The organism is Burkholderia sp. MBR-1, assembly GCF_013822785.1.
GTDB lineage: Bacteria > Pseudomonadota > Gammaproteobacteria > Burkholderiales > Burkholderiaceae > Burkholderia > Burkholderia vietnamiensis.
Genome location: NZ_CP053611.1, coordinates 1,084,020 through 1,141,690 on the forward strand (window position 1 = coordinate 1,084,020; position 57,671 = coordinate 1,141,690).

General features: G+C 69.6%; 45 protein-coding genes (2 of these 45 cut by a window edge). 31 read left to right on the top strand and 14 right to left on the bottom strand.

Going from position 1 to position 57,671, the window contains the following annotated elements; all coding sequences use genetic code 11:
* The 14 genes from uca to MBR110_RS29245 form a co-directional block, all read left to right on the top strand.
* Nucleotides 1–2,304, top strand: partial view of an urea carboxylase gene (gene uca / locus MBR110_RS29185; RefSeq protein ID WP_181709600.1) — the 3' portion only. Its footprint begins 1,377 nt before the window's first position; only the last 2,304 of its 3,681 coding nucleotides appear in the window; its start codon lies beyond the left edge, outside the window; its stop codon occupies nt 2,302–2,304.
* Nucleotides 2,301–4,193 carry an allophanate hydrolase gene (gene atzF, locus MBR110_RS29190; RefSeq protein ID WP_181709601.1) on the top strand — a complete coding sequence of 631 codons (1,893 nt, stop codon included), beginning with the start codon at nt 2,301–2,303 and terminating at the stop codon, nt 4,191–4,193. The genes uca and atzF overlap by 4 nt, the downstream gene beginning before the upstream one ends.
* 63 nt (nt 4,194–4,256) lie before the next feature.
* Nucleotides 4,257–5,231, top strand: a complete 975-nt coding sequence (locus MBR110_RS29195) for an ABC transporter permease (protein ID WP_011879728.1) — start codon at nt 4,257–4,259, stop codon at nt 5,229–5,231.
* Nucleotides 5,232–5,276: 45 nt separating this feature from the next.
* Entirely contained in the window at nt 5,277–6,188 is a 912-nt protein-coding gene (locus MBR110_RS29200; RefSeq protein ID WP_059453770.1) for an ABC transporter ATP-binding protein, read from the top strand.
* 707 nt (nt 6,189–6,895) lie between these two features.
* Nucleotides 6,896–7,030 (top strand): hypothetical protein, encoded by a 135-nt coding sequence (locus MBR110_RS32405; protein WP_257785823.1) that lies wholly within the window; start codon nt 6,896–6,898, stop codon nt 7,028–7,030.
* A gap of 133 nt (nt 7,031–7,163) precedes the next feature.
* Complete coding sequence (locus MBR110_RS29205) at nt 7,164–8,750, top strand: acetolactate synthase large subunit (protein WP_014725543.1); 1,587 nt, start codon at nt 7,164–7,166, stop codon at nt 8,748–8,750.
* A gap of 48 nt (nt 8,751–8,798) precedes the next feature.
* Nucleotides 8,799–9,611: an SDR family NAD(P)-dependent oxidoreductase gene (locus tag MBR110_RS29210; RefSeq protein ID WP_011879732.1), complete on the top strand. Its 813-nt coding sequence runs from the start codon at nt 8,799–8,801 to the stop codon at nt 9,609–9,611.
* 33 nt (nt 9,612–9,644) lie between these two features.
* Nucleotides 9,645–10,682 carry a sialidase family protein gene (locus tag MBR110_RS29215; protein ID WP_034194345.1) on the top strand — a complete coding sequence of 346 codons (1,038 nt, stop codon included), beginning with the start codon at nt 9,645–9,647 and terminating at the stop codon, nt 10,680–10,682.
* Between the two features lie 12 nt (nt 10,683–10,694).
* On the top strand, nt 10,695–11,210 hold the full coding sequence (locus tag MBR110_RS29220; protein WP_034194346.1) for a VOC family protein: 516 nt from the start codon (nt 10,695–10,697) through the stop codon (nt 11,208–11,210).
* A 63-nt stretch (nt 11,211–11,273) separates the two neighbouring features.
* Nucleotides 11,274–11,879, top strand: a complete 606-nt coding sequence (locus MBR110_RS29225) for an amino acid synthesis family protein (RefSeq protein WP_011879735.1) — start codon at nt 11,274–11,276, stop codon at nt 11,877–11,879.
* A 27-nt stretch (nt 11,880–11,906) separates the two neighbouring features.
* On the top strand, nt 11,907–12,794 hold the full coding sequence (locus MBR110_RS29230) for an alpha/beta fold hydrolase (protein WP_060081080.1): 888 nt from the start codon (nt 11,907–11,909) through the stop codon (nt 12,792–12,794).
* Nucleotides 12,791–14,431: a bifunctional 3-(3-hydroxy-phenyl)propionate/3-hydroxycinnamic acid hydroxylase gene (locus tag MBR110_RS29235; protein WP_060081079.1), complete on the top strand. Its 1,641-nt coding sequence runs from the start codon at nt 12,791–12,793 to the stop codon at nt 14,429–14,431. The genes MBR110_RS29230 and MBR110_RS29235 overlap by 4 nt, the downstream gene beginning before the upstream one ends.
* Nucleotides 14,421–14,753 carry an NIPSNAP family protein gene (locus tag MBR110_RS29240; protein WP_014725548.1) on the top strand — a complete coding sequence of 111 codons (333 nt, stop codon included), beginning with the start codon at nt 14,421–14,423 and terminating at the stop codon, nt 14,751–14,753. Before MBR110_RS29235 ends, MBR110_RS29240 begins: the two co-directional genes overlap by 11 nt.
* Before the next feature lie 106 nt (nt 14,754–14,859).
* The gene (locus MBR110_RS29245) at nt 14,860–16,311 is read left to right on the top strand and encodes an NAD-dependent succinate-semialdehyde dehydrogenase (protein WP_060081063.1); all 1,452 of its coding nucleotides are present in this window, start codon (nt 14,860–14,862) and stop codon (nt 16,309–16,311) included.
* Nucleotides 16,312–16,354: 43 nt separating this feature from the next.
* Here MBR110_RS29245 and MBR110_RS29250 read toward each other — a convergent pair whose 3' ends face one another.
* Nucleotides 16,355–17,083 carry an IclR family transcriptional regulator gene (locus MBR110_RS29250; RefSeq protein ID WP_011879740.1) on the bottom strand — a complete coding sequence of 243 codons (729 nt, stop codon included), beginning with the start codon at nt 17,081–17,083 and terminating at the stop codon, nt 16,355–16,357.
* A gap of 211 nt (nt 17,084–17,294) precedes the next feature.
* Here MBR110_RS29250 and MBR110_RS29255 point away from each other — a divergent pair, with 211 nt between their 5' ends.
* Nucleotides 17,295–18,350 (top strand): porin, encoded by a 1,056-nt coding sequence (locus MBR110_RS29255; RefSeq protein WP_014725551.1) that lies wholly within the window; start codon nt 17,295–17,297, stop codon nt 18,348–18,350.
* A gap of 60 nt (nt 18,351–18,410) precedes the next feature.
* On the opposite strand, the gene MBR110_RS29260 is transcribed toward MBR110_RS29255, so the two are convergent.
* From MBR110_RS29260 to MBR110_RS29285, 6 genes are all read right to left on the bottom strand, one after another.
* Complete coding sequence (locus MBR110_RS29260; RefSeq protein ID WP_176000541.1) at nt 18,411–19,568, bottom strand: porin; 1,158 nt, start codon at nt 19,566–19,568, stop codon at nt 18,411–18,413.
* 184 nt (nt 19,569–19,752) lie between these two features.
* The gene (locus MBR110_RS29265) at nt 19,753–20,316 is read right to left on the bottom strand and encodes a cytochrome b (RefSeq protein ID WP_014725553.1); all 564 of its coding nucleotides are present in this window, start codon (nt 20,314–20,316) and stop codon (nt 19,753–19,755) included.
* A 164-nt stretch (nt 20,317–20,480) separates the two neighbouring features.
* On the bottom strand, nt 20,481–21,845 hold the full coding sequence (locus MBR110_RS29270) for an aspartate aminotransferase family protein (protein ID WP_041494339.1): 1,365 nt from the start codon (nt 21,843–21,845) through the stop codon (nt 20,481–20,483).
* A 55-nt stretch (nt 21,846–21,900) separates the two neighbouring features.
* Nucleotides 21,901–23,346 (bottom strand): aldehyde dehydrogenase family protein, encoded by a 1,446-nt coding sequence (locus MBR110_RS29275; protein WP_014725554.1) that lies wholly within the window; start codon nt 23,344–23,346, stop codon nt 21,901–21,903.
* 272 nt (nt 23,347–23,618) lie between these two features.
* Nucleotides 23,619–25,058 carry an APC family permease gene (locus MBR110_RS29280; protein WP_181709602.1) on the bottom strand — a complete coding sequence of 480 codons (1,440 nt, stop codon included), beginning with the start codon at nt 25,056–25,058 and terminating at the stop codon, nt 23,619–23,621.
* Between the two features lie 292 nt (nt 25,059–25,350).
* Nucleotides 25,351–26,316 carry a helix-turn-helix domain-containing protein gene (locus MBR110_RS29285; protein WP_014725556.1) on the bottom strand — a complete coding sequence of 322 codons (966 nt, stop codon included), beginning with the start codon at nt 26,314–26,316 and terminating at the stop codon, nt 25,351–25,353.
* Between the two features lie 830 nt (nt 26,317–27,146).
* On the opposite strand from MBR110_RS29285, the gene MBR110_RS29290 reads away from it, so the two are divergent.
* Nucleotides 27,147–28,460 carry an MFS transporter gene (locus MBR110_RS29290; RefSeq protein WP_034194350.1) on the top strand — a complete coding sequence of 438 codons (1,314 nt, stop codon included), beginning with the start codon at nt 27,147–27,149 and terminating at the stop codon, nt 28,458–28,460.
* A 30-nt stretch (nt 28,461–28,490) separates the two neighbouring features.
* Here the strand turns inward: MBR110_RS29290 and MBR110_RS29295 are convergent, their stop codons facing one another.
* From MBR110_RS29295 to MBR110_RS29305, 3 genes are all read right to left on the bottom strand, one after another.
* Nucleotides 28,491–29,672 (bottom strand): fumarylacetoacetate hydrolase family protein, encoded by a 1,182-nt coding sequence (locus tag MBR110_RS29295; protein ID WP_175984218.1) that lies wholly within the window; start codon nt 29,670–29,672, stop codon nt 28,491–28,493.
* A 32-nt stretch (nt 29,673–29,704) separates the two neighbouring features.
* Nucleotides 29,705–31,486 carry an IlvD/Edd family dehydratase gene (locus MBR110_RS29300; RefSeq protein WP_011879750.1) on the bottom strand — a complete coding sequence of 594 codons (1,782 nt, stop codon included), beginning with the start codon at nt 31,484–31,486 and terminating at the stop codon, nt 29,705–29,707.
* Nucleotides 31,487–31,686: 200 nt separating this feature from the next.
* The gene (locus tag MBR110_RS29305; protein ID WP_081071286.1) at nt 31,687–32,724 is read right to left on the bottom strand and encodes a LacI family DNA-binding transcriptional regulator; all 1,038 of its coding nucleotides are present in this window, start codon (nt 32,722–32,724) and stop codon (nt 31,687–31,689) included.
* Between the two features lie 295 nt (nt 32,725–33,019).
* Between MBR110_RS29305 and MBR110_RS29310 the strand changes: the two genes are divergently transcribed.
* Nucleotides 33,020–34,138, top strand: coding sequence for an MFS transporter (locus MBR110_RS29310; RefSeq protein ID WP_181709603.1), 1,119 nt, complete (start codon nt 33,020–33,022; stop codon nt 34,136–34,138).
* 69 nt (nt 34,139–34,207) lie between these two features.
* Here MBR110_RS29310 and MBR110_RS29315 read toward each other — a convergent pair whose 3' ends face one another.
* The 4 genes from MBR110_RS29315 to MBR110_RS29330 all read right to left on the bottom strand — a co-directional run bounded on the left by MBR110_RS29315 (nt 34,208) and on the right by MBR110_RS29330 (nt 39,221).
* Nucleotides 34,208–35,524, bottom strand: coding sequence for an MFS transporter (locus MBR110_RS29315; protein ID WP_014725561.1), 1,317 nt, complete (start codon nt 35,522–35,524; stop codon nt 34,208–34,210).
* A gap of 65 nt (nt 35,525–35,589) precedes the next feature.
* The gene (tcuB, locus tag MBR110_RS29320; protein WP_309486124.1) at nt 35,590–36,807 is read right to left on the bottom strand and encodes a tricarballylate utilization 4Fe-4S protein TcuB; all 1,218 of its coding nucleotides are present in this window, start codon (nt 36,805–36,807) and stop codon (nt 35,590–35,592) included.
* A complete protein-coding gene (gene tcuA / locus MBR110_RS29325) occupies nt 36,794–38,200 on the bottom strand; it encodes an FAD-dependent tricarballylate dehydrogenase TcuA (protein WP_059895906.1) in 1,407 nt (468 codons plus the stop codon). The genes tcuB and tcuA overlap by 14 nt, the downstream gene beginning before the upstream one ends.
* A 97-nt stretch (nt 38,201–38,297) precedes the next feature.
* Nucleotides 38,298–39,221, bottom strand: coding sequence for a LysR family transcriptional regulator (locus MBR110_RS29330; RefSeq protein WP_176315348.1), 924 nt, complete (start codon nt 39,219–39,221; stop codon nt 38,298–38,300).
* Between the two features lie 118 nt (nt 39,222–39,339).
* Between MBR110_RS29330 and MBR110_RS29335 the strand changes: the two genes are divergently transcribed.
* The 14 genes from MBR110_RS29335 to MBR110_RS29400 form a co-directional block, all read left to right on the top strand.
* Nucleotides 39,340–39,516: a hypothetical protein gene (locus MBR110_RS29335; RefSeq protein WP_181709604.1), complete on the top strand. Its 177-nt coding sequence runs from the start codon at nt 39,340–39,342 to the stop codon at nt 39,514–39,516.
* A 652-nt stretch (nt 39,517–40,168) separates the two neighbouring features.
* A complete protein-coding gene (locus MBR110_RS29340) occupies nt 40,169–41,698 on the top strand; it encodes a mannose-1-phosphate guanylyltransferase/mannose-6-phosphate isomerase (protein WP_014725566.1) in 1,530 nt (509 codons plus the stop codon).
* 41 nt (nt 41,699–41,739) lie between these two features.
* The gene (locus tag MBR110_RS29345; RefSeq protein WP_034194356.1) at nt 41,740–43,110 is read left to right on the top strand and encodes an undecaprenyl-phosphate glucose phosphotransferase; all 1,371 of its coding nucleotides are present in this window, start codon (nt 41,740–41,742) and stop codon (nt 43,108–43,110) included.
* A gap of 8 nt (nt 43,111–43,118) precedes the next feature.
* Nucleotides 43,119–43,571 (top strand): arsenate reductase/protein-tyrosine-phosphatase family protein, encoded by a 453-nt coding sequence (locus MBR110_RS29350; protein WP_014725568.1) that lies wholly within the window; start codon nt 43,119–43,121, stop codon nt 43,569–43,571.
* A complete protein-coding gene (locus MBR110_RS29355) occupies nt 43,571–43,963 on the top strand; it encodes a hypothetical protein (protein ID WP_181709605.1) in 393 nt (130 codons plus the stop codon). Before MBR110_RS29350 ends, MBR110_RS29355 begins: the two co-directional genes overlap by 1 nt.
* A 118-nt stretch (nt 43,964–44,081) precedes the next feature.
* A complete protein-coding gene (locus MBR110_RS29360; RefSeq protein WP_181709606.1) occupies nt 44,082–45,275 on the top strand; it encodes a polysaccharide biosynthesis/export family protein in 1,194 nt (397 codons plus the stop codon).
* Between the two features lie 65 nt (nt 45,276–45,340).
* Complete coding sequence (locus MBR110_RS29365; RefSeq protein WP_176327285.1) at nt 45,341–47,572, top strand: polysaccharide biosynthesis tyrosine autokinase; 2,232 nt, start codon at nt 45,341–45,343, stop codon at nt 47,570–47,572.
* The gene (locus tag MBR110_RS29370) at nt 47,556–49,103 is read left to right on the top strand and encodes an oligosaccharide flippase family protein (RefSeq protein ID WP_059740006.1); all 1,548 of its coding nucleotides are present in this window, start codon (nt 47,556–47,558) and stop codon (nt 49,101–49,103) included. The genes MBR110_RS29365 and MBR110_RS29370 overlap by 17 nt, the downstream gene beginning before the upstream one ends.
* A complete protein-coding gene (locus tag MBR110_RS29375) occupies nt 49,100–50,311 on the top strand; it encodes a hypothetical protein (RefSeq protein ID WP_181709607.1) in 1,212 nt (403 codons plus the stop codon). The genes MBR110_RS29370 and MBR110_RS29375 overlap by 4 nt, the downstream gene beginning before the upstream one ends.
* Complete coding sequence (locus MBR110_RS29380) at nt 50,308–51,144, top strand: glycosyltransferase (RefSeq protein WP_060081071.1); 837 nt, start codon at nt 50,308–50,310, stop codon at nt 51,142–51,144. Before MBR110_RS29375 ends, MBR110_RS29380 begins: the two co-directional genes overlap by 4 nt.
* Before the next feature lie 3 nt (nt 51,145–51,147).
* Nucleotides 51,148–52,278, top strand: a complete 1,131-nt coding sequence (locus tag MBR110_RS29385; protein WP_181709608.1) for a glycosyltransferase family 4 protein — start codon at nt 51,148–51,150, stop codon at nt 52,276–52,278.
* 67 nt (nt 52,279–52,345) lie between these two features.
* Nucleotides 52,346–53,176, top strand: coding sequence for a glycosyltransferase family 2 protein (locus MBR110_RS29390; protein ID WP_059696544.1), 831 nt, complete (start codon nt 52,346–52,348; stop codon nt 53,174–53,176).
* Nucleotides 53,173–55,482, top strand: coding sequence for a DUF4838 domain-containing protein (locus tag MBR110_RS29395; RefSeq protein ID WP_181709609.1), 2,310 nt, complete (start codon nt 53,173–53,175; stop codon nt 55,480–55,482). The genes MBR110_RS29390 and MBR110_RS29395 overlap by 4 nt, the downstream gene beginning before the upstream one ends.
* Nucleotides 55,479–57,671 carry the 5' portion of a polysaccharide pyruvyl transferase family protein gene (locus MBR110_RS29400; RefSeq protein ID WP_181709610.1) on the top strand. 468 nt of this gene lie beyond the right edge of the window, so 2,193 of the gene's 2,661 nt are visible here — the first part of the coding sequence; the start codon lies at nt 55,479–55,481; the stop codon falls past the right edge of the window. Before MBR110_RS29395 ends, MBR110_RS29400 begins: the two co-directional genes overlap by 4 nt.

Here is a 57,671-nt window from a genome sequence, read left to right on the forward strand (position 1 = left end):
ACCGTGCAGCAGGCGCCGGGGCGCGTCGGCTACTGGAGCGTCGGCGTGCCGCCGTCGGGGCCGATGGACGATCGCGCGTTCGACCTCGCGAACGCGCTGCTCGGCAACCCGCGCGACGCCGCCGGGCTCGAATTCACGATGGTCGGCGCGACGCTGCGCTTCAACACGGCGACGCTGTTCGTGCTCGGCGGCGCGCCGCTCGCCGCCACCCTCGACGGCGAGCCTGCGCCGTTCTGGCAGGTGTTGCGCGCGCGGCCGGGCGCGGTGCTGAAGCTCGGCGGCGTGACCGGCGCGGGCGTGCGCGCATGCCTCGCGGTGAAAGGCGGGCTGCAGGTGCCCGACTATCTCGGCAGCAAGGCGACCTTCACGCTCGGCCAGTTCGGCGGCCACGCGGGGCGCGCGCTGCGCCGCGGCGACGTGCTGCACCTGCACGCCGACGCCGCGCGCGGCGACGCCGGTGCGACGCTGCCCGCGGCCGGGATTCCCGCGCTCACGCATGCGTGGATGCTCGGCGTGCTCGACGGTCCGCACGGTGCACCGGACTTCTTCACACCGGACGACATCGCGATGCTCTACGGCACGCAATGGACGGTTCACTACAACTCGAGCCGCACCGGCGTGCGGCTGATCGGCCCGAAGCCGCAATGGGCGCGGGCCGACGGCGGCGAGGCCGGCCTGCATCCGTCGAACATCCACGACAACGCATACGCGATCGGCGCCGTCGATTTCACCGGCGACATGCCGGTGATCCTCGGCCCGGACGGGCCGAGCCTCGGCGGCTTCGTGTGTCCGGTCACGGTCGTGCGCGACGAGCTGTGGAAGCTCGGCCAGCTGCGGCCGGGCGATACCGTGCAGTTCGTGCGCGTGGGGACGGACGGCGCTACAGCCTCGAATACAGCCGAAAAAGATGCGGCCGCGAGTAGTGCGACGCACACCCCCGCCACGGCCCCGGCCGCCGCGCTCACGCCCGCCGCGCCGGCCGTCGTAACCGGCTCGACCGCCGAGCCCAGCGAGCCCGGCGACTGCATACTGGCGCGCGACGCATCGGCCGGCGGCGGCATCGGCGTCGTCTACCGGCGCTCCGGCGATCGCAACGTGCTCGTCGAATACGGGCCGCTCGTGCTCGACCTGAACCTGCGTTTTCGCGTGCATGCGCTGATGTGCTGGCTCGACGCGCATCGTCTGCCCGGCATGCTCGACCTGACGCCGGGCATCCGTTCGCTGCAGGTGCAGTTCGACCCGCGCACGCTGCCGCTCGATGCGCTGCTCGCGCATCTGCAGGCCGCCGAGCGCGAACTGCCCGACGTGACCGACATGCGCGTGCCGAACCGCATCGTGCATCTGCCGCTGTCGTGGGACGATCCGTCGACCCGCATCGCGATCGAGCGCTACATGCAATCGGTGCGGCCCGATGCGCCGTGGTGCCCGAGCAATATCGAGTTCATCCGGCGCATCAACGGCCTCGCCCACATCGACGACGTGAAGCGCATCGTGTTCGACGCGCGCTATCTGGTGATGGGGCTCGGCGACGTCTATCTCGGCGCGCCCGTCGCGACGCCGATCGACCCGCGGCACCGGCTCGTGACCACCAAATACAACCCCGCACGCACGTGGACGCCCGAGAATGCGGTCGGCATCGGCGGCGCGTACCTGTGCGTGTACGGGATGGAAGGGCCGGGCGGCTACCAGTTCGTCGGCCGCACGGTGCAGATGTGGAACCGCCATCGGACCACGCGCGAATTCGAGGCCGGCAAGCCGTGGCTGCTGCGCTTCTTCGACGAGATTCGCTTCTACGAAGTGAGCGAAGCGGAGCTGAGCGCGCTGCGCGCGGATTTCATCGCGGGCCGCGCGGCGCTGAAGATCGAGGAATCGGTATTCGACCTGCGCGCATACAACGGCTTCCTGCGCGACGAGGCCGATTCGATCGCCGCGTTCAAGGCATCGCAGCAGGCCGCGTTCGACGCGGAGCGCGAACGCTGGCGCGCGGCCGGGCATGCGGAATACGTCGGCGACGCCGAGCCGGGCGACGCGCAAGCGGCGCGCGTCGCGGGCGCGCTCGACGCCACGCAGCGCGCGATTGCGGCGGACGTGTCGGGCAGCGTCTGGAAGGTGCTCGTCGAAGCCGGCGAGCGCGTGACCGAAGGTCAGGTCGTCGCGATCGTCGAGTCGATGAAGATGGAGGTGGCGGTGACGGCAACGGAAAGCGGCACGATCGAGACGATCGATTGCGCGCCGGGCGCGGCGGTGGTGGCCGGGCAGCGGCTGATGGTGATGAAGGCGGGCGCCGCCGAGGAGGTCGCATGAGCACGACGCAACGTTCGATTCTGCCGGGGCTGCATTCGATCGCCGAACTGCGCGCGCGCTACACGGCGGGCGAGCTGACGCCGCATGCGCTCGTCGAGGCGATCGCCGCGCATTTCGACGCGGGCGATCCGCACCATGCGTGGATCAGGCCGCTCACGCTCGCGGAGATGAGCGAGTATGCGCATGCGCTCGCCGTGCGCGACCCCGCATCGTTGCCGCTTTACGGCGTGCCGTTCGCGATCAAGGACAACATCGACCTCGCCGGCATCCCGACCACGGCTGGCTGTCCGGCCTATGCGTATACGCCCGAACGCAGCGCGCCGGTCGTCGCGCGGCTGATCGCGGCCGGCGCGATTCCGATCGGCAAGACCAATCTCGACCAGTTCGCGACGGGGTTGTCGGGGCAGCGCTCGCCTTACGGCGCGTGCCGCAATGCGCTCGACCCGCGCTACGCGTCGGGCGGCTCGAGCTCCGGCTCGGCGGTGGCCGTCGCGCTCGGCGTCGCAACGTTCTCGCTCGGCACCGACACGGCCGGCTCGGGCCGCGTGCCGGCCGCGTTCCACGGGCTCGTCGGGCTCAAGCCGACGCGCGGCGTGTTGAGCACGCTCGGCGTCGTGCCGGCCTGCCGCTCGCTCGATTGCGTATCGGTGTTCGCCCGTTCGCCGGCCGATGCGCGCGCGGTATTCGACGTCGCGCAAGGCGTCGTCGAACGCGATCCGTATGGGCGCGCATGGCAGCCGCTGCTCGACGCGCATGGCGTGTGCGCGCGGCCGGCGCCGCCGCTCGGGCAACTGCGCTTCGGCGTGCCGCGCGCCGATCAGCTCGAGTTCTACGGCGACGCGTCGTATCGCGCCGCCTGGGACGCAGCGCTCGCACGATTGCGCGCGACCGGCGCGCGGGTCGTCGAGATCGACTTCGGCCCGTTTCTGTCCGCCGCGCGGCTGCTGTACGGCGGTCCGTGGGTGGCCGAACGCGTCGCGGCGATCGGCGCGTTTGCCGCGCGGCAGCCCGATGCGCTGCATCCGGTGATCCGCGAAATCCTCGGCGGCGCCTCGCGCTTCAGCGCGGCCGATGCGTTCGCGGCGTTCGACCAGCTCGCGACGCTGCGCGTCGACGCGGCTGCCGCGTGGGAAGGGCTCGACGCGATCGCGATGCCGACCTCGCCGACGACCGCGACCGTCGACGCGCTCGAAGCCGATCCGATCGCGATCAACTCGCGCTTCGGCTACTACACGAACTTCGTGAACCTGCTCGATCTGTCGGCGATCGCGGTGCCTGCCGGCACCTGCGAAACCGGGCCGCATGCGGGCCTGCCGTTCGGGATCACGTTCGTCGGCCGCGCGCACGACGACGCGCGCCTGCTCGATCTCGCGCAGGCGTGGGGCGACGGCGTCGGTCACGCCGACGGTGCGGTCGCTGCGGCGTCGGCGGCCGCGTCGATGGCCGCGTCGATGGCCGCAAATCGCGCCTGCGCCGGCTTCGTGCGCGTGGCCGTCGTCGGTGCGCATCTACGCGGCGAGCCGCTGAACGGCGAGCTCACGCAGCGCGGCGCACGCTTCGTCGCCGAGACCACGACCGCGCCCGCCTATCGCCTGTACGCGCTGTCCGCCGCGACCAGCGGCGGCGTCGCGAAACCGGGCCTCGTGCGCGTGCCGGCCGGCGGCGCGCCGATCGCGGTGGAGGTCTGGGAGATGCCGGTCGACGCGTACGGCAGCTTCGTCGCCGGCATCGCGGCGCCGCTCGGCATCGGCACGCTGACGCTCGCGGACGGCGCGACGGTGCAGGGCTTCGTCTGCGAAAGCGCGGCGCTCGACGATGCGCAGGACATCACGCGCTTCGGCGGCTGGCGCGCGTATCGCGCGCAGGCCGCGAGCCGCGCGCTGCAATGAACGTCCGGTCGCGCGGGGCTGCGGCCTGCGCGCGACCGGCACCCAAACGATACGGAGATTTCCATGTCAACGACCCGCAATACGACCGGATGGCTCGCCGTGCGCCGCGAACTGACGACGCGCGGCAAGTGGACGCTCGGCATCGCGTCCTTCCTGCTGCCGTTCGCCGTCTGGTGCCTGGTCAGCTACGTGCCGTTCATTTGGCATCCGCAAATGCGCATCACGAATCCCGGCAGCGTCGACTATTTCCAGACCGGCATGCAGATCGACCGCGACGTGTTCGACGACGAGCTCGCGCATGCGCGCGCCACGCACGCGGCCGTGCCGGAGGGCGTGCGCGCGAATCCGGTGTACCTGCCGGCGCCGCATCAGGTGCTGCGCGCGTTCTATACCGCGTTCACGACGCCGCCCGCGTCGCGCGACGGCGTGTGGCTGCACGAGAGCCTGTGGCACAGCATCCGGATCATCTTCTGGGGCTTCGTGATCTCGTCGGCGATCGGCGTGCCGCTCGGCATCGTGTGCGGCACGTTCAGCGCGCTCGCGCGGCTGCAGGAGCCGTTCCTCGAATTCTTCCGCTACCTGCCGGCCCCGGCGTTCGGCGCGCTGATGGTCGCGATCCTCGGCATCTACGACGCGCCGAAGATCGCCATCATCGTGATCGGTACGCTGTTCCAGCAGGTGCTGATCGTCGCGAACACCACGCGCAAGCTCGAATACGGGCTGTTCGAGGCCGCGATGACGCTCGGCACCAACAAGCTGAAGCTGCTCACGCACGTCGTGATTCCGGGCGTGCTGCCCGACCTGTATCGCGACCAGCGCATCCTGCTCGGCTGGGCATGGACCTATCTGATCGTCGCGGAGCTCGTCGGCACCAGCTCGGGCATCACCTGGTACATCAGCCAGCAGGCGCGCTACCAGCATTTCGACAACGTCTACGCGGCGATCCTGATGATCGGGATCATCGGCGTCGGCACCGATCTCGCGCTCGGCGCGCTCGGCCGCCGGCTGTTTCCGTGGGACCGCACGCTCAAAGCGTGACGCCCGCTCGCGCATACCCATCGACCGATCGTTGCAGAGGCCATCATGCAGAACCCGCAAGCCGTTCCCGATTACCTGATTCAATCCGACGCGGTGCGCGAGCGCTTCGCGCGGCTCAAGGCCCGCGACGTGATCCTCGACGTGCGGCACGTCGGCAAGCGTTTCGCGACGCCGCAGGGCGAGTGCGTCGCGCTCGACGACATCAGCTTCCGCACGCACCGGCGCGAGTTCGTCTGCGTGATCGGCCCGTCGGGCTGCGGCAAGTCGACGTTGATCCGCATCCTGGCCGGGCTCGACACGCAGACGAGCGGTGAGGTGCTGCTCGACGGCAAGCCGGTGCAGGGGCCGGGCGCCGATCGCGGGATGGTGTTTCAGGGCTACACGCTGTTTCCGTGGCTCACCGTGAAGAAGAACGTGATGTTCGGCCTGCGGATGAACGGCAGCAGCAGCGGCGAGGCCGAGCGCGAGGCGCTGCAGTGGCTCGATCTGGTCGGGCTCACGCGCTTCGCCGACGTGTATCCGCACCAGCTGTCGGGCGGGATGAAGCAGCGCGTCGCGATCGCGCGCTCGCTCGCGAACCGCCCGCGCATCCTGCTGATGGACGAGCCGTTCGGCGCGCTCGACGCGCAGACGCGCGCGAAGATGCAGGCGCATCTGCTCGACATCTGGCGCAACATCGACGTGACGATTCTGTTCATCACGCACGATCTCGACGAGGCGATCCTGCTGGCCGACCGGATTCTGGTGCTGAAGGCGAATCCGGGCTCGGTGCACGAGTTGATCGAGGTGCCGGTGCCGCGGCCGCGCGACGGCTCGCAGGTCAATACGCCGGAGTTCATCGCGACGAAGGCGCGGCTCGACGCGCTGATCCATCCGAAGGAAGCCGCACCGGCGGACGACGACGGCGTCAGGCCGCACATGATCCGGATGACCGACGTGGCGGATAACGTCGAGTAGCGGTTCGATTCGTGGCGAGTGCGTGGTGTCGGCTTGCGGGCGTGGGTTGTACACGCGGCGGGGACGATCACGCTTTCGCGATGAACGCGGGCGGGTTCGGATAGCAACGCGTCGTCGCGTCGAAATGGCCGGGTCGTCCGCCAGGCGATGGCCATGTGTCTCGTGCTGCTCGACGGTCAGCCGGTGCACCGTCGCGCACGTCGGCGCGACGCGTGCTATCGCGACGATCGCGACGCCGACGGAGGCACGCTGACAGGCGGAACGCGAGCCGCCCACCGGGCGGCGCGTTCGAGTTGCGCCCGCGCCGAACGCGGCCGCGAGACGGTCGCCGATCGACAAGCCGCGCCCGCCCCAATACAACGAGCGGCACGGGCACCGCAGGCGTACCGCGCGCATTGAACCAAGACCGCGAACGGCGAACACCGATGCGACGGGTCGATGACTTCGCCTCAGAGATTGCGAGTCGTCCACCGTCGCGCGTGCGGCCGGCGCAAGCGACGGCGTCGGCCGCACGCCGTAGCCGTTGCCGTCAACAAGCCGAACGTTCGGCGTAACGCGTTGACCCGCCCGGCGAGTGCCAAGTGCTCGGCGCCGCTCACATTGCCCTTCCCGCGCACGCTGATGCGAGTGCGGGCTTCCCTCTCTCCATCGTTCGATCGGTCGCGATTCGTCTTCATCCCTGGTGCGGCCCACGTGTCCGTCCATCAATGAGCCTCCTCAGCGCGCGCGAACACGCCGGCAAGCGGCGCCGCGTCGAACGCGACGCCGTTTCCATGAATACCGAAATACGGGAATTCGCGATGTCTCGCAGCCTGACGGGCGGCGGCGGGACAGCAACCTGAACGACAGGAATTCGCAATTTAACCGGGTAAACGTGAATCCGTTCAGCCGCCGTTGTCAATAGCGATAGTTTGACAAATCCCGTATTTCGGGATTAAAGTGAATTCCACTTCGTCACCTACCCAGAGCCGCCGAATGGAAATCCCACACCTGGACACCGATGCCCGAACCCGCGATGGCGCGAGCATCGTGCTCGAAACGGCGCGCGAGCGCGGCGTCGACGTCTGTTTCGCGAATCCCGGCACGACGGAAATGCCGTTCGTCGTCGCGCTCGATCGCGTGGCGGGCGTGCGTCCGATCCTGGGGCTGTTCGAGGGCGTCTGCACCGGCGCCGCGGACGGTTACGGCCGGATGGCCGGCAAGCCCGCGATGACGCTGCTGCACCTCGGGCCGGGCCACGCGAACGGCATCGCCAACCTTCACAACGCCCGCCGTGCCCGCACGCCGATCCTGAACATCGTCGGCGATCACGCGCGCGCGCATCTGAAATACGACGCGCCGCTCACCTCCGACATCGAATCGCTCGCGCGGCCGGTATCGGTCTGGTATCGCAGCGTCGCGCATGCCGACGATCTGGCGCGCGACACCGCCGCCGCGATCGCGGCAGCGACCGCGGCGGCCTCGGGCGTCGCGACGCTGGTGCTGCCGGTCGATCTGCAGTCTGCGGCCGTGAACGAAACCGCATCGCAGCCGCGTGCGCAGGCCGCACCGGCCGTGCCCGCATTCGACGCGGCCCGGCTCGCACGGGTCGCGGACCTGTTGCGCACCGGCGTGCCCGCGGTGCTGCTGCTGGGCGCCCGAGCGCTGTCCGCGCGCGGCCAGAAGGCGGCAGCGCGGATTGCGGCGGCCACCGGCGCGGCTTGTTTCGGCGAAACCTTTCCCGCCCGCGCGGAGCGCGGCGGCGGCCTGCCGGACATCGACCGGCTGCCGTACTTTCCCGAGCCGGCGCGCGCGGCCCTCGCCGGGCGCAAGGTCGTGCTCGCCGGCGCGCTCGCGCCCGTCACGTACTTCGCATACGAAGGCATCCCGGGCGAGCTCGCGCCGCCCGAGGACCTCGTCACGCTGGCCGATCCGGGCGAGGCGGCCGACGCGGCGCTGGAAGCGCTCGCCGAAGCCGTCGGCGCGACGGCCGACGTCGACGGCGTGCGCGTCGCACGCTGGAACGTCGAAGCCGGCCCGCTGACGCCGCAGACGGCCGGGCGCGTGCTGGCCGACGCGCTGCCGGACGACGCGATCGTGTCGATCGAAGGCGGCACCTGCGGCTATCCGTTCGTGACGGCGTCGGCGCGCGCGCGCCGGCACACGATCCTCACGAACACCGGCGGGGCGATCGGCCAGGGGCTGCCGGTCGCGCTCGGCGCCGCCGTCGCATGCCCGGCGCGCCGCGTGTTCGCGCTGCAATCCGACGGCAGCGCGCAGTACACGATCCAGGCGCTGTGGACGATGGCGCGCGAGCGTCTGCCGATCGTGATGCTGATCGCATCGAACCGGCGCTACGCGATCCTGCAGACGGAACTCGCGCGCAACGGCCAGCCGGCCGACACGCCGCACGCGAGCCGGCTGACGCTGCTGGACGATCCGCCGATCGACTGGCTCGCGCTGTCGGCCGGCTACGGCGTGCCGGCCGAGCGCGTGAGCACGACGCAGGCGCTGTCGCGCGCGCTGGACGACGCGCTCGCGCACACCGACGGGCCGCGCCTCATCGAGATGTGCCTCGCCTAAGCGGGCGCTTGCCCGCTCCATCAATCCCGACTCTCACCATTTCTCGCCATGGATCTGCAACTCAACGGAAAGGCCGCGTTCATCACCGGCGGCAGCATGGGCATCGGCAAGGCCGTTGCGCTGGAGCTGGCCCGCGAAGGCGTCAACGTCACGATCGCGGCGCGGCGCATGGAACACCTGGAGGCCGCCGCCGCCGAGCTTCGCACGGCGCTCGAACCGCTCGGCAGCGCCGCGGGCGCGATCCTGCCGGTCACGCTCGACACGACCGACATGCGCTCCATCGAAGCGGCGATGGCGGCCAGCGTCGAACGTTTCGGACGCCTCGACGTCCTGCTCAACGGCGCCGCGCATCCGGGCGGCCTGGTGCGCGCGGAGCTGGAGCATGCGGACCCGCAGGGCCTGCTGCAGGACATCGACATCAAGGTGATCGGCTACCTGCGCTGCGCGAAGGCGGCCGCGCCGTACATGCGCCGCAACGGCTTCGGCCGGATCGTGAACGTCGGCGGCCTGACGGGCCGCGGCAGCAAGCAGCTGTCCGGCATGCGCAACGTGGCGATCGTGCATCTGACCAAGACGCTGTCCGATCAGCTCGGGCCGTTCGGCATCACGGTGAACACGATTCATCCGGGTGTGGTCGAGACGCCGCACATCCACGAACTCTACGAGAAGGAAGCGCACAAGCAGGGGCTGACGGCCGCCGAGGTCGAGGCCAACTACGTCAAGGCGACGCCGATCCGGCGCGTGCTGCAGCCCGAGGAGATGGGCTGGATCGTCGCGTTTCTCGCGTCGCCGAAAGCCGGCTCGATCACCGGCGAGTCGATCGGCTGCGACGGCGGGCTCACCCGCGGCATCTTCCTCTGATTTCCCCGACTTCCCCGACACAAGGAGCTTCCCATGACCGCAACCGTACTGGTCGCCACGGCCGGACAAGGCATCCTGCGCTCGAACGACGACGGCAAGACCTGGCATCGCCTCGGCCTGACCGAGCCGATCGAATTCGACGGCATCGTGCGCGCGCTCGCCGTGGACCCGGCCACGCCGTCGCGCGTGTATGCCGGCGCCGATGCGGGGCTGTGCATCAGCGACGACGGCGGCGCGCACTGGTATCGCCCCGCGAACGCGCTGAACGGGCAGACCGTCTGGTCCATCGCGATCGATCCGGCGAACCCGGCGGTGCTCTACGCGGGCACCGGCGCGCCGTCGCGGGCCGCGCTTTACAAGTCGACCGACGCCGGCATGAGCTGGACGCCGACGGCGCCCGTATTCCCCGAGTTCTGCTCCGGCGTCAACCGGCCGCGCCTGCTGACGATCTGCGTCGACCCGAGCGACAGCCGCAACGTGTGGTACGGCGTCGAGGAAGGCGGTGCATGGCGCAGCCGCGACGGCGGCGCGACCTGGGCGCGGGTGGACGGCCCAGGCACCGCGATCCGCAACAGCGACATTCACGCGATCGCCGTGTTGCCCGCGACGGCCGATACCGCGAAGACCACGCTGCTGCTGACGGTGAATGCCGTGTACGTGAGCGATGACGACGGACGGACGTGGGACGGCGAGCTGTCGCGCGAGCGTTTCGACGGGCTGTACTACACCCGCACGGTCGTGCCGCTGGCGACGCCCGACGGCGCACTGCTGATGGCGATCGGCGACGGCACGCCGGGCACGCAAAGCCGCATCTACCGCTCGACCGACCGCGGCCGCGCCTGGCGCGAGACGGACCTGCAGACGCCGCCGAACTCGACGTTCTGGGCGTTCGGCGTCCACGGCGCGCGCCCGGAGCTCGTCTATGCGGGCACCAAGTACGGCCACTTGTTCCGCTCGCGCGACGGCGGCCGGAACTGGACCAAGGAATGGCGCGATTTCAGCGAGATCACGGCGGTCGCATGGACGCCGTTCGAAGCGCCGCTCGTGGCCCATGCGCAATCCACGCACTGACCGGAGCCCGCGATGACGTCATCCGACTTCCGGCAGCAGGCCGAACGCGCGAACGCGAGCGGCCGGCCGATGCCGACGCCGCACATTCAGCGCACCCACTTGTCGCTGTTCGTGCGCGATCCGGTGCGCTCGAGCACCTGGTACGCCGACGTGCTCGGCATGAAGGAAACCGCGCGCGGCGATCAGTGGGTGTTCATGTCGTTCGGACAGAAGCATCACGACATCGCGCTGATCCGCGCGGCGTCCGATGCGGAGCTCGGCACGATCGGGCTGCAGCACTACGGCCTCGAAATCGCGGGCGGGCTGACCGAGCTGCGCCGCCTGTACGGCATGCTGATCCGCCGCCACGTGCCGATCGTCAAGATCACCGATCACAAGGTGGGCATCGGCGTGTACTTCAACGATCCGGACGGCAACCGCCTCGAGTTCTTCTGCGAGACCGTCACCGACGACGAGGAAGGCAAGCGCGTGCTCAACCGCTACCACGCGCCCAGCGATCCGATGCAGCTCGAACCGCTGTTCGACTAGCGTCGCCGCCGCCGTTGCCGCTCCGAACCACCGCACCTCCACACCATTGACCAGGGAATCCCGATGAGCAAGACCGCCAATTTCGAAGGCTTTCATATCCGCAAGTGGTACACGCAGATCGAGGATTCGCTCGCGAACGAGACCGGCCAGCTGGCCGACGGCGAACCGCTGCGCAAGATCGTGATCGCGGCGGCCGTCCACAATCCGTACGCCGGGCGTTTCAGCGAGAACCTCGACGACCTCGTGCGTCCGTCGCCCGCGCTCGGCCGCGAGTTCGCGCGACGCATCGAAGCGCTCGCGGCGGGGCGCGCGATCGAGAGCTACGGCAAGGCGTGTCTCGTCGGCTCGGCGGGCGAGTACGAGCACGGCAACGCGTTCCTCACGTCGATCTTCGCCGAACCGATCCGCGCGGCGCTCGGCGGCGGCAAGGCGTGGGTGCCGTCGAGCGGCAAGCGCGGCCCGATCAACACGGTGATCGACGTGCCGCTCGCGCACAAGGACGCGCTGTACGTGCGCTCGCACTACGACACCGTCACCTGCCTGTTCCCCGATGCGCCGAACGACGACGAAGTGCTGGTGATCTTCGCGTTCGCGACACGCGGCCGCCTGCATGCGCGGCTCGGCGGGCTGAAGGCGAGCGAGATCGTCGGCCGCGACGGTCTGGTCTGAATGCTGGCGCGGCGCGGAGGGCGAACGATGAACCGGGCATCCGGAACCGATGGATGGATCGTCAGCGACGGCTTGCGGCTGCACTACGTCAGCTGGGGGCGCGACGATGCGCCGGCCGTGGTGATGCTGCATGGCCTGCGCAGCTACGCGCAGACGTGGGCCGACGCGGCGCATGCGCTGACCGACCGCTACCGCGTCGTCGCGCTCGATCAGCGCGGGCGCGGCGCGAGCGACTGGGACCCGCGGCGCGAATATTACGCGGCGGCCTATGTGCGCGATCTCGACGCGCTGGTACGGGCGCTCGGCCTGCGGCGCTTCGTGCTCGTGGGCCATTCGATGGGCGGCGCCAACGCGTTCGTCTATGCGGGCCGCGATCCGGAGCGGCTCGCCGGCCTCGTGATCGAAGACATGGGCCCCGGTGCGTCCGTCGGCTCGCAAGGATCGGCGCGCATCAAGCGCGAGCTGCTGGAAACGCCCGACGGGTTCGCGACGTGGGCCGACGCGCGCGCGTTCTGGCGCCGCCAGCGGCCGAACCTGCCGGAGGCGGCGCTCGATTCCCGCGTCGCGCATTCGCTGCGGGAGGACACGCCCGGACGCATCGTCTGGCGGCACGACGCCGCGGGAATCGCGGCCGCGCGGCTCGCCGCGACACCCGAGCAACTGGTCGACCTGTGGCCGCTGATACGGAGCCTGCGGGTGCCGACGCTGCTGCTGCGCGGCGGCGACTCCGACTTCCTGTCCGCGCAGGTCGCGGCCGACATGAGCGCGGCCAACGCCGTGATCGAGCGGGTCGATATCGCGGGCGCGACGCACTACGTGCATGACGATCGGCCCGCGGCGTTCAACGGCGCATTGCGCGAATGGCTCGACCGTCTCGACGATCCGGCATGGCGCGCGGGGGAGCGGGGCGCATGAAAGCGGACAACCGGAACCGGACCTCGGTCGCGATCGTCGGCGCGGGGCCGAACGGCGCGGCGCTGGCGAACCTGCTCGGCCTGTATGGCGTCGATACGGTCGTGGTCGAGCGGGCGCCGCAGATCGTCGACTTCCCGCGCGCGGTCGGCATCGACGACGAAGCGCTGCGGCTGTTCCAGACTGCCGGCGTGGCCGACGAGCTGAGTCGCGACATCATCCAGAACGTGCCGTTGCGGATGTTCAATGCGCGCGGCGAATGCTTCGCCGACGTGCGTCCGTCGGTCCGCGAGTTCGGCTGGTGGCGGCGCAACATCTTCATGCAGCACCTGGCTGAGCGCACGTTGCGCGATGCGCTGGCGCGCTATCCGCACGTGTCGCTGCGCACCGGCGAGGAAGTCGTCGGGCTGGAGCAGGACGACGCGCACGTGACGCTGCGGGTGCAGGGCGCCGACGGGCAGCACTATGCGCTCGACGCCGATTACGTGGTGGCGGCCGACGGCGGGCGCAGTCCGCTGCGCGAGATGCTCGGCATCCCGCTCGCCGGCACGACGCATCCGATGAAGTGGGTCGTGGTCGACGTGAAGAACGCCGGCCTCGACCAGCCCTGCACCGCGCTGAACTGCGACCCGCGCCGCCCGAACGTGTGCATCTATCTGCCGTTCAACTACCGGCGCTGGGAGTTTCTCGTGTTTCCGCACGAGGACGAACAGGCGATCGCGCAACCGGAGTCGATACGCGCATTGATCGCACCGTACGTCGCAGACGTCGAGCGGCTGGAGATCGTCCGGGCGCGCACCTACACGCATCACTCGCGCGTGGCGGAGCGCTTCGTCGCGGGCCGCATAGCGCTCGTCGGCGATGCCGCGCATCTGAGCCCGCCGTGGATCGGGCAAGGGCTGAATGCGGGCCTGCGCGACGTGGGCAACCTCGCGTGGAAGCTGGCCGGGATCGTCCACGGTACGTTGAACCCCGGCGTGCTCGCGACCTACGAAACGGAGCGCCGCGCCCATGCGAAGGCGATGATCGACCTCGCGGACACGTTCGGCGCGATGCTGATGCCGACCAGCCGTCCGGTCGCATTCCTGCGCGATCGGCTGCTCGCGGCCGCGCGGTTTGCGCCGGGCCTGAAGGACTACGTGCTGCAAATGCGTTTCAAGCCGATGCCGAGCTATACGCGCGGGATCGTGGTGACGGGCGCATCGGATGCGTCGGGCGCGATCGGCCGGATGATCGTCCAGCCCGACGTCGAAACGGCCGACGGTGTGCGCCGCAAGCTCGACGACGTGCTCGGCCCGTGGTTTTCGATCATCGGCTGGCAATGCGATCCGCAAGCGAGCCTGAGCGACGACGATCGCGCGTTCTGGACCGCGCTGGGCGCGAAGTTCGTGCAGATCGTCCGGTCGCGCAGCGGCACGTGCCGCGAGCAGCGCATCGCGAGCGCGCACGGCAGCGAGTGCGTCGAAGACGTCGACAACGCGATGGCCGACTGGTTCGACCGGCATGCGGGGCCGCTGGTCGTCGTCCGTCCGGACCGGTACGTCGCCGCGCAGACCGACGCGATCGGCATCGCCGGCGTGACGGCCGCGTTCCGCGCATTCGCGCCGCAGCAGCAAGCGGAGGCCGCGCATGTTTGTTGAGCAACGCATCTATACGCTGGTGCCCGGCGGCGTCGCCGAGTATCTGCGGCTCTATGCGGAGTGCGGTCGCGCGCCGCAGGAGCAGGCGCTCGGCACGATGGTCGGCTGTTTCACGACCGAAGTCGGGCCGCTGAACCAGCTCGTGTATCTGTGGGCCTTCGATTCGCTCGACGAGCGCGCACGGCGTCGCGCGGCGCTGATGGCCGATCCGGCGTTCGGCGTGTTCCGCGGCAAGGTGCGGCATCTGCTGGTCCGGCAGGAGAACCGGATTCTCCGGCAGGAAATCGGCGGTTTGCTGGCCTGGCCGCAACCGGCGGCGTGACCTGCCGGTCGTCGTGCCGGCGGCGGTCACGCGCCGCGCCGGCGCCCTTCATGCAATTCCACGTGAGGCACCCGCGTTGATTCCGTTTACTCCGCTGACTTCCCGGATGAGCTCCGGCGTCCGACACGACTACGCGCCGCTTCGGCTGTACATCGACGGCAGGTTCCACGATGCCGACGGCCGGCGCACGCAACCGGTCGTCGATCCCGGGACCACACGCGTGCTCGGCGAGCTGCCGCATGCGACGGCGCACGACATCGACGCCGCGGTGCAGGCCGCGCATCGCGCATTCGTCACGTGGCGGCACGAGTCGCCGCTCGTGCGTTCCGACCTCCTGCGGCGCGCCGCCGCGCTCGCGCGCGAGCGCGCCGAGACCATCGGCCGGCACATCACGATGGACCAGGGCAAGCCGCTTCGCGAGGCGATCGCCGAGGTCGTGTCGGCGGCCGAGCAGCTCGAATGGCATGCGGAGGAGGGACGCCGCACCTACGGGCGGGTCGTGCCGGCCCGTTCCCCGGACGTCATGCAGACGGTGCTGCGCGAGCCGATCGGCGTATGCGCGGCGTTCTCGCCGTGGAACTTTCCGTTCAGCCAGGCGATGCACAAGATCGCGGCCGCGCTGGCGTCGGGATGCACGCTGGTGCTGAAAGGGCCGGAGGAATCGCCGAGCGCGATCGTCGCGCTCGCGCAGCTGTTTCACGATGCCGGCTTGCCGCCCGGCTGCCTGAACATCGTCTGGGGCGTGCCGGGCGACGTATCGAAGCAGCTGATCGAAGCGCCGCTGGTGCGCAAGATTTCGTTCACCGGATCGGTGCCCGTCGGCAAGCAACTGGCGGCGCTCGCCGCGTCGCTGATGAAGCGCATGACGATGGAGCTGGGCGGTCATGCGCCGGTGCTCGTCTGCGCGGACGCCGACGTCGAGCGCGCCGCGGCGATGCTGGCCGCGTACAAGTTTCGCAACGCCGGGCAGGTGTGCGTATCGCCGACGCGGTTCTTCGTGCAGCGCGCGGCGTTCGACCGGTTCGTCTGTGCCTATCTCGACGCGGTGGGCACGATCCGCGTCGGCTACGGGCTGGACGCGGGCGTGACGATGGGGCCGCTCGCGCATGCGCGGCGCGTGGACGAGATCGACGCCTTCGTGGCCGATGCAACGGCCAAAGGCGCGCAGATCGCCACGGGCGGCATGCGCCTGCCGGGGCCCGGCTACTATTTCGCGCCGACGGTCGTGCTCGGCCCGGCGCGCGATACGCGGTTGATGAACGACGAGCCGTTTGGCCCGATCGTGGGCATCGTGCCGTTCGACGATCTCGACGATGCGCTCGCCGAAGCCAACCGTCTGCCGTTCGGGCTCGCGTCGTACGCATTCACGACGTCGGCGCGCAACGCGCACCGGATCAGCCGCGCGCTCGAGGCCGGCATGGTCAACATCAATCACTTCGGCATGGGGCCGGCGGAAATTCCGTTCGGCGGCGTGAAGGACAGCGGCTTCGGCAGCGAAGGCGGCACGGAAGCGTTCGACGGCTATCTCGTCACGAAATTCGTCACGCAGATGAATTGACCGGCGGGCGCCTGCCGCCGATCGTGCGCGGCGCGGCGCGTGTTCAGGTGGCTGCGCCGATCTGCGCGGTGGCGTCGATCAGCAGTTTGCCGAGCACCTGCTCGTCGAACAGCGCGAAGTGCTCGGCGCGGAACACGAGCGACAGGCTGCTGTTGATTTCGCCGCTGCTGGCCGTGCGGATCGGTGCGGCGATACCGACGAAACCCGCGTCGAGTTCGCCGCGCGAAATCCAGTAGCCGGACTCGACGATCTGCTGGCAGTGGCGCCAGAACGCCGTCCAGTCGGTCGCGAATTCGCCGAGCTCCGCGTTGTGTCGTTCGTGCAGGCGCTTCAGGCGCGCGCGCGACATCGCGGCGACGATCACCTTCGACGAGGCGCCGACGAACAGCGGCATGATGCGGCCGCGCCCGAAGCCCAGCTGCAGGTTTTCGGCGCCGGACTCGTGCATCACGTTGATGATCTGCTCGTCGAACAGCGTCGACACGAGCGCGTCGCCGCCGGTGACCTGGACCAGATGCTGAATCACCGGTTTCGCCGCATTCAGCGTCGGGTCCGACTGCCGCATGTTGTAGTCGAGATGGATGATGCGCGGCCCGAGCGTATAGCGGCCATTGCTGCCGACGAGCAGGCCGACGGACGCCAGTTCCTTCACGTAGCGGTAGCACGTGGTGCGCGAGAAGCCCATGTGTTCGGCGATCTCCTCGGCCGTCATCGACGTCGCGGACGACGAGAAGACGTCAAGGATGGACAGCATTTTGGTCAGGCTCGACATGACGTGATCCGGGTTCAGACGGGTTGCGGCAACCGAACGAGCGGCGCGACGGCGTTGCAGCGCAAGCGGGCCGGCGCACGCTGCCGCTGCGCCGGCGACAGGGCCGTAGTCTAACTGAAGTCGGTCGCGCGGCGCCCGACCGCAGGGCGCGCAGCACCGGCCAGCAACGACGGATTTCGATAGGCATCCCTACATGAAGAGGAGAGTGAAGATGAAGACGTGGATCCGCGTGCTGGCAATCTACGGATGCGGCAGCGCCGTGCCGGCGTTCGCGCAATCGAGCGTGACGCTCTATGGTTCGCTGGACACCGGCGTCACCTATACGAGCAATGTCGCGTCGGCGCCGCGCGGCGGCCGCCAGCTCGCGTTGCAGGCCGGCGTGGCGCGCAACGACGTCTGGGGGCTGACGGGCCGGGAGGATCTCGGCGGCGCGAACTTTGCGGTCTTCCGGCTCGAAAGCCAGTTCCAGACCTCCGACGGCACGCTCACCGTGCCGGGCGCCGCGTTCAGTTCGCAAGCGTACGTCGGGCTCGGCGGGGACTGGGGAACCGTGACGCTCGGCCGTCAGTTCGATTTCGTCGGCGATCTGATGCCGGCCTTCGCGATCGGCGCGAATACGCCGGCCGGCCTGCTTGCATGGGGCTTGCCGGCGAATGCGTCGGCCGGCGGCGCGCTCGACAACCGCGTCTGGGGCGTGCAGGTGAACAACGCGGTGAAGTACGTGAGTCCGACCTTCGGCGGCGTGTCGTTCGGCGGCATGTGGGGGTTCGGCAACGTACCGGGCACGGTCGCGCGCAGCAGCGTGCAGAGCGCGATGGTGTCGTACACGCAAGGCGCGTTCAGCGCCGCGCTCGTGTATTTCGGCCAGCACGACGTGACCTCCGGCGGCAATCTCCGCAACTTCTCGGGCGGCGCCGGCTACGACGTCGGCCGGCTGCGTGTGTTCGGCATGGTGTCGGACGTACGGATCAGCGCGGCCGCACCGCTGCGGGCCACGACCTACGATGCCGGGCTGACCTATGCAGTGACGCCGTCGCTGCAACTTGGCGGCGGCTTCCAGTTCCAGCAACGCGGCGGCGATACGGGCTCGGCCAACCAGCTCACGCTGACGGCCGACTATTCGCTGTCGAAACGGACCGGCCTGTATGCGGTATTCGCGCGCGGGCACGACAGCGCGTACGGCGCACAGGTCGAGGCCGCGCTCGGCGGCGCGGCGTCCGGGTCGACCCAGAGCGCGGTCCGCGTGGGCCTGCGCCACCAGTTCTGATGGTGCGGCGCGCGACGGCCGGCACGCGCAACGCGCGGCCGCCGTCGCGCCGCGCGCATGTCAGAAGCGATGCATCATCCCGATGCGCAACGCGAGCTGGTTGCGGCCCGACGACTGTCCGGCGGTGCCGAGCACGTGCGCATGATCGAAGTCGGTGCCGGTGTTGCCGGTCGCATGCTGGTACGCACCCTGGATGTACGTGGAGGTCCGCTTGCTGAGGTCGTAGTCGAGCATCATCGACAGCTGGTGCCAGCTCGGCGAGGCGTCGCCCGCCGCCGTCGCGACGCGCGCGTGCGTATAGGTGTAGGCGGCGCCGAACCACACGTCGGGCAGGAGGAAATACTGGCCGTTGACCTCGAAATTGTCGAACTTCCACGCGTTCTGCGAGCCCGTCGCAGGCTGGTTCGTGAAGTAGACGTTCGCCTCGGGGCTGTAGACATCGACGTGCGAATAGGCGGCGGACAGTGTCAGCTTGTCATTGAACTTGTACGACGCGCCGACGTCGATGTTCTGCTGCGAACGGCCGCTGAAAACCGTATCGTCGCTCGACAACGCGCCGGCCGCCGTCGCGCCGCCGTTGTTGGCCTTCAGATACGCGACGGCGGCGGAGAACGCACCGGCCTGGTACTGCATCGCGGCGCTGTAGACGCGGTTGCGGGCGAAGCCGCCCGCCTGATTCGAGAGCCCGTAGAGCACTTCGCCCTTGAAGCCGCCGTACGTCGGCGACACGTACTTGACGCTGTTCTGGATGCGGTAGTCCCAGTCGGCGTTGTCGTTGTCGTACGGGTGGGCGCCGAAGTCGCCGAGCCAGTTGCCGGCGGCCGCGAACGGGCTCCACATGTCGAGCGTGGGGTCGTACTGACGGCCCAGCGTGAGTGTGCCGAAGCGATCGGAATCGAGCCCGACGTAGGCCTGCCGGCCGAACATCCGCGACGCGACGCCGAGCGCGCCGGTGCTTGCGTTGAAACCATTCTCGAGCTGGAAGATCGCCCGCAGCCCGCCACCGAGATCTTCCGTCCCCTTCAGCCCCCAGTTGCTGCCGACGGTGTCGCCGCTGACCATCTGGTAGGCGCGGCTTCCGGCCGCGTTGCTCGTGAAATTGATGCCTTGGTCGATCGATCCGTAAAGCGTCACGCTGCTCTGCGCGTGAGCGCCCAGGTTGAACCCCATCGCGCAGGCCGCCGTGACGGCCGCTACGGCCGCAATCCTCTTTTTCATTGTCGATCTCCGGGTGACGCAGGAATGGCAGCCCGCGTCGCGACGGGCACGCACGCGCCTCCCGCCGGATCAGGATCTGCCATCGGTTAGTAAGACGAAAGACGTGACGTGGAACGAGCCGGGCCGCGACGAGCGGCCCGGTGGTGAAGCGTCGGGTGGTGCGCGCAGGCGCGCGGCGACGGCGTTACAGCATGCGTCGCAACACGTCGTTCTCGCGGTTCGGATCGAAGAAGCGGTGCTTCAGCGCGGCGAGCACGTGCAGCACGACGAGCGCGAGCAGCGTGTAGGCGAGCGTCCTGTGCAGCCACTGGAACGCGACGAACCAGTGGTCGTTCTTCGCCAGCAGCTCGGGCACGCGCAGACCGAAGAACGGCACGCCGTCGCTCTGCGTATAGGTGCTCGACATCGAATAGCCCATCAACGGCACGACGACGGCCAGCGCGTACAGCAGGTAATGGGCGAGCTTGGCGAGCTTGCGGTCGAGTTTCGGCAGGCTCGCCGGCAGCGGCGGCAACGTCTGCATCGAGCGGATCGCCAGTTGGGTCAGGACCACCAGCAGCGTGAGCACGCCGAATTCCTTGTGGGTCGGGTAGTACCAGTCGAATTTGGCGGGCAGGTTGTCGTCGAGCCGGACCATCGTCCATCCGGTCCACAGCTGCGCACCGATCAGGATCGCCCTGAGCCAATGAAGCAGCCGAAGCGTGAGCGGATACTTGTGCGCTGGAATTGCAATAGCCTGGTCGTTCATCTGGATGGTCTCTCGTGTAGGCACAACTGCGAAGGGCGGGATGTCGAACGCCGGCGTCGACATTCCGCGCCGTATGGGGCAACTCGCGCCGGGCCGATGCCCCCGACCGCCGCGCGGCGCACGCGTCGTCGAAACGACGCGCGTGCGGCCGATGCGCCGCGTCGTCAGGCGATCGCTCGCGCGTCCGCGCAGCACTCCTGCAGCGCGTCGCGCAGCGCATGCGCGATGAGGTCGGTCTCTTCCGGCTGCAGCGTCAGCGGCGGCGACATCACGATCTTGTTGGCGATCGCCCGGACCAGCACGCCGCGCTTGCGTGCGGCATCCGCCACGCGCGCCGCGAACCCCTTGCCGGGATCGAGCGGCGTGCGGCTCGCCTTGTCGGTCACGAGATCGAGCGCCAGCATCAGCCCCTTGCCGCGCACGTCGCCGACCGTTTCGAAGTCGCGCGTCAACGGCAGCAACTGCTCGAGCAGGCGTTGGCCCATGCGCGCCGCGTTGCCCGGGAGATCCTCGGCTTCGACGATGTCGAGTACGGCGAGCGACGCGGCGCAGGCGAGCGGATGGCCGCTGTACGTATAGCCGTGCATGACGACGTGCGAGAAGCCCGCGCCGTGCTCGATCGCTTGCGCGATCCGGCCGTTGTACAGCGTCGCGCCGAGCGGCACGTAGCCGGCCGAAATGCCCTTGGCGACGCACAGGATGTCGGCGGCGACGCCCCAGCCGCGGCTGCCGAGCATGCTGCCGGTGCGACCGAAGCCGGTCACCACTTCGTCGGCGATCAGCAGGATGCCGTGCCGGTCGCATACGTTCCGCACGCGCGCCCAGTAGCTGGCCGGCGGGACGATCAGGCCGCCGGCGCCCTGCACCGGCTCCGCGACGAACGCCGCGATGGTCTGCTGGCCATGAAAGGCGATCGTGTCCTCCAGTTGCCGGATGCAGTGTTCGACCAGCTGGTCCGGATCATCGCAGTTCCACGGATTGCGATACAGCCACGGGGTATCCAGCAGCACGCAGCCGGGCAGCAACGGACCGTGATTGTAGTGGTAGACGCCGTTGCCGCCGATCGACGTGCCGCCCATGTGCACGCCGTGATAGCCGTTGCGCAGCGACAGGAACTTCGTGCGCGACGGCTCGCCCGCGGCGACCCAGTACTGGCGCGCCATCTTCAGCGCGGTCTCGATCGCGTCGGAGCCGCCGCTGCCGAACATGACGCGCTGCATGTCCTCCTGCTCGAACATCGCGCACAGGCGGTCGGCCAGATCGTAGACGCGCGGGTGGGCCACGCCGTCGAAGGTCTGATAGTAGGACAGCTCGTCCATCTGGCGCGCGATCGCGGCCTTCACTTCCGGCCGGTTGTGGCCGACGTTGACGTTCCACAGGCCGCCGACGCCGTCGAGCATGCGGTGGCCTTCGACGTCGTACACGTAGTTGCCGTCGCCGCGGGCGATGATGACCGTCGGGGTCGTATGCCCGGCCGCGGCCGAGCTCATCGGGTGCCAGAATCGCTTTTGTCGCTTTTGGTAGTCCATGAGGTATCTCTCTTCAAGTGCGTGAACACGGTGCGGCGCGGCGTGCGCCGCGACATCACAGCGCGGCCGTGACGATCTTTTCCTCGAGGTACGAATCGAGCGCGGCCTTCGACAGGTCGCGCCCGATCCCGCTTTGCCGGGTGCCGCCCCACGGCAGGCGCGCATCGATCGGGCTCCATGCGTTGATGGCGACCGCGCCGACGTCGAGCCGTTCGGCGACGCGGTGCGCGGTGCCGACATCCTGCGTCCAGACCGAGGCGGACAGGCCGAACGGCGTGTCGTTGGCGATCCGGATCGCATCGTCCTCGGTCTCGAACGGCATCACCATGCCGACCGGGCCGAACACTTCTTCGCGCGCGATGCGCATGCCCGGATGCACGCCGCCGAGTATCGTCGGGCGCATGAAGCAGCCGCGCGGCGGCACCTGTTCGTCGCCGGCGAGCATGACCGCGCCTTCGGCCAGCGCCGCCGCGACGTGCGCCCGCACGCGTGCGAGATGCCGCGGGTTGATGAGCGCGCCCATCTGCACGCCGGCCTCGGTCGGCGGCCCGACGCGGATGGTGCGTGCCGCGTCGGCGAGCCGCGCTTCGAGTGCGTCCGCGATCGACCGGTGCGCGAGCACGCGCGAGCCGGCCGCACACGTCTGCCCCTGGTTCGCGAACATGCCGGCCACCAGCGACGGGATCGCGCGGTCGAGATCGGCATCCGCGAAGACGATCTGCGCGGCCTTGCCGCCGAGCTCGAGCGTGACGCGCTTGAAGGTGCGCGCCGCATCGCAGGCGATCGTGCGGCCGACTTCGGTACTGCCGGTGAAACTGATCTTGCTGACGAGCGGATGCGCGACGAGCGCAGCGCCGACCTCGGCGCCCATGCCGTGCACGATGTTGACGACGCCGGCCGGCAGGCCGGCTTCGCACGCGAGCTTGCCGAGCCGCGCCACGGCGAGCGGCGCATCCTCGGACGGCTTGATCACCACCGGGCAGCCGGCCGCGAGTGCCGGTGCGAGCTTCCATACGGCGATCATCAGCGGCGCGTTCCACGGCACGATCTGGCCGGCGACGCCGACCGGCGCGCGCCGCGTGTAACTGAGCGTCGGGCGGCCCATGAAGCCGTCGGTCGGGATCGTCCGGCCCTCGAGCTTGTCGGCCCATCCGGCGAAATAGCGCAGCGTGTCGATGGTCATCGGCAGGTCCATCATGCGCATCTCGGCCGGTGGCCGCCCTTGTTCGACGGCGAGCAGGCTCTCCAGCGCTTCGCTTTCGCGCTCGACGAGGTCCGCCAGCCGATACAGCCAGCGGGCGCGGGCCGCGCCGCCGGCGCGGGCCCATGCGTCGTCGTGCAATGCGTCGTGGGCGGCGCGCACGGCGCGATCGACGTCGTCGGCGCTCGAGGCGGGAACGGTGCAGATGCAGTCTCCGGTCGCGGGCGCCAGCTTGTCGAAGGTGCGGCCGGTGGAGGCATCGCAATGCCGGCCGCCGATCAGGTTCTGGATTTTCATCATGGTGTCCGTGTGTCACAGGTACGAAGCGTCGGGCCGATCGGGCGGGGCGATGACGGCTGCCACGGCCGCGGTCCAACGTCGGATTCACTGTATGTCGATGAAACGGCGCGCGTTGTCCGCTATCGGCAATCGCTGCCGCGCGTATCGGTCAGGGAATACCCGTGCCGACGGCGGCGCGACGCGTCTATGCATAGACGCGCCCGCGGCGGGATTGCGATGGGAATGCGGTGGGATTGCGGCGCGGCGGCAGCGCTGCGCGCGCCGGGCCGCGCTTACTGGGCGGCGCGCCCGAGTTCGCGGTACAGGTCGGGATCGCTGCGCTTCAATCGCAATGCGGCGCGAATGCCGAGCGCGCCGATGGCGAGCAGGAAATACGGAAACATCGCGACGAACGCGGAGTCCGATCCGCTCAGCACCGACAGGTTGCGCACCACCAGCACGAGACATGCGCCGAGCGCGACCACGCTGATGAGCGGCGCGATCAGGCGGTGCACGATCGAGGCGTCCCGATGGTCGCGCGCGAAGAAGGCGATCACCGACGTCGCCACGAGGATCTGCACGGCGATGATGCCGATCGTCGCGAGCGCGCTCATCCACGAGAACACGATGGCGAACGGGTCGAGCCGGAACGCGGCCGAGCCGACGATCGCCGCGAGCGCGATCACCGTCTGCACCTTGCCCGCGACGTCGGGGCAGCGATGCACGGGGCACGTATGGCCGAGCTTGCGCCACAGCACGCGTTCCCGCCCCATCGCGTAGAAATAGCGCGTGATCGTGTTGTGGAACGACAGGATGGCCGCGAACAGGCTCGTGACGAGCAGCACGTTCATCGCATCGGTGGCGATGTTGCCGAGCAGCCGGCTGCTGACGGCGAACCACAGATTGGCCGGATCGCGGGCCGCTTGCGCGGCGATGTGGCCTTCGCCCCACGCCTCGACGATCGCCCATGACGACAGCGCGTAGAACACCATGATGAGGATCACGGCCAGGTACGTCGCGCGCGGGATCGTGCGCTTCGGGTCGCGCGCCTCCTCGGAGAAGATGGCCGTGGCCTCGAAGCCCATGTACGAGCCGAGGACGAACACGAGCGCGGTGCCGAGGCCCGGCACGAACACCGCCGTGGGCATGAACGGCCTCGCGCTGAAGCCGCCGGCAGTCGCGCCGTGCGCGACGATCGCGACGTCGAGCAGCATCACGATCGCGATCTCGCCGAGCATCAGCAGGCCGAGCAGCCGTCCGCTGAACTCGATGTGTCGCGCGCCGCAGAGATGCACGGCGGCGACGCAGGCCAGCGCGAACGCCCACCACGGCACGTCGACGCCGTAATGCTGCTGGACGGCGTTGTTGAGAAAGAAGCCGAACATGCTGTAGATCGCGATCTGCACCGCGTTGTACGCGACGATCGCGACGAATGCGCCGCCCACGCCGACGGGCCGCCCGAGCCCGTTCGCGATGTACGCATAGAAGGCGCCCGCGTTGGAGATATGCCGGCTCATCGCCGCGTATCCGATGCTGAAGATCAGGTACATCACGCCGGCCAGCACGAAGACGCCGGGCACGCCGGGGCCGTTGCCGAGCGAGAACGCCGCCGGTGTCGCGCCGACCATCGCGGTGAGCGGCGCGGCCGCGGCGACGACGAAGAAGACGATGTGTGAGAGTCCGACCGCGTTCCTGCTGAGCCCCGCGTCGGACCGGGATGACGATTCGTTCATGAGTAGTCCCGCTGGCCGGATCGTCCGTCAGGAAGCGACCACGGCATGCCTGATCAATGTCCGTGCGCCGCGGGACCATCCTGACGATCCGGCAACGGGAGCTGCCGTGCGGCGACGACACAGGTGTGTGCTTCGACGGCCGCCCGGTCACGCATCTGGTGCATGCGTGCGAACGGGCCGACGCCAGAATTTAGGGTGCCGAAATCCGGGACGTTGTCCGCTATCGGCAATCCGCGCGCGCCGTGCGGCAGGGAATTACCCGGATACGGCGCGCGGCCGCGGCGGCGGCGGTTCAGCTCAGGCGCGGCGTGTGCGACGGCAGCTCGTGGAAATGTTGCTGGTAGTACGCGGAGAAGCGCCCGAAATGACAAAAGCCGAATTGCGCCGCCGCGTCGCCGATCCGCATCGTCTCGGGTGTCGTCATCAGGAAGCGGCGCACCGCGTTGAGCCGGATCGAGCGCAGGTAGGCGGTCGGCGTGGTGCCGACGACGTTCTGAAAGCTGTATTGCAGCGTGCGGCGGCTGATTCGGAGGTGATGGCAGAGATCGATCACCGTCGGCACGTCGTCGCATTCCAGTGCGATTTCCTGGCTGCGCCGCACGATGTAGCTTTGCGTCGACGCCGACGGCAGCGCGCCCGCATCCGCTTCGTCCGACTGTACGAGGTCGAGCAGGATGCCGACCACGTTATGGGCGAGCACGCGTTCGTCGAACGCGTCGCGGGCCGTGAGCGAACCGTGGTCGAGCGCCTGGCAGAGCACGCGCTCGAGGCCGTCCAGCGCCGTGCGGTAGCGCACCGGCGAGATCGGCAGCACCGGTTGCCGGAGGACGCGCGCGGGCAGGTTCGCCAGTTCGTCGAGCGCGTGATCGGCCGTGAGCGTGCGATCGATCGTGAAGGCGAGCACTTCGGTGTCGCACGGAAGATGCGCGACGAACTCTTCGCCGCCGCGCAGCGTGAGCAGGCTCGGACGCGCGACGGTGCGCCCCTGCACGATCGGTGCGGCCGTGTTCGCGATCGGCAGCGCGAAGCAGAGGCGGCCGCGCGGCGCGAGGCCGTGCTGCATGACACGCTGGTTGATCCGTTCGCGGAACACGTGAAAGCGCTGGCCGGCGACCTGGCGCAGCGTCGTCGTGGCGATGCCCGGACTGATCTGGTCGTAGTGCTGCGACCAGTTCACGATGGCCTGCGAATGGAGGAAGACGTCCGAGAAGCAGCGGGATTCGGCATGCAGGTTCATGGTGTCGCTGAGGCGCCCCATCTCAAATTCAATGCCGGCCGAAGCCGGCTCATGCTGCCCGGCGCGGGTCACGGGAATCGCGCAATGCGCGGCCCGCCGCGGCGTTGCGCTGAAGGCGGCCGGTCACGGGACCGGTCGTGCAGACGATCATATCCAGAAAAAAACCGCGGGGTGACGCGGTCTGCGGGGACCGTAATGAAGTGAAGCGACCGCTGGAAACGGGACCGACCGCGGGTGCTGGCTGCCGTAATCGTCCACGTCGTGTCGGTGAATCCCATTATAGGGGATTCAATTTAATGTCGAGAGCGGGTTTACGCATGGTGTCGCCGAGTGGTTCTGGCGCCGCCGCGACGGGCGAGAGCGCGGATCGAAGACAGGGCGGAAGGCGTCGCCTTCGAGTGGGGGTAGACGCGCGCGGACGGCAAATCGCGCCGTTCTCCGCGCCGACCGCCTCGGGGCCCCACCCGTTACCGGGCGCCGGGCAGAGCGCCGCCGGCCCGAATCTCGCGTCGCCCGTGCTCCGCCGCCGCGCGCGGGCCGCAGGCGGCGTGAAGCAAGCTGCTCGTCTCGCCGGCTTGGTTGATGACTGAAGCCAGATTCCCGATTCCGGGACATTGATGAATGAGGTGCGGATTGAATCTCATGTAAACCACCTATTAGTACCAAATTACGGGATTCATATAATCCGTTCATGCGGCCTGGCATCGGTGCCCGTTCGCTCGACGCGTTTCGGCATGCCGGGGCGCGGCTTCATCGGGGCAGCCGTCCGGACGCCAGGACGACGGCCTCGCCCCCTGCCATGCGGCGGCGAGCGGCTGCCGCGAGCGACGTTCATCTTCCGGGAGCCGTCGATGTCCGAGTCATCCTCTGCGTTCCTGTACCGCCGGGTCGCGCTGCGCGTGATTCCGTTTCTGTTCGTCTGCTACGTGGTCAACTTCATCGACCGCGTGAACATCGGCTTCGCCAAGCTGCAGTTCCTGCAGGACCTCGGCCTGAGCGAGGCCGCGTTCGGGGCCGCGACGGCCATCTTTTTCATCAGTTACGCGGCGTTCGAGGTGCCGAGCAATCTGGTGCTGGCGCGGATCGGCGCGAGCCGGACGCTGATGCGCATCATGGTGCTGTGGGGGCTGTGCACGATCGCGCAGATGTTCGTGACGGGCAGCGTGTCGCTGTACGTCGTGCGCTTTCTGCTCGGCGCGGCCGAGGCCGGCTTCTTTCCGGGCCTCATCCTGTATCTGTCGTACTGGTTTCCGGATGCCGTGCGCGCGCGCGTGAACAGCGTGCTGCTGCTCGCCGTGCCGGTGGCCGGGATGATCGGCGGGCCGCTGTCCGGCTGGATCATGGCGCACCTGCAGGACGCGCTCGGGTTGCGCGGCTGGCAGTGGCTGTTTCTGATCGAAGGTCTGCCGGCCATCGCGCTGGGCCTGATCGCGCCGCTGATGCTGAGCGACCGGCCGGAACAGGCGGCGTGGCTGTCGGCCGCGGACCGGCACGCGCTGTTGCGCGACCTGCAGGCCGAGCGGGCCGCTGCCGTCGTCGGGCATGACGGGGCCGGCGTGCTCGACGTTCTCCGCAACGGCCGCGTGCTCGGGCTCGCGGCGATCTATTTCTGCGTCTACGTCGGGATGGGCGCGGTGACGTTCTGGTCGCCGTCGGTGTTGAAGGCGTCCGGGGTGGCGACCGTGTCCGGCGTCGGCTGGCTGTCCGGGCTGATTTCGGTCTTCACGATGATCGGCAACGTCGCGATCGCGTGGAGTTCGGACCGGCACGGCGAGCGGCGCTGGCATACGGTCGCGTGCATGCTCGTCACCGCGTGCAGCCTGCTGCTCCTGCGGTTCGCGGCCGGGCACGTCTGGATGACCGTGACGCTGCTGGCCGTCGCGCAGCTGTGCGCGTTCACCGTGCCGATCGTGTTCTGGACGATTCCGGCGGCGCAGCTCACCGGCCGCGCCGCGGCGGCGGGCATCGCGGCGATCAGCATGCTCGGCTCGCTCGGCGGCGCGTTCAGTTCGTGGCTCGTCGGCGTGCTGTTCACGCGCACCGGCGCGCCGTATGCGGGGCTGGCGGTGGTTGCGATGCTGCTGATGCTCGGCGCGCTGCTGGTGACGAACCTGGTGCCGCGCACACTGCGGTCGCCGCGCGTGAGCGGCGAGCGCGCAGCGTAGCCGCGGCATGACGCTGCGCGGCAGGCAGCCTCACTCGCCGAGCAGGCCGCGCGCCGCGAGGTTCGCATACAGCGCGCGCACGCCGAAGCTCCATGGCGCGATCTCCGTGCACAGCCGCACGGTGTTCACGAGCGCGCCGAGCGCGGGCGTCGCGATCGTCACGCGGTCGCCGAGGTGGTGCGTAAAGCCGGCGCCCGGCGCGTCGCGATCCTGGATCGGCGAGAACATCGTGCCGAGGAACAGCATGAAGCCGTCCGGGTACTGGTGATGCGCGCCGCAGGTCTGGGCGACGAGATCGGTCGGGTCGCGGCTGATCTCGCGCATGTGGCTGATGCCGTCGAGCACGAAACCGTCATCGGCGCCTTCGACGCGCAGCGACACGCTGGCCTGCCGCACGCCGTCGAGCGTGAAGCCGTCGGCGAACAGCCGCACGAACGGGCCGATCGCGCACGAGCCGTTGTTGTCCTTGCATTTGCCGAGCAGCAGCGCCGAGCGGCCTTCGATGTCGCGCAGGTTGACGTCGTTGCCGAGCGTCGCGCCGACCGGCCGGCCGTCGCTGGCGACGGCCAGCACGATCTCCGGTTCCGGGTTGTTCCATACCGATGCCGGCAGCAAGCCGACGTCCGCGCCGAAACCGACCGCCGACATCGGCTGCGCCTTGGAGAACACCTCGGCGTCGGGGCCGATGCCGACCTCCATGTATTGCGACCACGCGCCGCGCCGCTCGAGTTCCGCCTTCAGGCGCAGCGCGGCGTCCGAGCCGGGCACGATTTTCGACAGGTCGGTGCCGAGCGTCGCGGTGATCGCTTCGCGCACCTCGCGCGCGCGCGCCGGATCGCCGCCGGCCTGTTCCTCGATCACGCGCTCGATCAGGCTGACGGCGAACGTGACGCCGCAGGCCTTGATGGCCTGCACGTCGCACGGCGCGAGCAGCTGCGCCGCGCCAGGCGTGCCGTCGAGCGCGGCCTGCAGCAGCGGCTCGACGCGGCCGAGCGATTCGCCCGGCGCGCTGCGCGCGAGGTCGACGGCGTCGGCGCGGTCGAACAGGTCCGCGGTGGTCGGCACGGTGCGCGTGATGTCGATCAGTTCGCCGCCGCGCACGGCGACGACGCTCGGGCCCGCGTGGACGCCGTCGTGCCGCCATACGCGGCCGATCAGCAGCGCCTGCGCGAGATCGTGCGGCAGGCAGTCGGAGACGGAAAGAGTACGCATGATGAGCTCGGCTGGAGTCGTGGGACGTTGGATCAATGCGAATGGCGCGGATTGCCGTGCCGTTCGATCACCTTCAGATACAGCGTGGCCGGCTCGAGGCAGCCGCCGGTGGACAGCTGGCCCACGAAGCGGCGATACAGCTCCTGCCACGGCGTTTGCGCCGGCGGCGCGGCGAACGTCGCGGTTTCGCGGCGCCGCGCGAGTTCCGCTTCGTCGACGAGCACGTCGACGGTCCGGCGGTTCAGGTCGACGCGGATGCGGTCGTCGGTGCGCAGCAGCGCGAGGCCGCCGCCCACCGCCGCTTCCGGCGACATGTTCAGGATCGACGGGCTGGCCGACGTGCCGCTCTGGCGTCCGTCGCCCATGCACGGCAGCGACGTCACGCCGCGCTTCACCAGCGCCGCGGGCGGCGCCATGTTGACGACCTCCGCGCTGCCCGGGTAGCCGACCGTGCCGCAGCCGCGGATCACCAGGATGCAGCGCTCGTCGATGTTCAGCTGCGGATCGTCGATGCGCGCGCGGTAGTCCTCGGGGCCGTCGAACACGATCGCGCGTGCGTCGAAGGTGTTTTCGGCGCCCGGCTCGGCGAGGTAGGTCTGACGGAACGCGTCGCCCACCACCGACATCTTCATGATCGCGCTGTCGAAGAAGTTGCCCGACAGCACGATGAAGCCCGCGCCGTGCTTGAGCGGCGCATCGGGCGTGCGGATCACGTCGCGATCGGCGGGCGGCGCGGCATCGGCGATCGCGCCGATCGGCCGGCCGGACACCGTCATGCAATCGCGCCGCAGCAGGCCGGCCGCATCGAGCTGGCGCAGCACCGCGGGCACGCCGCCGGCGCGATGGAAGCTCTCGCCGAGATATTCGCCGGCCGGCATGCAGTTGACGAGCAGCGGCACGGCTTCGCCGAAGCGCTGCCAGTCGTCGAGGCTCAGCTCGACGCCCATGTGGCGCGCGATCGCGATCAGGTGCGGCGGGCAGTTGGTCGACGCACCGAGCGCGGACGCGACGACGATCGCGTTCTCGAACGCGGCGCGCGTCATGATCTGCGACGGACGCACGTCGTCGCGCACCAGCTCGACCGCGCGCTTGCCGGTCGCGTAGGCCATCTGGCCGCGCTCGCGGTAGGCGGCCGGAATGCTCGCGCAGCCCGGCAGCGACATGCCGAGCGCCTCGGCGAGGCTGTTCATCGACAGCGCGGTGCCCATCGTGTTGCAGTGCCCGATCGACGGCGACGCCGCGGTGGTCAGCGCCATGAATCCTTCGTAGTCGATCTCGCCTGCCGCGAGCAGGTTGCGCGCGTGCCAGATCACCGTGCCTGAGCCGACGCGCTTGCCGTCGTGCCAGCCGTCGAGCATCGGCCCGCCCGACAGCACGATGGCCGGCATGTCGACGGTGGCCGCGGCCATCAGGCAGGCGGGGGTGGTCTTGTCGCAGCCGGTGGTCAGCACCACGCCGTCCAGCGGAAAGCCGTGCAGTACTTCCACCAGCCCCAGGTAAGCGAGGTTGCGGTCGAGCGCGGCGGTGGGCCGGCGGCTCTGCTCGGCGAGCGGGTGCACCGGGAACTCCATCGGAATGCCGCCCGCGTCGCGAATGCCGGCGCGCACGCGCTCGGCCAGTTCGAGATGGTGGCGGTTGCACGGTGCGAGGTCGCTGCCCGTCTGCGCGATGCCGATGATCGGGCGACCCGACTGCAGCTCGTCGCGCGTCAACCCGTAGTTCATGAAGCGCTCGACATAGAGCGCCGTCATGTCCGCATGCGCGGGATCGTCGAACCACTCCTGGCTGCGCAGGCGGCGTGGGGTGTTTGCCATGGCGAGGCTGTCTCCGAATAGGACTGTCGTGCGGGACAGTCGTGCGTTGTGCGTGCCGGATAGTTACCGGTAACATCGAGCGGATGTTAGCACGGTGGTTTTGCGTTGCGGAAAGGAATTTGCGCGGAAGGCGGCGCGGCGCTCGTGGCAGGGCGTCGCGCGTTCGCGCGTGGCGGAGCGGGCCGGCGGCGGTCAGCGCGTCACGCGCTTTCGCGCGCGACGATCGTGTAGTCGATCCGGATGCTGCGCGATTCGAGCGGCTCGCCGCCGTCGCGCGCGTGCAGCGCGGCCAGCAGCGCCTCGCCCGTGTGCAGGCCGATGCCGTACGCATCGACCGACACCGTCGTGATGGTCGGATGGCAGCAGGTCGCCACTTCGAAGTTGCCGAAGCCGGCCACGGCGATGTCGGCCGGCACGGCCAGCCCGCGCCGGTGACACTCCATGATCGCGCCGAACGCCGACATGTCGCTCACGCACATCACCGCATCGGTGTCCGGCCATTTGTCCAGCAGCGCGGCCATCGCGGGGCCGCCGTGGCTCATCGTGATCGGCGAATCGCCGAGCCGCACGACGCGCGGTTCGCCCAGTGCGAGCGCCTTGATTTCGGCCTGATAGCCCTTGAGCCGGTCCAGGCCGCGGCGGTCCAGTTCGCTCGCGCCGCCGAGAAAGCCGATGCGCCGATAGCCACGCTCGGCCAGATGCCGCACCATCGCGCGCGCCGCGCGCACGTTCGAGAACCCGACCGCGGCGTCGATCGGGCGCGTGGGCAGATCCCACATCTCGACCACCGGAATGGCCGAGCGCGCCAGCAGCTTGCGCGTCGCGTCGGTGTGCTGCGCGCCGGTCAGCGCGACGCAGCGCGGCTGGTGGCGCAGCATCGAGCGCACCAGCCGTTCTTCGCGTTCGAGGTCGTAGTCGGTATCGCCGAGCAGCAGTTGCAGCCCGTGCGGTTCGAGCGCATCGGTGAGGCCGCGCACGGTGTCCGAGAAGTTGGAGCTCGACAGCGACGGCACCAGCACCGCGACGAATTCCGAACGGCCCGACGACAGCGCGCCGGCTGCGGCATCGGCGACGTAGCCGAGCTGGTCGATGGCGCGGCACACCCGTTCACGCGTGTCGGCGGCCACGCTGTGGCCGGCGAGCACGCGCGACACGGTCATCTTCGATACGCCGGCCAGGCGCGCTACGTCGGACATGCGGGGCGGCCCGGCGGGCCGGACGGCGGTGGGACTGGGCATCGGAATTGCTGTCAAAAGAAGCATGTGAAGGCTACATCATACCGGTGCCGGATCGCGTGCCGAGCGGCGCCCGCGCGCCCGTTGCCGCCGCGCGCGTACTAGGGAAACCACTCGGCGGCTGGCGCTTGAACTGGCCGGTCCCGGCGTGCTACGTTGCTGGGCGTTACCGGTATCAGAGCGCCGGTGGCATCCGTCGCCCCGTCGGCGGATTTTTTTGCCGCAGGATGTTATCGGTAACATCGCCGGCCCGGCGAGCGTGCCGATAAGAAGACCTACACAATCAGGAGACGAACGGATGCCAACCATCACACAGACCGCGGCTGCGCCGGCCGCGGCCGACTTGTCCGAAGACGCCGTCTATCGCAGGGTGATGCGGCGCATCCTGCCCTTGCTGCTGCTGTGCTACGTCGTCGCGTATCTGGACCGCGTCAACGTGGGCTTCGCGAAGCTGCAGATGCTCGACGACCTGAGCCTGAGCGACGGCGTCTATGCGCTCGGCGCCAGCATCTTCTTCTGGGGCTATTTCCTGTTCGAGATGCCCAGCAACCTGCTGCTGCATCGCTACGGCGCGCGCTTCTGGATCGCGCGGATCATGATCACGTGGGGCATCGTGTCGTCGTCGATGGCGTTCATCGTGCCGCTCGCGCAGTTCTTCCACGTGCAGACGTCGACGATGTTCTACGCGCTGCGCTTCCTGCTCGGCCTGTGCGAAGCCGGCTTTTTCCCGGGCGTCATCCTGTACATGAACTACTGGTTCCCGGCGCGTCGCCAGAGCGTCGCGATGTCGGGCTTCCTGGTCGCGATTCCGCTGAGCCTGACGCTCGGCAGCGTGGTGTCCGGCTGGCTGATGGAGCAGACGCACGGGCTGTCGGGTATGAGCGGCTGGCAGTGGATGCTGCTGCTCGAGGGCTTGCCGTCGATCATCCGCGCGTCCGGCGTGCGCAGCCCGCTGCATATCGGGCTGCTCACCGCGATTCCGTATCTGACGGCCATTTTCGCGATGCTGTGGAACGCATCGCACTCGCGCAAGACCGGCGAGCGCCGGCTGCATGCGGCGATTCCCGCGTTGATCGGCGGCGTCGGCCTGATCGCGAGCGCCGCGTGCGCGCAGAACGTGGCGCTGTCGATCGTGTTCCTGACCATCGCGACCTGCGCGATCCTCGCGCTGATGCCGATTTACTGGACGTTCCCCGGCCAGATCCTGTCGGGCACGGCGGCGGCCGCCGGCATCGCGCTGATCAATTCGGTGGGCAACCTGTCCGGCTTCACGGGCTCGATGATCACCGGCATCGCAAAGGAAATGACCGGCAACATCAACAACGGCACCTATGCGCTCGGCGCGTGCCTGCTGATCAGCTGCGTGCTGATCCTGTCGATTCCGCGCAGCATCCTGGTGCCGCCGGCCGAGCGGTAGCACGGCGTGGTCGCATGCGGCGCGGCGGGCGACCTGCCGTATTCCCGGCGCACCGCCGCCCGACCAACATCATGCAGGCGAAGCGGCGCGTTCGGCGGCGCCTCCGCTGCGATACAGCGCAAGCGTCGCGCACAGCCCGCAGCACGCGGCGAAACTGAGCCAGTAGCCGGGCGCCGCCTTGTCGCCGGTCAGCTCGATCAGATAGGTCGACACCGCGGGCGTGAAGCCGCCGAACACCGCGGTGGCGAGGCTGAACGCCAGCGAGAAGCCGGCCACCCGAACGTTGGCGGGCATGATTTCGGTGAGTGCGGCGACCATCGCGCCGTTGTACATGCCGAAGAAGAACGACAGCCACAACAGCACGGCCAGCATGCGGCCGAAGCTCGGTGCGCCGGCGAGCCACGCGAGCGCCGGGTACGACGTCGCGATCGCCAGGACCGTCACGGCGACGAGAATCGGCTTGCGGCCGATGCGGTCCGACAGCGCGCCGCCGACCGGCAGCCACACGAAATTCGACAGGCCGACGCACAACGTGACGATCAGGCTGTCGGCGGTGGAGAGCTTGAGAACCGCCTTGCCGAACGTCGGCGTGTAGACCGTGATCAGGTAGAACGTGGTCGTGGTCATTGCGACGAGCAGCATGCCGGCGAACACCGTCCGCCAGTTCTTCAGCATCGTCGCGAAGACTTCGCGCGCCCGCGGCCGGTGGGTGCGCGCGTTGAACTCTGCGGTTTCCTGCAGCGAGCGGCGCAGCAGGAAGATCGCCGGCACGATCGCGCAACCGATGAAGAACGGAATGCGCCAGCCCCATGCGCCGATCTCCTGGCTCGTCAGCAGATGATTGAGCAGATAGCCGATGGCCGCCGCGACGACGATCGCGACCTGCTGGCTCGCCGACTGCCAGCTCGTGTAGAAGCCCTTGTGGCCCGGCGTCGCCATTTCCGCCAGATAGACGGACACGCCGCCCAGTTCCGCGCCCGCGGAGAAGCCCTGCAGCAGCCGCCCGAGCAGCACCAGCACGGGCGCGGCGACGCCGATCGTCGCATAGCCCGGCACGCATGCGATGAGCACCGTCCCGCTCGCCATGATCGACAGCGTGACGATCAGGCCTTTGCGCCGTCCCACTTCGTCGATGTAGGCGCCGAGCACGATCGCGCCGAGCGGACGCATCAGGAAGCCGGCGCCGAACACGGCGAACGTCAGCAGCAGCGACGCGAATTCGCTCGCCGTCGGAAAGAAGACCCGCGAGATCGTGGTCGCGTAGAAGCCGAACAGGAAGAAGTCGAATTGCTCGAGAAAATTGCCGCTGGTCACGCGCAGGACCGCGCCGAGCTTCGACGGGCGGGCGGCGGCGCGAACCGGCGCGTCTGACGGTAAGCGATGCATGAGTTGTCTCCTATGGTGTGGTGGGCGGATCTGGCGCGATGCCGATCCGCTTCGCATGGCCCGGATCAGTCCGGGCTCGGTTGCAGGCGAGCGGCCTGCCGCTTCTCGATCGACGCCTTGAGCAGTGCGGCGCAGCGAAAGACGCCGTGCGCGAATTTTCCGTACGGCAACGTGACGAACAGCGCCATCACGATGCCGAGGTGGACGGCAAGCAGGCACGCCATCGCGCCGCTGTCACGCCATGCGAGCAGCGCCAGCCCCGAAGCGCTCACGAGCATCAGCAGCGCGATGAAGCCGCGATCCATCGGGCGCTGCTTCGGATCGGTCCGCGCCGGGTCGCGCCGCAGGTTGAGCCAGAGCAGGCCGGCCGGGCCGATCAGCAGGCCGATTCCGCCCGCCGTCCCGAGCAGCACGGGGACGCTCGCGAACGCATACGGCGCATGCAGGTTCAGCGCGTAGTGATAGAAGGTGGCCGTCACGGTGGCCGCGAAGCACAGCATGAAGCCGTAGAACGTGAAGTGATGGAAGCGGCGTCGCGCGAGCGTGAACGCATCGTCCGCCTCGTTGCAGCCGTCGCCGTGGCCGCCGCCGAGATAGGTCAGCGCGAGCGCGTGCTGCGCCGCTTCCGCCACGGCCGGGACGCTCGCCGTGCCGGCCGACACGTCGCGCCAGAACCGCTTCACGCCGTTGCCGAGCGCGAGCATCGCGAGGCCGAACACGCCGCCGAACATCGCCGCCAGCAGGTTGTGCGGAAACACCGCATAGAAGTTGCCGTGCGCCGCGCCGCTCAGCAGCGACCCGTTCAGCGCGGCGCCGAGTATCAGGAACAGCGCGAGCCCGACGGCGAGCGCGAGCGCGATGGTGAGTCCGTTGCGCTGATAGAGCTTGCCCATCGGCGCCGGCCACGCGTACTCGACGTAGGTATCGAAGCGGACCTGCGCCATCGCCTTCGGCACGTTGACGGCGAACGCGTGCGGCGGCGCGTACTGGCATGCGTGATAGCACGCGCCGCAGTTGTGGCACAGGTTCGCGAGGTAGTTGACGTCCGCCTTGGCGAACGCCATCCGGCGCGTCATGGCGGGGAAGACCGCGCAAAATCCCTCGCAATAGCGGCACGCATTGCAGATGCTCATCTGCCGCGCGACTTCGGCTTCGTTGTCGGTGACGGGCTGCAGGCGAATGACCGGCCGGCCGGCGGCGTGCGCGGGGGGTTCGGCGCGCTCGGTGCGAGCGACGCGCGCGGCCGGCGGCGCGTCGTGGATGCGTTCTTCAAGATTCTGCACGTTGAACTCCAGTCGATTGCGCGGCCTTCGCCGCCTGAGTGCCGGCGATACGTCCGAACGCGGTGCCGATCGACATGCCGACGCCGGCCGTATAGCCCTTGCCGAGCACGTTGCCGGCCATCATTTCGCCCGCGACGAACAGGTTGTCGCTCGGTTGCCCGCCGAAATGGACTTGTGCGCGCTCGTTGACCTTGAGCCCCAGGTACGTGAACGTGATGCCCGGTCGCAGCGCGTAGCCGAAGAACGGCGGGGTGTCGAGCGGGCGCGCCCAGTGGGTCTTCGCCGGCGTGAGCCCTTCGGTGCGGCAGTCGTCGAGCGTCGTGTGGTCGAAGGTGCCGCCGCGGCAGGCCGCGTTGTAGGCGTTCAGCGTGGCGACGAACGCGTGCTCGGGCAGCTTCAGGCCGCGCGCGAGTTCCGGCAGCGAATCGGCCCGGACGCCGGGAAACACCGGCGGCATGAAGCGTCCGAGCGCCTTTGCGTCGATGATCGAGTAGGCGATCTGGCCCGGCTGCCGCGCGACGAGCCGGCCCCAGATCGCATAGCGCTTCGGCCAGAAGTCTTCCCCTTCGTCATAGAAGCGCTCTGCGTCGCGGTTGACGACGACACCCAGCGACACGCAGTCGATGCGCGTGCAGATGCCGCCGTCGTACAGCGGCGCGCGGGCGTCGATCGCGACGCAATGCGATTGCGACGGATCGCCGATCGCGTCCGCGCCGGCGTCGATCATGTAGCGCAGCAGCACGCCCTGATTGAAGCGCGTGCCGCGGATCAGGAAGTTGTCGGCGGGCCACTCGCCGCGCTCGTCTTGTCCCCACGCTTCGCGCAACCATGCGCGATTGGATTCGAAGCCGCCTGCCGCGAGCACGCAGCTGCGTGCCTCGAAGCGTTGCGCGCCGCTGCGCGCGGCGACGAAGCGCGCGCCGTCAAGTTCGATCGCGTCGACCGGCGTGTCGTAGCGGATCTGCACGCCGAGCGCTTCGGCGCTGCGGTAATAGGCGTTCACGAGCGCTTTGCCGCCGCCCATGAAGAAGGCGTTGGTGCGCGCGACGTGCAGCGCGCCGGACAGCGGCGGCTGAAAGCGCACGCCATGCGCCTGCATCCACGGACGACAGGTCGACGACGCGCGGATCACGAGCCGCGCCAGCGCCTCGTCGGTGATGCCGCCGGTCACCTTCAGCAGGTCCTGCCAGTATTCCTCTTCGGGATAGGCGCCGATCAGCACGTCCTGCGGCGCGTCGTGCATGCAACGCAGATTGCGGGTGTGCTGCGAGTTGCCGCCGCGCCATTCGCGCGGGGCCGATTCGAGCAGCAGCACCGAAGCGCCTGCTTCGCGCGCCATCAGCGCGGCGCAGAGCGCGGCATTGCCGCCGCCGATCACGAGTACGTCGACCATCTGAGTTGTCTCCTTTGAGACGCGACTCTACGGATCGACGCGACACGCCGCCATCACGCGGACGGCAACACGTCTTCAGTTTTCGTGAAGGGAAGGGCTACGTGCGCAGCGTGGCGCCCGGCCAGCGGCCGGCCGCGACGATTTCGCGCGCCACGTCGGCGAGTACGACGCGCGCGGCCAGCCCGGCCGGCGACAGCTCGTCGTCGGACACGCTCGCGATCAGGTTGGGCCGCGTCGCATGTGCGTCGGCAATCGGAACGCTCGCGAGCGCCGCATTCTCGAGCCGCGCGAGCGCCGCGCCCGGCTGGATGGTCGCGCCGAGGCCGCCGCGCACCGCGTCCATCAGCATCGCGAGGCCGTCGACTTCGGCGGTGATGTGCGGCGTAAAGCCGGTGCGCGCGAACGCGGCATCGAGCAGCGCGCGCAAGCCATGCGGGCCGCTGGGCAGGATCAGCGGCAGCGCGCCGAGTTGCGCGAGACCCACGGGCGACCCTTCGGGCATGCCGGGCTGGCCGGCGCAGCCGATCACGAACAGATGCTCGTCGAGCAGCGGCATGACGCTCCAGCGCTGCGCGGGCTCCTCGCGGAACAGCACGGCCAGGTCGATCTGCCGCGCGCTCAGCATCGCGCCGAGGTAGCCGGACAGGCTCTCGACCATGCGCAGCCGCACCTCGGGATAGCGCAGCCGCATCGCCTTCATGAACGCGAGGCCGAGCACGCCCGTGGTGCTCGGCGCGAGCCCCACGCTGACGTGCCCGGACAGGCGCGCCTGACGGGCGGCGAGCGCCGCATCGTCGATGTGGCGCAACGCGAGCTGCGCCTGTCGCCAGAAGGCGAGCCCCGCGTCGGTCGGCACGACGCCCGTGGAGGTTCGCTGCAGCAGGCGCGTGGACAACTCGCTCTCGAGCCGGCTGATCTGCTGGCTCAGCGCCGACGTCACGACGCCGAGCTCCAGCGCTGCCTTGCCCATGCTGCCGTGCTCGACCACGCAGACGAAATAGCGCAGTTGCCTGAGTTCCATCGATGCCTCGAATTGATGCGACGGCGACATTGTCGCAGCCGACGCGCGATGCGTCGCGCGAATCGCTTTCCGATCGCCACCGGATCGCTACCGGATCGCTACCGGATCGCCGGTGCGCATGAACGTCGCGACTCGAATCCCGCAGCGGAGCGGTTCTCTTTTTGTCGTTATTCGCATGCGCTCAAGCGCGCATCGATTCATGGATGAACCGCGCGGCGCTATTGCGATATTCGATTATTCATGGATGAAACGGGCGAATGATTTGCTCGCGCAGAAAATCGCCCGCCGCGTGTGATCTCGCAATCCGTAACGTATCTGCGTTACGGCGTGTCGTTACGTAACGGCCGAGAACGCGGCATTCGCGCAAACGTTACACCGGCCTGTTTCGATTTATTCAGATTATTGGCCCGCACACCTAGGTCATTGGTTTATCGATGGTTTTCCGCGCTGCAGCATCAGAATGCGCAGCGGTGGCACGGAACCTGCATTAAATGCCATGTGCCGCAGTAGTTAATACCATAACGTTAGACCAACCATGAATTACACAAGCATTCCGATCACCGGCCGCGCCGTGGGGGCAAGGCGGCCGGGGCTGGGCCTTCAATCGACGGAGGAGGTCCGCTCGCGCGTCCATTGCGGATTGCTGCGGCACGACATGTCCGTCGCCCCATTGCGTGTTATCGAGCCGTTTTCCGCGCCTGTACATAACGGTGCGATGCGCGCTTTCGAGCAGGCTGCAGTGCGTTCAACGTCCGCATGGCCCTCGCGAATCGTGGCGTGGGTCCGCTAGTCGCGAATTCGATTTCATAAGGGCATTCGAATTAATTGATTGGTTCGCGCGAATGAATCGCATTCGCGGCGAATGTGCGATGCATCGGGATACCGAGGGCTTAACGCGTCCGGCATTTCCGCGCATGTGAAAAGAGCTTGTATTGAGGAGCGCAAAAATGGGCGAACTCGCTTCCATCGGTAATGCGCGCATTGCCGCTGCGGATCTGCACGAACCCGGCCGCGGCGCCGCCGCCGCCGCCGCGGTCGTGCCGGTGATCCTGGCCGGCGGCGCGGGCACGCGGCTGTGGCCGATGTCGCGCGAGCAGCATCCGAAGCAGCTGACGCAGCTCGTCGGCGACGAATCGTTGCTGGAATCGACGCTGCGTCGCGTGCGCGGTCTGTCCGCGACGTTCGAGCTGGCCGCTGCGCAGGTGGTGTGCGGCGATGCGCATCGGCACATCACGGTGCGCCAGCTCGCGGCGAGCGAGCTGCGCGCGCAGGTGATCGTCGAGCCGGCGCGGCGCGACACGGCGCCCGCCATGACGCTCGCGGCCGAACTCGCGCGCGTGCGGCACGGCGATGCGGTGCTGGCGGTGATGCCGGCCGATCACGCGATCGCCGATACGGCCGCTTTCGAGCGTGCGATGGAGACGGCGTTGCGCTACGCGCAGCTCGGTTGCCTCGCGACGCTCGGCGTGCGGCCGACGCATGCCGATTCGGGCTTCGGCTATCTGCGCACCGGCATGCCGGTGGCGCTGGACGGCGCCGCGGGCGCGTTCGCGCTCGATGCGTTCGTCGAGAAGCCCGCGCCGGAAATCGCCGCGCATTACGTCGCGTCCGGGTCGCACTGGTGGAACAGCGGGATCTACGTCGTGCGCGCCAGCGTGTGGCTGCGTGCGATCGCCGCGCTTGCGCCGGAGATTCATCACGCGTGCGTCGCCGCGATCCGCGACGGCGCCGCCGCGGCGGACTGCTTCCATCCGGCCGCGCAGCCGTTCGCCGCGTGTCCGTCGAACTCGATCGACTACGCGGTGATGGAGCGGCTCTCGTCGCTCGCCGAACCGCCGACGGCCGTTGCGGTGCCGCTCGACGCGGGCTGGTCCGATCTCGGTTCGTGGGACGCGGTGTGGGCCGCGCTCGACAAGGACGCGAACGGCAACGCCGGGCGCGGGCGCGTGATGTTCGAGGACGCAGCCGCGTGCTACGCGCATTCCGAGGGCCGGCTCGTCGCGTGCGTCGGCGTCAGCAACGTGGCGGTGGTCGAGACGCCCGATGCGGTGCTGGTGGTGAACCGCGAGCAGGTTCAGGGCGTCAAGTCGCTGGTGGCACGGATCAAGGCCGAGCGCGGCGCGGAAGCCGACACGCATCGGCTCGTGCGGCGTCCTTGGGGCTGTTACGACTCGGTCGATCGCGGCGAGCGCTTTCAGGTGAAGCGGATCGTCGTCGATCCGGGCGCGCGTCTGTCGTTGCAGATGCATCACCATCGCGCCGAACACTGGACCGTCGTGAAAGGCACCGCGGCGGTCACGCGCGGCGACGAGCAGTTCCTGCTCGGCGAGAACGAATCGACGTACATCCCGATGGGCGTGCGCCACCGGCTCGAAAACCCGGGGCGGCTGCCGCTGGAAATCATCGAAGTGCAGACCGGCAGCTATCTCGGCGAAGACGACATCGTCCGCTTCGACGACGCCTACGGACGCGTGTGACCGCGATTGCGGCGCGCTCGTGCGCCGCGTGGAGAAAGCCCATGTTTGGAGTTCAGTCGATGGTGGCGCGCGTGCTCGACGCGGTGGTCGTGGTGGCCGCGGCGGCCGTCGCGTCGCATGTGCGCTTCGCCGACGATCCGCTCGGCCGATCCGACGCGATGGTCGTGCCGTTCGTCGTGATGCTGACGCTCGCCGTGTTTCCGGCCTTGCAGGTGTATCAGTCGTGGCGCGGGCGCTCGTGGATCGCGATGATCAGCCGCATCAGCGCCGCGTGGATCGCGGTGCAGGCCTGCAACCTGGTGCTGCTGTTCGCGCTGCATCGGGCCGATCAGGTGTCGCGCCTGTGGTTCGCGTACTGGACCGGCATCGCCGGATGCGGATTCATCGCGATGCGCATGCTCGCGTATGCGATGCTCGCGCGCGTCAGGCATGCGGGCCTGAACCTGCGCAAGGTGGCGATCGTCGGCAGCGGCGCCTATGCGGTGCGCGTGATCGAGACGCTCGCGCTGTCGCCCGCGAGCGGCTTTCGCCCGGTGCTGTTCCACGATCCGGCCGGCGCGTCCAACGGCGTGCTTCCGGCGATCACCGACTTCGCCGCGTTCGCCGCGGCCGTGCGCGCCGAAGCGGCCACCGAAATCTGGCTCGCGGTGCCGATCTGCGAGGAGCGCACGATCCGGCGCGTGTTGAAGGCGTTCGGCGACGACCTCGTCAACATCCGCTTCATGCCGGACATGCGCAGCATCGCGTGGCTCGGCGGCACGATGATGGATCTGGTCGGGATGCCCGCGATCAATCTGGTCGCGTCGCCGATGTCGCATCGCGCGCTGCTGCAGAAGGCGCTGTTCGACCGCGTGTTCGCGGCGGCGGCGCTCGTCGCGCTCGCGCCGCTGCTCGGCGCGATCGCCGTCGCGGTGAAGCTGTCGTCGCCGGGCCCGGTGCTGTTTACGCAGTATCGGAAAGGCGCGGACGGCCGCGTCTTTCGCATCTACAAGTTCCGCACGATGCGCGTACACGCCGACCCGGCCGGCGTCGTGCGTCAGGCCACGCGCGGCGATGCGCGCATCACGCGGGTCGGCGCATTCCTGCGCCGCACGAGCCTCGACGAACTGCCGCAGTTCTTCAACGTGCTGCGCGGCGACATGTCGGTCGTCGGGCCGCGGCCGCATGCGATCGAGCACGACGATCTGTACCGGCCGCTCGTCGACGGCTACATCCATCGCTACCGGATCAAGCCCGGTATCACCGGCTGGGCGCAGGTCAACGGCTATCGCGGCGAAACCGACCAACTCGACAAGATGGTCGGGCGCGTCCAGCACGACCTCTATTACCTGCGCAACTGGTCCTTCGGGCTCGACATGCGAATCGTCGCGGCCACGGTGCTGAAGGGCTTCGTGCATCCGAACGCGTACTGAGGCCGCCCATGATCGAACGCATTCTGATCGTTTGCGACGGCAACGCATGCCGCAGCCCGATGGCGAGCGCGATGCTTGCGCGGGCGCTGCCGTTCATCCAGGTGCGCAGCGCGGGACTGATCGCGCTGGCCGGGCGGCCCGCCGCGCAGGCCGCGATCGACGCGATGCGCGCGCGCGGCTTCGACCTCACGCCGCATATCGCGCAGCCCGTGCATCTGGGCCACGTGCGCGCCTCGCAGCTGATTCTCGCGATGACGCTCGTCCAGTGCCGCGAAATCGAACGCCGCTATCCGTTTGCGCGCGGCCGCGTGTTCCAGCTCGACCACGCGACCAAGCGCGATATCGAGGATCCGGTCGGCAAGTCGGCGGACGTGTTCGATGCCGTGGCCGCCCATATCGAGCGCGCGGTCGCGCAGTGGATCGTGCGCATTCCGGCCGCCGCCGCACATGGAGGCGCGTGATGCGACGGCGCGTGCTGCGATTCGCGATGCTTGCGTGCGCGATCGGCGCAGCGGCGCCGCACGGCGGTGCGTGTGCGGCCGCTGCGCTGACGGTGTCCGCGCGTGGGCTCGCCAGCCTCGCGAACGTCGCGCCGTCGCGCGCGGATGGCGCGCGTGGCGCGCGTGCAAAGCCGGCGGCCGCGTCCGGCGTTGCCGTGCCGGCAGCCGGCTATTACGCGCTGCTGCCGATCGAGCGGCGCATGCGTGCGTTCTCGCTCGACGCGCCCGACCTGCCGGGCGTGCCGCGCGCCGGCCACGCGCGCCGCGTCGCGGTTCCGACTCGCGGCGCGCAGGACGGTGCGCGCGACGACTGGCCCGGCCTCGCGCCACCGTGGGCTCGCTCGCCATGGTGACCGACCGCAACGCATGCGAGCGGCGCGCACGGACGCTCGCCGTCGCGCAACGAAACGAGAGCCGCCGTGCGCCTGCTGCCGCGACGGACGCAACGACAGCCCGACATACGAGGCCGCAATGAATCGAGCATCAGACGTTGTATCGACCGCAGGCCACTGGGGCCGCTGGGGCCGACCGGGCCGCTGGGGCCGCGCGCTGGCGCCGCTCGCGCTGTCCGTTGTCGTGGCCGGCTGCGCGGTCGCACCGGGCATGCGGATGAACGACGCGCCGGCCCTTCAGCTGAGCAGTGCGCGCAACGGCGAGCCGGCGCGGGCGCTCGACGTGCCGATCCGCGAGATCGACGTCGACCTGCTGCAGCGGATGCGCGGCGGCGACGCCGGCGACCGGTCGGCGAACGTCGATGCGTTGCTGGCCGAGCGTGCGAAGGGCGGCTACCGCATCGGCGCGGGCGACGTGCTGCAGATCACGGTGTGGGACCACCCGGAGCTGTCCGCGGCGGCGCCGACCACCCAGACGTCGTCGACGCAACGGCCGAGCGACCCGGTCGGCGGCTTCGTCGTCGACGAGAACGGCAGCGTGCAGTTTCCGTATGTCGGCACGCTCGCGGTCGCGAGCAGGACGACGACCGAGGTGCGCGATGCGTTCCGCGTCGCGCTCGCGAAAACGTTCCGCGATCCGCAGGTCACCGTGCGCGTCACGTCGTACCGCAGCCAGCAGGTCTACGTCGAAGGCGAGGTGCGCAATCCCGGCAACCAGCCGATCAACGACGTGCCGATGACGCTCATCGAGGCGCTCGATCGTGCGGGCGGCCTGCAGCCCACCGCCGACCGCAGCCGGATCGAGCTGCTGCGCGGCGACGCGCGCTACGTGCTCGACCTGTCGCGGCTCGTCGCGCGGCGGATCGACCCGGCGCGCATCCTGCTGCGCAATCGCGACGTGCTGCGCGTGCAGTCGCGCGAGGACAGCGGCGCATACGTGATGGGCGAGGTCACGAAGCCGACGCTCGCGCTGCCGCTGCGCGACGGGTCGCTCACGCTCGGCGACGCGTTGCAGCAGGCCGGCAGCTTCAACAGCGGCACCGCCGACACCGCGCAGGTGTACGTGATCCGCGCGCGCGGCTCGCGTACGCCGGACGTGTTCCATCTCGACGCGAAGTCGCCGGTCGCGATGGTCCTCGCGAACGACTTCAGGCTCGCGCCGAAGGACGTCGTCTATGTCGACGGCAACGGCCTCGTGCGCTTCAGCCGCGTGCTGTCGCTGCTGCTGCCCGCGATCAATGCCGGCATGACCGGCGCGCTCGTCGCGAAATGATCGCCCGCCGCGTCGCAGCGACCGCGCCGTAACCCCGCCGTAACCCGATAGATACTGGATTCGCCATGAACGACCTCTCCGAAACACGGCTCTACGACGCGGCGTTGTACGACGATGCGCCGCTCTCGTCCTACGTCGACATCGTGCTGGCGCGCTGGCGCCTCGTGCTCGGCATCGCGGCCGGCGTGTTCCTGCTGGGCCTGCTGTACGCGGTGTTCGCGACGCCGGTGTATCGGGTCGACGCGACGATCCAGGTCAACGAATCGACCGCCGCCGGCAACTCGCCGCTGCGCGACATCGCGGCGCTGCTCGACAACGGCAGCACCACCGCAGCCGAACTCGAGCTCGTGCGCGCGCGCATGGTGATCGACGCGGTCGTCACCAAGCAGCATCTGAACCTCGTCGCCGAGCCGCGCTATGTGCCGCTGATCGGCCGCTGGGTCGCGCGCCGCTATCGCGGCGAAGGCATCGCGCCGCCGCTGTGGGGCCTGTCGCGCTTCGCGTGGGGCGGCGAGCGGTTCGACGTCGCGACGTTCGAGACGGCCGGCGCGACGAGCCACGACGGCGTCGATGCGCTGGACGGGCTGTGGTTCACCGTGACCGCGCTGGACGGCGGCCGCTACATGCTGCGGGACGACGACGACGCCATCGTGCTGAGCGGCGCCGTCGGCGCACCGGCGCATGGCGAGTACCAGGGCAAGCCGCTGACGCTGCTGGTCGCGGCGCTCGACGCGCGCCCCGGCACGACGTTCCGGCTCAAGCGCATCCCGCAGATCGAGGCCGTCGCGCAACTGCAGGACGATCTGAGCGTCGAGGAAAAGGCGAAGCAGTCGGGGATCCTGTCGGTCACGCTCGAGGGCGACGACAAGGTGCGCATCAGGGAGATCCTGAAGGCGGTGGTGGACGGCTACGTCGCGCAGAACCGCGACTACCGGAGCAAGGAGGCGGCCGCCACGCTCGAGTCGCTGAAGATCAGCATGCCGGCGGTCGAGCAGACGCTGAAGGACGCCGAGGAGCGCTACGCGAAGTTCCGCGCGCGCACGCGCACGGTCGATCTCGACGAGCAGGGCAAGCTGCTGCTCGGCCAGGAAGTCGACATCGACACGCGCATGCTCGAACTCAAGCAAAAGCGCGTCGACCTGATCGCGCGCTTCGCCGACGGGCATCCGGCCGTGCAGGCGCTCGATGCGAACCTCGCCGAACTCGCGGGCAAGGCGGCGGAACTGCGCGCGCGCGAAGCGCGGCTGCCCGATACGGAGCGCGAGGGCCTCGCGGTGTTGCGCGACGTGCGCGTGAACACCGAGCTGTACACCAACCTGCTCAACACCGCGCAGCAGCTGAACATCGCGAAGCAGAGCGAGATCGGCAACGTCCGCGCGGTCGACCAGCCGGTGCTGCCGGTGAAGCCGGTCAAGCCGAAGCGCCTGCTCGTGATCGCGCTGTCGCTGTGCGTCGGCATCGCGCTCGGCGTGGCCGCGCCGTTCGCGCAGCGCGCCGTGTGGGGCCGCGTCGAACACTCGGAGCATCTGGAGCAGGCGCTCGGCGTGCCGGTCTATGCGGTGGTGCCGCACAGCCGCGAGCAGCGGCGCCTCGTGCGCAGCCAGCAGCGCGCGGCGCAGGGCCCGCACGTGCTCGCCTCCGAGATCCCGGAGGACGTCACCGTCGACGCGATCCGCAGCCTGCGCACGACGCTGCAGTTCACGATGTCCGAGACGGGCCACCACGTGATCATGGTCACGAGCCCGCAGCCGAACGCCGGCAAGTCGTTCCTGTGCGCGAACCTCGCGTCGCTGTTCGCGTCGGGCGGCAAGCGCGTGCTGCTGATCGACGCGGACATCCGTCGCGGCCAGGCGCATCGGCACTTCGGCCTGCCGGCCGCGCCGGGGCTGCCCGACGTGATCGCGAGCGGCGCGCTCGAGCGCGGCGTGCAGCGCACGTCGATCGCCGGCGTCGACGTGCTGCCGCGCGGCGCGGTCGCGCGCACGTCCGAGCTGTTCAACGACGGCCGCTTCAAGACCGTGCTCGACGCCGCGTCGCGGCGCTACGACATCGTCATCGTCGACACCGCGCCGATCCTCGCGCTGCACGACGCGGCGACCATCGGCCGCCACGGCGCGACGACGCTGCTGTGCGTGCGGCATGGCCGCAGTTCGATGCCGGAGATCCGCGAGGCGGAGCGACGCCTGCGCAACGCGGGCATCGCGATCAGCGGCGTAGTGCTGAACGACGTGCCGCGCCGGCAGGCCGTCTACGGCACGTACGGCGAACGGAATTACGCATATGAAACCGAGCACTGAGCCGGCGCTGCGCGAGTTCGCGCCGCACGCCGCGCCCGCGCACGCTCATGCGCAGGCGCACGCGTCGCCCGGCGGCGAGCGGCTCGGCGCGCGCACCGTGCGCGGCCTCGCGTGGGCGCTGGTGCAGGCCTGGGGCGGCAAGCTCGTCACGCTCGTCACGTATCTGCTGGTCGCGCGCTGGCTCGGTCCGGCCGACGTCGGCCTTGCCGCGGCGGTCACGTTGTCGCTGTCGCTGGTGCTGATGATCGCCGAAGGCGGCCTCGGCGATGCGGTGGTCCAGCGCGCCGCGCTCGCCGACGACGATCTCGAATGGCCGTTCGCGTTCTCGATCGGCATGGCCGTCGTGCTCGCGGCCGTGCTGTTCGCGTTCGCCGCGCGCGTCGAAGCATGGCTCGGCGTGCCGGGGCTCGCGCCGTATCTGCGGGTGGCCGCCGCGTTCGTGCCGATCGGCTCGGCCGGCTCGTTTCAGGAGGCGCTGTACAAGCGGCGGCTCGATTTCCGGACGCTCGCGATGCGCCAGCTCGTGTCGGTGAGCGTCGCGGGCGCGGTGGCCGTTGCGCTCGCGGTGGCCGGCGCCGGCGCGTGGAGCCTGATCGCGCAGGCGGCGACCTTCATGACGGTGTCCGCGGCGTGGCTGTGGCGCCGGCCGGTGTGGCGTCCGCGCGGCCGCCGCAACGTGGCGACGTTCGCGCCGCTCGCGCGCTTCGGCGCGCATGTCGTCGCCGCGCGGCTGATCGACTGGTGGGCGACGCGCACCGTCGACCTGATCGTCGTCGCGCTGTACGGCGCGGCCGGCCTCGGCATCTATGCGATCGGCGCGCGGCTCTATCAGACGGCGCTCGAGCTGCTGTGCCGCGCGGCGACCGACGTCGCGCTCGCCGTGCTGTCGCGCGTCGCGCACGACGCCGAGCGGATGGCGGCCACCTACGTCGACGTCACCGGCCTCGCGGCGATGACGGCGGCGCCGCTGTTCGTGCTGATGGCCGTGTTGAGCCACGACATCACGATCGTGCTGTTCGGTGCGCGCTGGGCCGCCAGCGCCGCGGTCATGACGCCGCTGATGGCGCTCGGGGCCGTGCAGACGGTTCAGTTCGTCAACGGCGCGTTCCTCGCGGCGCGCGGCCGCCCGCACGTGACGATGTGGCTGACGCTCGTCAAGCTCGCGCTGGTGCTGGCGACGATGGTGGCCGTGCCGTCGCATCGCGTCGCGCAGCTCGCATGGCTGTACGTCGGCGCGGTGCTGTGCATCACGCCGCTCAGTTTCGGGGCGGTCGTCGTCGAGCTGGCCGTGGACCGCACGCGGCTGCTGGGCCGGCTCGTGCCGCCGTATCTGATCGCCCTCGGCTGCGCGGCGATCGTGCGACAGGCGGGCGCGCATCTCGGCGGCGTGCCGGTCCTGGTCCGGTTGCCGCTGCTGATCGTCTGCTTCGCGAGCGCGTACGTCGGCGCGACGTGGATGCTGCGCCGCGACGCCGCGCGCCGCACCGTGTCGATGCTGATCGCGCTGCGCGCGGCGAGGAGCGCGACATGAGCGCCGCCGTTCGTCCGTTGTCGCATTCCGCCGCGCCGACGCCCGCGCGGCGCGCGCGCCTCGACGTCGCCGACGCCGTCCTGCTGGCGCTGCTGCTGCTGAATTCGATCCAGTTCCTGAAGATCGGCGGCGCGCAGCTCGGACAGCTGTTCGCGGTGCTGGTGCTGCCGGTGCTGCTGGTGCGTCGGCGCATCCACGTCGGCGCATGGGAAGTGTGGGCGTTCGCGCTGTTCGCGGGCGCCGCGCTGTCGACCACCTTCCTGTCCGGCTACCCGCGCTTCAAGGCCGCCGAGCAGATCGTGAAATTCATCTTCGTGATGCCGGCGTTCTATCTGATCGGCCGCTACTACGGCGCGCGCGCGTGCCGGCGGCCGCTGCCGTTCGGCTATGTCGCGATCGCGGCATTCGTCGCGATCCAGTACGCGCTGCAGTACTTCGACGTGCCCGTGCTGTACGAGAAGGTCGATTTCATGCAGAACGCCGTTCACGGGTCGTTCAAGGAGCGCAACTGGTTCGCGGCGTTCTTCTTCCTGAGCGCGTATGCGTGCTTCCTGCAGGCGCCGCGCCGCGTGTCCGACGTCGCGAAGTTCGTCGCGCTCGCGCTGGTCGTGACGCTGCTGAGCGAATCGAAGACGGTGCTGATCGCGTGCGCGCTCGTGATCCTGCTGCAGGTGCGCGGCCATCTGTTCGCGAAGGTGCTGACGATGGCCGCCGGCGCGGCGTTCTATCTATACATGTTCACGCGCGAGCTGACCGGCGACCAGCTGCAGGTGCGGCTGCAGCAGGAGCGCGGCCTTGCGTTCGTCGAGTCGGTCAAGCTCGTCGGCCGCGACTGGATCGGCCACGGCTTCGGCTTCGTCGAGCATTACTTCTCGCATTCGGCGGTCGCCGTGCGCGGGCTCGGCGAGGGCACGAGCGCGGTGTTTTGCGCGCCGCTGGACCTGCTGCTGGTCGCCGGTCCGATCGGGCTGCTCGCGTGGGCCGTGTTCTTCGGCGGCCTCGGCCAGGGGCGGCGCGCGATGCTGCTGCTCGCGCCGATCGCCGCCTGGTCGCTGATCAATCCGATGCACCAGAGCGAAACGTCGTACCTGTTCCTCGGCTATCTCGCGTCGTTCGCCCGCGCGCCGCGCGCGGTCCGCCGGACGGTGCGCGCCGCACCGCGCGTCGCGCGGCTCCGATCCCTGTTCCATTCCGTGCCCATCCGATGAAATTCTCCCTGATCATGGCGACGCTCGGCCGCAGCGACGAGATCGAACGCATGCTCGATTCGCTGCTGCAGCAGGCCTACACCGACCTCGAAGTCATCATCGTCGACCAGAACCCGGACGCGCGCGTCGCACGCATCGTCGAGCGGTATCGCGAGCGGCTGTGCATCGTCCATCTGCGTTCGGAGAAGGGCAAGTCGCGGGCGACCAACGTCGGGCTGCAGGCGGTGACGGGCGACGTGGTCGCGTTCCCCGACGACGACTGCTGGTATCGGCCCGGCACGCTCCACGCGGTCGCCGCGCTGCTGTCCGCCGACCGCATGCTCGACGGCGTGACCGGCATGAGCATCGATGCCGCGGGGCGGCCGTCGCAGGGACGGTGGGCCACCGCGGCGCAGCCCGTGAACCGCTTCAACGTGTGGGTCTGCGCGACGTCGTACACGATCTTCCTGCGCCGCTCGGCGGTGAGCGCGGCAGGGCAGTTCGACGTCGAGCTGGGCGTCGGTGCGACGAGCCGCTGGGGCGCGGGCGAGGAAGTGGATTTTCTCGTCCGTGCGTTGCGCGCCGGGTGCCGGATCGGCTACGACCCGCAGTTGCGCGTTCATCATCCCGAGCCGCTCGCCGTGCTCGACGAGCACGCGTATGCGCGCGGCCGGCGCTACAACCGCGGCTTCGGCCACGTGCTGCGCATCAATCGCTATCCGCTCGCTTACGTGCTGTACATGATCGCGCGGCCTGTCGCCGGTTGCGCGCTGGCGTTCGCGCGCCGCAATCCGCAGCGCGCGAAGTACTACTGGATCGCGGCGTCGCATCGGCTGCTCGGCTGGATGGATTGAGCAATGAGCACGCCCTTCTCCATTGCGACGACGACGGCGGCCGATGCGGTTGCCGCGTGCGCGGATTGCGGCGATTGCGCCGATCACGCCGATCACGCCGATCACGCCGATCACGCCGCCCGCGCACCCGTCACCGTCTATACGGATACGCGCTGGCCGGCCGCCACCGGCATCCACAACGTGATGGCCGCCTATGCGGCGCGCGTGCCGTCCAACATCCGGATCGTCCCGTTGCCGGTCGGCGGCGGCGTCGCGCATCCGCTGTCGCCGCTCGCGCTGAGCCGCGCGCTGCGCAAGCTGCCGGCGCGCAACGCGGTGTTCTGGAATCCCGGCTTCGTACCGGCCGCGTGGCCGGGCCTGCCGTCGGTCGTCGTCGTGCACGACCTCACGCATCGCCACTTCTATACGCGTGCGCATCGCCTGTACTACGACACCGTGCTGCGTCCGCTGTACCGCCGCTGCTCGGCCATCGTCTGCGTGTCGGCGTTCACGCGCGACGAATTCCTCGCGTGGTCGGGCATGCCGCCCGAGCGCGTGCACGTGATCCACAACGGGACCGACGACGCGTACACGCACAACCGCGACACGCTCGGCCATCCGTTTCCGTACGTGCTGTATCCGGGCAACCGGCGCAACTACAAGAACCTGCACCGGCTGATCGAGGCGTTCGGCGCGAGCGGGCTGGTCGCGCTCGGCGTGCGGCTGATGCTGACCGGCGCACCCGATCCGGCGCTGCTCGAGCACGCGGCGCGGCATCGCTGCGCCGACGCCGTCACGTTCGCTGGCGTCGTGCCGAACGACGCGATGCCGAAGCTGTATCGCGGCGCGTTGTTCGTCGCGTTCGTGTCGCGGTACGAGGGCTTCGGGCTGCCGATCCTCGAGGCGATGGCGTCGGACGTACCGGTGCTGACGTCGCGCGTGTCGGCGATGCCCGAGGTGGCCGGCAGCGCGGCGATGCTCGTCGATCCGGCGTCGGTCGCCGACATCGCGGCCGCGATGCGGCGGCTCGGCACCGACGCCGGCTGCCGCGAGGCGCTCGTCGCACGCGGCCGCGAGCAGCTGCGCCGCTTCAGCTGGGACGACTCGGCTTGCCGCTTCTGGAAACTCATCGAGCAGGTCGGCGCGTCGGGATGACGCGCACGGCAACGCACAGAGCCGGACCCACCGGCCAGCACATTCAACCACCGCGCGGGGTATCACGATGGAAACCGAAGGAAGAATCAGCGTCATCGTCGTCAACTACGGCACGCCCGGCCTGACGCTGCGATGCGTGGCGTCATTGATCGCGTTGCGCGTCGCGCATGCCGGCGACATCGTCGTCGTCGAGAACGCGTCGCCGGACAACTCGTACGCGCGCTTGCGCGGCGAACTGCCGGGCGGCGTCCGGCTGCTGCGCGCGGCGTGCAATCGCGGCTTCGGCTCCGGCGTGAACTTCGGGATGGCCGCGTGCCGGCGCGACTACGTGCTGGTCGTGAACCCCGACACGCGCTTCGACGAGAACGGGCTCGCGAAAGTGCTCGACCTGTTCGACGCGTGCCCGCAGGCCGGCCTCGTCGGGCTCGACCTGCAGTATCCCGACGGCCGCCGCCAGTATTCGGCGCGCCGCTTCTACAGCTGGCTCGACATCCTCGCGCGGCGCACCGCGCTGGGCCGCTCCGACCGCTTTCGCGCGCGCGTCGACCGGCATCTGATGATCGACGCGTGGGCGTGCGGCAATCCGTTCGATGCCGAGTGGGTGATGGGAACGGGCTTCGTGGTGCGCCGCGAACTGTTCGAATCGCTCGGGGGGATGGACGAAGCGTATTTCCTCTACATGGAGGACGTCGACCTCTGCGCGCGAACCTGGCTCGCCGGCTATCGCGTGCTCGGGATGCCGGGCGTCACGCTCGTGCACGAGCATCAACGGCAGTCGGCCGCGAGCCCCGTATCGCGCGCGGGACGGCATCATCTGCGCAGCCTGTGGCGGTTCTATCGCAAGTTCCACGTGCCGCTCGCGTTGCCGCCCGGCGTGTCGCGGATCGCGCGGCAATGACGCGCCTGCCATTCGCCGCGATCGCGGCGTGCATCGCGATGGCCGCGCTATGCGGCAGCGCCCGCGCGCAGCGCGCGCCCGCGTCGCACGTCCGGCTCGCGCAGCACGGCGTCGCGCGCTACGTCGTGCGCGCCGGCGCGGCGGATGCCGTCACGCGTCAGGCGGCGGACGAGATCGCCGATTACCTGTCGCGCATCAGCGGCGCGTCGTTCGCCGTGTCGGACGATGCGCCGGGCCGCACGCCGGCCATCGTCGTCGGCGGCGAGCATGCGGCGCGCCGCTGCAGCGACGCGGGCGGCGCGGCGCTCGGCAGCGACGGCTTCGTGATCTGCAGCAGCGGCAGCGATCTCGTGATCGCCGGCGACACCGTGCGCGGCACGCTGTTCGGCGCGTACTGGTGGCTCGACCGCCGGCTCGGCGTGAAATGGCTCGCGCCCGATGCGACCGAAGTGCCGCGGCAGCCCGAGCTGCAGGTCGACACGACGCCCGTGCTGCAGATCCCGCGCTTCGCGTATCGCGAGGTGCTGAGCGCCGAGGGCGAGGACAAGGCGTTCCGTGCGCACAACCTGCTGAACGGCGAATCGCACGGGCCGTCGTATCGCCCGTCGCCGCCCGGTATCGACATCTGGGATCACAGCTGGCTCGCGCGCGACGGCGACGCCGATTTCTGGACGCTGGTGCCGCGCGACCGTCATGCGTCGACGCACCCGTCGTGGTATGCCGGCGGGCAACTCGCGATGATGTCGGACGAGGTCCGCGCGACGATGGCCGCGGAGATTGTCAAGCGCCTGAAGCGTCGCGCCGACCCGACGCGCATCTGGTTCGGCATCCGCGCGATGGACTGGGGCTGGGACCCCGACGACGCGAGCCGTGCGTTTGCGCATGCGCATGGCGATGCGCCGTCGGCGGCGTTCGTCGACCTCGTGCGCGACGTGTCGGAGCGCGTGCGCGCCGAGGTGCCCGGCGCGCGCTTCGCGATGCCGGCCTATCACTGGGGCTTCGCGCCGCCCGACGGCATGCTCGTCCCGGACCACGTGCGCGTGTACCCGATGACGATCCAGGTCGACTACAGCGCCGCACTGAACGACGCGCGCAACGCACGGCTGCGCGACGGCCTCGTGCGATGGAACGAGATTGCGCAGCACGTGACCGTGTGGGACCACGTCGTGAACTTCGGCGGCTATCTGCAGCCGACGCCGAATCTCTATCCGATCGGCCGCAGCATCGCGTGGCTCGCGACGTTGCCGCACGTCGACGGCTACTTCGCGGAGGGCGACTGGCAGTCGCGTGGCGGCGAGTTCGCGAGCCTGCGCGTGTGGCTGATCGCGCGGCTGCTGTGGACGCGGACGGCCGATCCGCGCGCGCTCGTGCGCGAATACTGCGACGCGTATTACGGCGCGGCCGGCCCCGCCATCGTGCGCTACATCGACCGCATGCACGCCGCGCTGCGCGCGAGCGGCGACGTGCTCGCCGAGCAGACGCCGCTCGGCATGTCGATGTACACGTACGAGTTCGTGCGCGAGTCGGAACGGGATTTCGACGCGGCCGCCCGCGCGGTCGACGGCGATGCGCTGCACGGCGCGCGCGTGCGGGCCGCGCGCATGCCCGTCGATTTCGTGATCCTCGCGCTGCGCGATCGTTATGCGGCGCGCGCGGCGCAGGACGGCTGGGATCTCGCACTCGGCGCGCGGCGCGCGCGCCTCGACGCGGCGATTCAGGCGGTCGGCCTGCGCCAGTACCGGCAAAGCGGCGATCTCGCCGCACTCGATGCATTGCTCGACATCGACCGGCATCCGGTCGCCGCGCCGCCGATCGCGGCCGGCGTCGCCGCTGCCGACTGGCGGGCGATCGACGTGTCGCGCGTGAATCTGTACGACAGCGCGAGGATGGTCGCCGACGCCGCCGCGCCCGAAGGCGCGGCGATCGCGATTCGCGGCGATTCGGGCGTCTGGGCGATCCAGCTGAAGCTCGACAAGCTGCCGCGCGACGGGCGCTGGGATCTCTACGCGTCGGTGCGGCTGCCGGAACGCGGGGCGTCGGCGGCTGCCGTGCGCGTCGGTGCGTATCCGCCGATGACGCTGCACACCGACACGCCGGCCGGCATGCTCGACGACGCGCAGTTCCGCTGGCTGCCCGTTCCCGGCGGCCCATTCGTTCACGACGTCGATCACGAACGCGGCATCTACGTTCATGGCGTCGGCTTCGCGCACGGGCAGTCCGTGCGGGTCGGCGCGTTCGTCGCCATTCGTCATCGTGCGCCCGACGGCGCGCAGCCGCCGGCGCCACCCAAAGGAAGTGCTTCATGAAAGTCGCGATCGTTTCACCCGTTCCGCTGTTTCCGGTCAACGCCGGCAACCGCAGCCGCATCCTCAATCTGGCGCGCGCGGTGCGGTCGCTCGGCTGCGACGTGCACTTCGTCTATCTGGAGTCGAGGCAGACCGGCGGCATGGACCTCGACGCGCATCGCGACGAATTCGGCGCCGACCACGTGCAGGTACTGCATCGCACGGGCGTCGCGCTCGCGTGCTATCGGCTCAAGCGCGTCGCATGGCTCGTGCGCCGGCTGGCGGCGAAGGCGGTCGGCAGCCGTCACGCGTACTACACGGGGCTCGACGAACTGTTCAGCGACAGCTTCTCGTCGCAGCTGCGCGCGTTGCAGCGCCGTCATGCATTCGACGCCGTGTTCGTCGAATACGTGTTTTATTCGCGCGCGCTCGACGCGTTCCCCGACACGGTCGTGAAAGTCCTCGACACGCACGACATCTTCGCGGACCGGCACGTGCCGTTCATCGGTCGCGCGGGCGCGAAGCGCTACATGTTTTCGATTCCGCCGGAGCGCGAATGCGAAGGCTTGCGTCGCGCGCACGTCGCGCTGGCGATCCAGGCCGACGAAGGCGACGCGCTGGCCGCGCGCCTGGGCAGCGATGGCGCGCCGTCGGTCGCGGTACTGAGCCACTTGCTGGCGTTCCCGCCGCAGGTGGACTGCGCGCCGCATGCCGACGCGACCTTCGTCGGCAGCGACAACCAGCCGAACCGCGACGCCATGCAGTATTTCGTCGACGAGATCCTGCCGCACGTCGTCGCGCGGCTGCCGGCGTTTCGCGTGCATCTGGCCGGCACGATCGCCGCGGCCGTGCCCGACGGCGCGCACGTCGTCAAGCGCGGCCCGGTCGTCGAGCTCGGCGATGCGTTCGCGTGCGCGCCGATCTCGATCAACCCGATGCTGCTCGGCACCGGCATCAACATCAAGCTGCTCGAAAGCATGGCGCTCGGCGTGCCGACCGTCAGCACGCAAACGGGCGCGCGCGGCCTCGGCGAGCACGCGGCGGCCGGCGTCACGATCGTGCCCGACGCGGACCCGCGCGGTTTCGCCGATGCGCTCGTCCGTCTCGCGACGGATCGCGCTCATCGCGTCGCACAGGGCGCGGCGGCGCGCGATGCCGCGCGCGCATGGCACGACGCGCAGTTGCGCGTGCTGCGCGAAACGCTCGCACATCGCGCGTGCGCGCGTGCGCTGGCACCTTCCACCATCCAGAGGAAACCGGACATGTCGAAACTGGCGGATCTGAAGCAGCGGCTGCGCGTGTGGCTGTACGTGAAGCGATTGACCGCGCAATGGCGCCGCGAGGCCGCACGCTGCGTCGCGCGCAACGACGCAGCGGCCGGTGCGCATCTGCTGATATTGCCGTGCGATCCGTGGACGCTGGTCGGCTCGAAAGGCGACGAGGCGATGCTGAGCGCGGTGGTCGAACGGTTGCGGGCGGCCAACCGCGCGTTGCAGGTCTCGGTCGTCACGGCCACGCCGCAGGCCGCGCAGGCCGCGACGCGGATGGGCTTTCATGCGGTCGACGCGTGGCGCGAGCCGTGGCGGCTCACCGACACGGTCGAACGGCTCGCGGCGCTGCGCCCGAGCGCGCTGGTCGTCATCGGCGCCGACGTGATGGACGGCTACTACTCGCCGATGACGTCGCTGCGCCTGCTCGCGACGGCCGATCTGCTGGTTCGGCGCGGCGTGCGCGGCACGATTCTCGGCTTCAGCTTCAACGCCCGGCCGTACCGGCCGTTGCGGCACGCGTTCGACCGCCTCGACGCGCGGCTGCTGGTCAACGTTCGCGACGACGTGTCGCTCGACCGATTCAGGCGTTTCAGCTCGGCGCTCGCGACGCTCGTCGCGGATTCGGCGTTCATGCTGGCGCCGGATCACACTTCGGACAGCGTGCGGGACACCGCCGCATGGATCGACGCACGGCGCGCGGCCGGCGATGTCGTGATCGCGTTCAATCTGCATCCGATGCTGATTCGCGGCGCCAGCGACGCCGACATCGCCGCGCTGGTCGCGGCGGCGCAGCACGCGCTTCGCGCGATCGCGGCGCAACGTGGCCTCGGCATCGTGCTGCTGTCGCACGACTATCGCGGCCGCGACGGCGACGACACGTGCCTCGAGCCGCTGCATCGCGCGTTGGCCGCGGCGTTGGGCGAGCGGCTCTGCTATCCG

Coding starts and splice junctions, on each gene's coding strand:
- atzF (WP_181709601.1), top strand. CDS start 2,301: ATGAGCACGACGCAACGTTCGATTCTGCCGGGGCTGCATTCGATCGCC.
- MBR110_RS29195 (WP_011879728.1), top strand. CDS start 4,257: ATGTCAACGACCCGCAATACGACCGGATGGCTCGCCGTGCGCCGCGAA.
- MBR110_RS29200 (WP_059453770.1), top strand. CDS start 5,277: ATGCAGAACCCGCAAGCCGTTCCCGATTACCTGATTCAATCCGACGCG.
- MBR110_RS32405 (WP_257785823.1), top strand. CDS start 6,896: ATGAGCCTCCTCAGCGCGCGCGAACACGCCGGCAAGCGGCGCCGCGTC.
- MBR110_RS29205 (WP_014725543.1), top strand. CDS start 7,164: ATGGAAATCCCACACCTGGACACCGATGCCCGAACCCGCGATGGCGCG.
- MBR110_RS29210 (WP_011879732.1), top strand. CDS start 8,799: ATGGATCTGCAACTCAACGGAAAGGCCGCGTTCATCACCGGCGGCAGC.
- MBR110_RS29215 (WP_034194345.1), top strand. CDS start 9,645: ATGACCGCAACCGTACTGGTCGCCACGGCCGGACAAGGCATCCTGCGC.
- MBR110_RS29220 (WP_034194346.1), top strand. CDS start 10,695: ATGACGTCATCCGACTTCCGGCAGCAGGCCGAACGCGCGAACGCGAGC.
- MBR110_RS29225 (WP_011879735.1), top strand. CDS start 11,274: ATGAGCAAGACCGCCAATTTCGAAGGCTTTCATATCCGCAAGTGGTAC.
- MBR110_RS29230 (WP_060081080.1), top strand. CDS start 11,907: ATGAACCGGGCATCCGGAACCGATGGATGGATCGTCAGCGACGGCTTG.
- MBR110_RS29235 (WP_060081079.1), top strand. CDS start 12,791: ATGAAAGCGGACAACCGGAACCGGACCTCGGTCGCGATCGTCGGCGCG.
- MBR110_RS29240 (WP_014725548.1), top strand. CDS start 14,421: ATGTTTGTTGAGCAACGCATCTATACGCTGGTGCCCGGCGGCGTCGCC.
- MBR110_RS29245 (WP_060081063.1), top strand. CDS start 14,860: ATGAGCTCCGGCGTCCGACACGACTACGCGCCGCTTCGGCTGTACATC.
- MBR110_RS29250 (WP_011879740.1), bottom strand. CDS start 17,083: ATGTCGAGCCTGACCAAAATGCTGTCCATCCTTGACGTCTTCTCGTCG.
- MBR110_RS29255 (WP_014725551.1), top strand. CDS start 17,295: ATGAAGACGTGGATCCGCGTGCTGGCAATCTACGGATGCGGCAGCGCC.
- MBR110_RS29260 (WP_176000541.1), bottom strand. CDS start 19,568: ATGAAAAAGAGGATTGCGGCCGTAGCGGCCGTCACGGCGGCCTGCGCG.
- MBR110_RS29265 (WP_014725553.1), bottom strand. CDS start 20,316: ATGAACGACCAGGCTATTGCAATTCCAGCGCACAAGTATCCGCTCACG.
- MBR110_RS29270 (WP_041494339.1), bottom strand. CDS start 21,845: ATGGACTACCAAAAGCGACAAAAGCGATTCTGGCACCCGATGAGCTCG.
- MBR110_RS29275 (WP_014725554.1), bottom strand. CDS start 23,346: ATGATGAAAATCCAGAACCTGATCGGCGGCCGGCATTGCGATGCCTCC.
- MBR110_RS29280 (WP_181709602.1), bottom strand. CDS start 25,058: ATGAACGAATCGTCATCCCGGTCCGACGCGGGGCTCAGCAGGAACGCG.
- MBR110_RS29285 (WP_014725556.1), bottom strand. CDS start 26,316: ATGGGGCGCCTCAGCGACACCATGAACCTGCATGCCGAATCCCGCTGC.
- MBR110_RS29290 (WP_034194350.1), top strand. CDS start 27,147: ATGTCCGAGTCATCCTCTGCGTTCCTGTACCGCCGGGTCGCGCTGCGC.
- MBR110_RS29295 (WP_175984218.1), bottom strand. CDS start 29,672: ATGCGTACTCTTTCCGTCTCCGACTGCCTGCCGCACGATCTCGCGCAG.
- MBR110_RS29300 (WP_011879750.1), bottom strand. CDS start 31,486: ATGGCAAACACCCCACGCCGCCTGCGCAGCCAGGAGTGGTTCGACGAT.
- MBR110_RS29305 (WP_081071286.1), bottom strand. CDS start 32,724: ATGCCCAGTCCCACCGCCGTCCGGCCCGCCGGGCCGCCCCGCATGTCC.
- MBR110_RS29310 (WP_181709603.1), top strand. CDS start 33,020: ATGCCAACCATCACACAGACCGCGGCTGCGCCGGCCGCGGCCGACTTG.
- MBR110_RS29315 (WP_014725561.1), bottom strand. CDS start 35,524: ATGCATCGCTTACCGTCAGACGCGCCGGTTCGCGCCGCCGCCCGCCCG.
- tcuA (WP_059895906.1), bottom strand. CDS start 38,200: ATGGTCGACGTACTCGTGATCGGCGGCGGCAATGCCGCGCTCTGCGCC.
- MBR110_RS29330 (WP_176315348.1), bottom strand. CDS start 39,221: ATGGAACTCAGGCAACTGCGCTATTTCGTCTGCGTGGTCGAGCACGGC.
- MBR110_RS29335 (WP_181709604.1), top strand. CDS start 39,340: ATGAACGTCGCGACTCGAATCCCGCAGCGGAGCGGTTCTCTTTTTGTC.
- MBR110_RS29340 (WP_014725566.1), top strand. CDS start 40,169: ATGGGCGAACTCGCTTCCATCGGTAATGCGCGCATTGCCGCTGCGGAT.
- MBR110_RS29345 (WP_034194356.1), top strand. CDS start 41,740: ATGTTTGGAGTTCAGTCGATGGTGGCGCGCGTGCTCGACGCGGTGGTC.
- MBR110_RS29350 (WP_014725568.1), top strand. CDS start 43,119: ATGATCGAACGCATTCTGATCGTTTGCGACGGCAACGCATGCCGCAGC.
- MBR110_RS29355 (WP_181709605.1), top strand. CDS start 43,571: ATGCGACGGCGCGTGCTGCGATTCGCGATGCTTGCGTGCGCGATCGGC.
- MBR110_RS29360 (WP_181709606.1), top strand. CDS start 44,082: ATGAATCGAGCATCAGACGTTGTATCGACCGCAGGCCACTGGGGCCGC.
- MBR110_RS29365 (WP_176327285.1), top strand. CDS start 45,341: ATGAACGACCTCTCCGAAACACGGCTCTACGACGCGGCGTTGTACGAC.
- MBR110_RS29370 (WP_059740006.1), top strand. CDS start 47,556: ATGAAACCGAGCACTGAGCCGGCGCTGCGCGAGTTCGCGCCGCACGCC.
- MBR110_RS29375 (WP_181709607.1), top strand. CDS start 49,100: ATGAGCGCCGCCGTTCGTCCGTTGTCGCATTCCGCCGCGCCGACGCCC.
- MBR110_RS29380 (WP_060081071.1), top strand. CDS start 50,308: ATGAAATTCTCCCTGATCATGGCGACGCTCGGCCGCAGCGACGAGATC.
- MBR110_RS29385 (WP_181709608.1), top strand. CDS start 51,148: ATGAGCACGCCCTTCTCCATTGCGACGACGACGGCGGCCGATGCGGTT.
- MBR110_RS29390 (WP_059696544.1), top strand. CDS start 52,346: ATGGAAACCGAAGGAAGAATCAGCGTCATCGTCGTCAACTACGGCACG.
- MBR110_RS29395 (WP_181709609.1), top strand. CDS start 53,173: ATGACGCGCCTGCCATTCGCCGCGATCGCGGCGTGCATCGCGATGGCC.